51 protein-coding genes, 4 tRNA genes and 1 pseudogene are annotated in these 55681 nt (G+C 61.6%); 38 read left to right on the top strand and 18 right to left on the bottom strand.

Going from position 1 to position 55681, the window contains the following annotated elements; genetic code table 11:
* Window positions 1–121: 121 nt before the first annotated feature.
* Window positions 122–1240 carry a glutamate 5-kinase gene (proB, locus tag U873_RS0115800; protein ID WP_025129183.1) on the top strand — a complete coding sequence of 373 codons (1119 nt, stop codon included), beginning with the start codon at window positions 122–124 and terminating at the stop codon, window positions 1238–1240.
* Between the two features lie 19 nt (window positions 1241–1259).
* Entirely contained in the window at window positions 1260–1721 is a 462-nt protein-coding gene (locus U873_RS0115795) for a CreA family protein (protein WP_025129182.1), read from the top strand.
* A gap of 115 nt (window positions 1722–1836) precedes the next feature.
* On the opposite strand, the gene rpsT is transcribed toward U873_RS0115795, so the two are convergent.
* The gene (rpsT, locus tag U873_RS0115790) at window positions 1837–2115 is read right to left on the bottom strand and encodes a 30S ribosomal protein S20 (RefSeq protein ID WP_003215870.1); all 279 of its coding nucleotides are present in this window, start codon (window positions 2113–2115) and stop codon (window positions 1837–1839) included.
* A 252-nt stretch (window positions 2116–2367) separates the two neighbouring features.
* On the opposite strand from rpsT, the gene murJ reads away from it, so the two are divergent.
* From murJ to ispH, 6 genes are all read left to right on the top strand, one after another.
* Entirely contained in the window at window positions 2368–3906 is a 1539-nt protein-coding gene (gene murJ / locus U873_RS0115785) for a murein biosynthesis integral membrane protein MurJ (RefSeq protein WP_025129181.1), read from the top strand.
* Window positions 3907–4035: 129 nt separating this feature from the next.
* Window positions 4036–4980 (top strand): bifunctional riboflavin kinase/FAD synthetase, encoded by a 945-nt coding sequence (gene ribF, locus U873_RS0115780; RefSeq protein WP_025129180.1) that lies wholly within the window; start codon window positions 4036–4038, stop codon window positions 4978–4980.
* 13 nt (window positions 4981–4993) lie between these two features.
* On the top strand, window positions 4994–7825 hold the full coding sequence (ileS, locus tag U873_RS0115775; RefSeq protein ID WP_025129179.1) for an isoleucine--tRNA ligase: 2832 nt from the start codon (window positions 4994–4996) through the stop codon (window positions 7823–7825).
* Window positions 7818–8330 carry a signal peptidase II gene (gene lspA, locus U873_RS0115770; protein WP_025129178.1) on the top strand — a complete coding sequence of 171 codons (513 nt, stop codon included), beginning with the start codon at window positions 7818–7820 and terminating at the stop codon, window positions 8328–8330. The genes ileS and lspA overlap by 8 nt, the downstream gene beginning before the upstream one ends.
* A gap of 7 nt (window positions 8331–8337) precedes the next feature.
* Complete coding sequence (fkpB, locus tag U873_RS0115765) at window positions 8338–8775, top strand: FKBP-type peptidyl-prolyl cis-trans isomerase (RefSeq protein ID WP_177330279.1); 438 nt, start codon at window positions 8338–8340, stop codon at window positions 8773–8775.
* 145 nt (window positions 8776–8920) lie between these two features.
* Complete coding sequence (gene ispH, locus U873_RS0115760; RefSeq protein ID WP_025129176.1) at window positions 8921–9868, top strand: 4-hydroxy-3-methylbut-2-enyl diphosphate reductase; 948 nt, start codon at window positions 8921–8923, stop codon at window positions 9866–9868.
* Here the strand turns inward: ispH and U873_RS0115755 are convergent, their stop codons facing one another.
* Window positions 9869–10393, bottom strand: a complete 525-nt coding sequence (locus U873_RS0115755; protein ID WP_025129175.1) for a GspH/FimT family protein — start codon at window positions 10391–10393, stop codon at window positions 9869–9871. It abuts the gene before it with no gap.
* Between the two features lie 131 nt (window positions 10394–10524).
* Between U873_RS0115755 and U873_RS0115750 the strand changes: the two genes are divergently transcribed.
* The 7 genes from U873_RS0115750 to thiO are packed head-to-tail and all read left to right on the top strand — an operon-like array spanning window position 10525 to window position 17251.
* Complete coding sequence (locus tag U873_RS0115750; protein ID WP_025129174.1) at window positions 10525–10995, top strand: GspH/FimT family protein; 471 nt, start codon at window positions 10525–10527, stop codon at window positions 10993–10995.
* Entirely contained in the window at window positions 10992–11435 is a 444-nt protein-coding gene (pilV, locus tag U873_RS0115745; RefSeq protein WP_029978436.1) for a type IV pilus modification protein PilV, read from the top strand. The genes U873_RS0115750 and pilV overlap by 4 nt, the downstream gene beginning before the upstream one ends.
* Window positions 11432–12142 (top strand): PilW family protein, encoded by a 711-nt coding sequence (locus U873_RS0115740; RefSeq protein ID WP_025129172.1) that lies wholly within the window; start codon window positions 11432–11434, stop codon window positions 12140–12142. Before pilV ends, U873_RS0115740 begins: the two co-directional genes overlap by 4 nt.
* 41 nt (window positions 12143–12183) lie before the next feature.
* On the top strand, window positions 12184–12624 hold the full coding sequence (locus U873_RS0115735) for a PilX N-terminal domain-containing pilus assembly protein (RefSeq protein WP_043274581.1): 441 nt from the start codon (window positions 12184–12186) through the stop codon (window positions 12622–12624).
* Window positions 12611–15679: a pilus assembly protein gene (locus U873_RS0115730; protein ID WP_025129170.1), complete on the top strand. Its 3069-nt coding sequence runs from the start codon at window positions 12611–12613 to the stop codon at window positions 15677–15679. The genes U873_RS0115735 and U873_RS0115730 overlap by 14 nt, the downstream gene beginning before the upstream one ends.
* A 15-nt stretch (window positions 15680–15694) precedes the next feature.
* Window positions 15695–16096 carry a type IV pilin protein gene (locus U873_RS0115725; protein ID WP_025129169.1) on the top strand — a complete coding sequence of 134 codons (402 nt, stop codon included), beginning with the start codon at window positions 15695–15697 and terminating at the stop codon, window positions 16094–16096.
* Window positions 16097–16150: 54 nt separating this feature from the next.
* A complete protein-coding gene (gene thiO / locus U873_RS0115720; protein ID WP_025129168.1) occupies window positions 16151–17251 on the top strand; it encodes a glycine oxidase ThiO in 1101 nt (366 codons plus the stop codon).
* Here the strand turns inward: thiO and U873_RS0115715 are convergent.
* From U873_RS0115715 to U873_RS0115705, 3 genes are all read right to left on the bottom strand, one after another.
* The gene (locus tag U873_RS0115715; protein ID WP_025129167.1) at window positions 17248–18573 is read right to left on the bottom strand and encodes a sigma-54 dependent transcriptional regulator; all 1326 of its coding nucleotides are present in this window, start codon (window positions 18571–18573) and stop codon (window positions 17248–17250) included. The genes thiO and U873_RS0115715 overlap by 4 nt on opposite strands.
* 405 nt (window positions 18574–18978) lie before the next feature.
* Window positions 18979–19212, bottom strand: coding sequence for a PP0621 family protein (locus U873_RS0115710; RefSeq protein WP_025129166.1), 234 nt, complete (start codon window positions 19210–19212; stop codon window positions 18979–18981).
* A gap of 128 nt (window positions 19213–19340) precedes the next feature.
* Window positions 19341–20363, bottom strand: a complete 1023-nt coding sequence (locus tag U873_RS0115705; RefSeq protein WP_025129165.1) for an outer membrane protein assembly factor BamD — start codon at window positions 20361–20363, stop codon at window positions 19341–19343.
* Between the two features lie 150 nt (window positions 20364–20513).
* Here U873_RS0115705 and rluD point away from each other — a divergent pair, with 150 nt between their 5' ends.
* The 7 genes from rluD (at window position 20514) to U873_RS0115670 (ending at window position 25603) form a co-directional block, all read left to right on the top strand.
* Entirely contained in the window at window positions 20514–21476 is a 963-nt protein-coding gene (gene rluD, locus U873_RS0115700) for a 23S rRNA pseudouridine(1911/1915/1917) synthase RluD (RefSeq protein WP_025129164.1), read from the top strand.
* Window positions 21473–22198, top strand: a complete 726-nt coding sequence (gene pgeF, locus U873_RS0115695) for a peptidoglycan editing factor PgeF (RefSeq protein ID WP_025129163.1) — start codon at window positions 21473–21475, stop codon at window positions 22196–22198. Before rluD ends, pgeF begins: the two co-directional genes overlap by 4 nt.
* 130 nt (window positions 22199–22328) lie before the next feature.
* Window positions 22329–24893 (top strand): ATP-dependent chaperone ClpB, encoded by a 2565-nt coding sequence (clpB, locus tag U873_RS0115690; RefSeq protein WP_025129162.1) that lies wholly within the window; start codon window positions 22329–22331, stop codon window positions 24891–24893.
* 297 nt (window positions 24894–25190) lie between these two features.
* Window positions 25191–25266: transfer RNA gene (locus U873_RS0115685), tRNA-Asn, on the top strand.
* Window positions 25267–25275: 9 nt separating this feature from the next.
* Window positions 25276–25352 (top strand) — tRNA-Pro (locus U873_RS0115680).
* Window positions 25353–25357: 5 nt separating this feature from the next.
* Window positions 25358–25433: transfer RNA gene (locus tag U873_RS0115675), tRNA-Lys, on the top strand.
* A gap of 93 nt (window positions 25434–25526) precedes the next feature.
* Window positions 25527–25603: transfer RNA gene (locus tag U873_RS0115670), tRNA-Pro, on the top strand.
* 111 nt (window positions 25604–25714) lie between these two features.
* Here the strand turns inward: U873_RS0115670 and U873_RS0115665 are convergent.
* Together U873_RS0115665 and U873_RS0115660 are read right to left on the bottom strand one after the other, a co-directional pair.
* On the bottom strand, window positions 25715–29368 hold the full coding sequence (locus U873_RS0115665; RefSeq protein ID WP_025129161.1) for a transporter substrate-binding domain-containing protein: 3654 nt from the start codon (window positions 29366–29368) through the stop codon (window positions 25715–25717).
* A gap of 139 nt (window positions 29369–29507) precedes the next feature.
* Window positions 29508–30680, bottom strand: coding sequence for an EAL domain-containing protein (locus tag U873_RS0115660; RefSeq protein ID WP_029978435.1), 1173 nt, complete (start codon window positions 30678–30680; stop codon window positions 29508–29510).
* A 389-nt stretch (window positions 30681–31069) separates the two neighbouring features.
* Between U873_RS0115660 and U873_RS0115655 the strand changes: the two genes are divergently transcribed.
* From U873_RS0115655 to U873_RS0115615, 9 genes are all read left to right on the top strand, one after another.
* Window positions 31070–31699: a response regulator transcription factor gene (locus U873_RS0115655; RefSeq protein WP_025129160.1), complete on the top strand. Its 630-nt coding sequence runs from the start codon at window positions 31070–31072 to the stop codon at window positions 31697–31699.
* A 396-nt stretch (window positions 31700–32095) separates the two neighbouring features.
* Window positions 32096–32653 carry a fimbrial protein gene (locus U873_RS34870; protein WP_025129159.1) on the top strand — a complete coding sequence of 186 codons (558 nt, stop codon included), beginning with the start codon at window positions 32096–32098 and terminating at the stop codon, window positions 32651–32653.
* 69 nt (window positions 32654–32722) lie between these two features.
* On the top strand, window positions 32723–33268 hold the full coding sequence (locus U873_RS0115645) for a fimbrial protein (protein WP_157838090.1): 546 nt from the start codon (window positions 32723–32725) through the stop codon (window positions 33266–33268).
* 96 nt (window positions 33269–33364) lie between these two features.
* Window positions 33365–35812, top strand: a complete 2448-nt coding sequence (locus tag U873_RS0115640; protein ID WP_025129157.1) for an outer membrane usher protein — start codon at window positions 33365–33367, stop codon at window positions 35810–35812.
* A 16-nt stretch (window positions 35813–35828) separates the two neighbouring features.
* On the top strand, window positions 35829–36584 hold the full coding sequence (locus U873_RS0115635; RefSeq protein WP_025129156.1) for a fimbria/pilus periplasmic chaperone: 756 nt from the start codon (window positions 35829–35831) through the stop codon (window positions 36582–36584).
* 41 nt (window positions 36585–36625) lie between these two features.
* Window positions 36626–37222 carry a fimbrial protein gene (locus tag U873_RS0115630; protein WP_063832178.1) on the top strand — a complete coding sequence of 199 codons (597 nt, stop codon included), beginning with the start codon at window positions 36626–36628 and terminating at the stop codon, window positions 37220–37222.
* 9 nt (window positions 37223–37231) lie between these two features.
* Window positions 37232–37723, top strand: a complete 492-nt coding sequence (locus U873_RS0115625) for a fimbrial protein (RefSeq protein ID WP_025129154.1) — start codon at window positions 37232–37234, stop codon at window positions 37721–37723.
* Window positions 37720–38238 (top strand): fimbrial protein, encoded by a 519-nt coding sequence (locus U873_RS0115620; RefSeq protein ID WP_051586084.1) that lies wholly within the window; start codon window positions 37720–37722, stop codon window positions 38236–38238. Before U873_RS0115625 ends, U873_RS0115620 begins: the two co-directional genes overlap by 4 nt.
* 8 nt (window positions 38239–38246) lie before the next feature.
* Window positions 38247–38825, top strand: coding sequence for a fimbrial protein (locus U873_RS0115615; protein WP_025129152.1), 579 nt, complete (start codon window positions 38247–38249; stop codon window positions 38823–38825).
* A 195-nt stretch (window positions 38826–39020) separates the two neighbouring features.
* Here the strand turns inward: U873_RS0115615 and U873_RS0115610 are convergent, their stop codons facing one another.
* A complete protein-coding gene (locus tag U873_RS0115610) occupies window positions 39021–40232 on the bottom strand; it encodes a M24 family metallopeptidase (RefSeq protein ID WP_025129151.1) in 1212 nt (403 codons plus the stop codon).
* 332 nt (window positions 40233–40564) lie between these two features.
* On the opposite strand from U873_RS0115610, the gene U873_RS0115605 reads away from it, so the two are divergent.
* Together U873_RS0115605 and U873_RS0115600 are read left to right on the top strand one after the other, a co-directional pair.
* Window positions 40565–41323 carry a LuxR family transcriptional regulator gene (locus U873_RS0115605; RefSeq protein ID WP_025129150.1) on the top strand — a complete coding sequence of 253 codons (759 nt, stop codon included), beginning with the start codon at window positions 40565–40567 and terminating at the stop codon, window positions 41321–41323.
* A 93-nt stretch (window positions 41324–41416) separates the two neighbouring features.
* Window positions 41417–42319, top strand: a complete 903-nt coding sequence (locus U873_RS0115600; RefSeq protein WP_025129149.1) for a proline iminopeptidase-family hydrolase — start codon at window positions 41417–41419, stop codon at window positions 42317–42319.
* 80 nt (window positions 42320–42399) lie between these two features.
* On the opposite strand, the gene U873_RS0115595 is transcribed toward U873_RS0115600, so the two are convergent.
* From U873_RS0115595 to U873_RS0115585, 3 genes are all read right to left on the bottom strand, one after another.
* Complete coding sequence (locus tag U873_RS0115595; RefSeq protein WP_025129148.1) at window positions 42400–43698, bottom strand: NAD(P)/FAD-dependent oxidoreductase; 1299 nt, start codon at window positions 43696–43698, stop codon at window positions 42400–42402.
* A gap of 60 nt (window positions 43699–43758) precedes the next feature.
* Entirely contained in the window at window positions 43759–43932 is a 174-nt protein-coding gene (locus U873_RS34390; protein ID WP_043274580.1) for a DUF3094 family protein, read from the bottom strand.
* 188 nt (window positions 43933–44120) lie between these two features.
* Window positions 44121–44750 carry a DUF1780 domain-containing protein gene (locus tag U873_RS0115585; protein WP_025129147.1) on the bottom strand — a complete coding sequence of 210 codons (630 nt, stop codon included), beginning with the start codon at window positions 44748–44750 and terminating at the stop codon, window positions 44121–44123.
* A gap of 143 nt (window positions 44751–44893) precedes the next feature.
* Here U873_RS0115585 and U873_RS0115580 point away from each other — a divergent pair, with 143 nt between their 5' ends.
* The 3 genes from U873_RS0115580 (at window position 44894) to U873_RS0115570 (ending at window position 46326) form a co-directional block, all read left to right on the top strand.
* Window positions 44894–45361, top strand: coding sequence for a hypothetical protein (locus tag U873_RS0115580; protein WP_025129146.1), 468 nt, complete (start codon window positions 44894–44896; stop codon window positions 45359–45361).
* The gene (locus U873_RS0115575) at window positions 45358–46047 is read left to right on the top strand and encodes an energy-coupling factor ABC transporter permease (RefSeq protein ID WP_025129145.1); all 690 of its coding nucleotides are present in this window, start codon (window positions 45358–45360) and stop codon (window positions 46045–46047) included. Before U873_RS0115580 ends, U873_RS0115575 begins: the two co-directional genes overlap by 4 nt.
* Before the next feature lie 63 nt (window positions 46048–46110).
* Window positions 46111–46326 (top strand): hypothetical protein, encoded by a 216-nt coding sequence (locus U873_RS0115570; RefSeq protein ID WP_011063525.1) that lies wholly within the window; start codon window positions 46111–46113, stop codon window positions 46324–46326.
* 19 nt (window positions 46327–46345) lie between these two features.
* Here U873_RS0115570 and yacG read toward each other — a convergent pair whose 3' ends face one another.
* Genes yacG through U873_RS0115550 form a run of 4 tightly spaced genes read right to left on the bottom strand, consistent with a single transcriptional unit; the run spans window position 46346 to window position 49258 of the window.
* Window positions 46346–46549, bottom strand: a complete 204-nt coding sequence (gene yacG / locus U873_RS0115565; RefSeq protein ID WP_025129144.1) for a DNA gyrase inhibitor YacG — start codon at window positions 46547–46549, stop codon at window positions 46346–46348.
* Window positions 46546–47169, bottom strand: a complete 624-nt coding sequence (coaE, locus tag U873_RS0115560) for a dephospho-CoA kinase (RefSeq protein WP_025129143.1) — start codon at window positions 47167–47169, stop codon at window positions 46546–46548. The genes yacG and coaE overlap by 4 nt, the downstream gene beginning before the upstream one ends.
* Entirely contained in the window at window positions 47166–48038 is an 873-nt protein-coding gene (locus U873_RS0115555) for an A24 family peptidase (RefSeq protein ID WP_025129142.1), read from the bottom strand. The genes coaE and U873_RS0115555 overlap by 4 nt, the downstream gene beginning before the upstream one ends.
* Before the next feature lie 2 nt (window positions 48039–48040).
* The gene (locus tag U873_RS0115550) at window positions 48041–49258 is read right to left on the bottom strand and encodes a type II secretion system F family protein (protein ID WP_025129141.1); all 1218 of its coding nucleotides are present in this window, start codon (window positions 49256–49258) and stop codon (window positions 48041–48043) included.
* Between the two features lie 319 nt (window positions 49259–49577).
* Between U873_RS0115550 and U873_RS0115545 the strand changes: the two genes are divergently transcribed.
* Window positions 49578–49994 carry a pilin gene (locus tag U873_RS0115545; RefSeq protein ID WP_025129140.1) on the top strand — a complete coding sequence of 139 codons (417 nt, stop codon included), beginning with the start codon at window positions 49578–49580 and terminating at the stop codon, window positions 49992–49994.
* Window positions 49995–50236: 242 nt separating this feature from the next.
* Window positions 50237–50593, top strand: a complete 357-nt coding sequence (locus tag U873_RS0115540) for a BON domain-containing protein (RefSeq protein WP_025129139.1) — start codon at window positions 50237–50239, stop codon at window positions 50591–50593.
* A 184-nt stretch (window positions 50594–50777) separates the two neighbouring features.
* Here U873_RS0115540 and U873_RS0115535 read toward each other — a convergent pair whose 3' ends face one another.
* The 3 genes and pseudogenes from U873_RS0115535 to U873_RS0115525 all read right to left on the bottom strand — a co-directional run.
* On the bottom strand, window positions 50778–53696 hold the full coding sequence (locus U873_RS0115535) for a DUF748 domain-containing protein (protein ID WP_025129138.1): 2919 nt from the start codon (window positions 53694–53696) through the stop codon (window positions 50778–50780).
* Window positions 53697–53801: 105 nt separating this feature from the next.
* Entirely contained in the window at window positions 53802–54818 is a 1017-nt protein-coding gene (locus U873_RS0115530) for a class I SAM-dependent rRNA methyltransferase (RefSeq protein ID WP_025129137.1), read from the bottom strand.
* A gap of 470 nt (window positions 54819–55288) precedes the next feature.
* A pseudogene (locus U873_RS0115525) lies at window positions 55289–55681 on the bottom strand (acetyl-CoA C-acetyltransferase); the annotation flags it as partial.

Raw genomic sequence — 55681 nt, 5'->3', positions numbered from 1 at the left:
TTGTCAGCCAGCTTTCAAGGCGCCGCTCATCTGAGCGGCGTTTTGGTGTCTGCAGGTCTAAATACGAATAACCCCATGAGTGGCGCTCGGTCGCGTCGCTCGCTGGCAAAGGTTGAATAAGATGCGGAGCAAGGTGACGGGTGCGCAACGCTGGGTCGTGAAGATCGGCAGCGCACTGCTGACGGCGGATGGCAAGGGGCTGGATCGCGCGGCAATGGGCGTGTGGGTCGAGCAGATGGTGGCCTTGCATGAGGCTGGCGTTGAGTTGGTGCTGGTTTCCTCTGGTGCAGTGGCGGCCGGTATGAGTCGCCTGGGCTGGACCGCACGACCGAGTGCGATGCATGAGCTGCAGGCGGCCGCGGCTATTGGCCAGATGGGCCTGGTGCAGGCCTGGGAGTCGAGCTTTGCCGAGCATGGCCGGCATACCGCGCAGATTCTGCTGACCCATGACGATCTCTCGGACCGCAAGCGTTACCTCAATGCCCGCAGTACTCTTCGGGCGCTGGTGGATCTCAAGGTCGTCCCGGTGATCAATGAGAATGACACCGTGGTAACCGATGAGATCCGCTTTGGCGATAACGACACGCTTGCGGCGCTGGTAGCCAACCTGGTGGAGGCTGACCTACTGGTGATTCTCACGGACCGCGATGGCATGTTCGATGCTGATCCGCGCAGCAATCCCGATGCCCGGCTGATTTACGAGGCGCGGGCGGATGATCCGGCGCTGGATGCGGTGGCGGGTGGTACGGGCGGCGCTCTGGGGCGTGGCGGCATGCAGACCAAGTTGCGCGCGGCGCGGCTGGCGGCGCGTTCCGGGGCTCATACCATCATTGTGGGTGGGCGTCTGGAGCGGGTGCTGGATCGGCTCAAGGCTGGCGAGCGTCTGGGGACCCTGCTGTCGCCGGAGCGCGGCATGCTGGCGGCGCGCAAGCAGTGGCTGGCCGGGCATCTGCAGACTCGTGGCACCCTGGTGCTGGATGCCGGGGCGGTATCGGCCCTGTCCCAGGGCAACAAGAGTTTGCTGCCGGTGGGGGTCAAGCAGGTCCAGGGTGGCTTCCGTCGCGGCGAAATGGTGGTTTGTGTGGCGCCTGATGGTCGCGAAATCGCTCGTGGCCTGGCCAACTACAGTGCGCTCGAGGCGCAAAAGATCATGGGGCGGCCGTCTGATGCGATCGTCGCTGTCTTGGGTTACATGGCTGAGCCGGAGCTGGTTCACCGCGATAATCTGATTCTGGTGTAAGTGGCGTAAGGAAAAGCGAATGCGCGTAGCAAAAGGATTGTTGGGTTTGTTCCTGGCGATGCCGTTCATGGTGTCGGCTGAAGAGATTGGCCAGGTATCCACGGTGTTCAAGTTTGTCGGGCCAAATGACCGGATCGTGGTCGAGGCGTTCGATGATCCCAAGGTCGAGGGTGTGACCTGTTATCTGTCGCGGGCCAAGGCGGGTGGGCTCAAGGGTGGCCTGGGCTTGGCGGAGGATCGCGCCGAGGCTTCCATTGCCTGTCGCCAGGTGGGGCCGATTGCCTTCAAGGGTGAGCTCAAGGATGGCGATGAGGTGTTCAAGGAGCGCACGTCGCTGGTATTCAAGACCATGCAGGTGGTGCGTTTTCTCGACAAGAAGCGCAATACCCTGGTGTACCTGGTCTATAGCGATCGGCTGATCGAGGGCAGCCCGCAGAATGCGGTGACGGCGATCCCGATCCTGCCATGGCCTCATCAGTGATCATCTGAGCGCTGGCGGGCCGGTCTCGGTGGTAGTGGGGCTGGCCTGTTGGGGTGGTCAAATGGCAGGCAATAAAAAACCGACCCTTGGGTCGGTTTTTTAACAAGCGTGTCGCTTAGGCTGCAGCAGCAAGGTTCAGAGCCTTGATGTGGCCATTCAGACGACCTTTATGGCGAGCAGCTTTGTTCTTGTGGATGATGCCTTTATCGGCCATGCGGTCGATAACTGGCACGGCCAGAACGTAAGCAGCTTGAGCTTTTTCAGCGTCTTTTGCGTCGATGGCTTTAACTACATTCTTGATGTAGGTACGAACCATGGAACGCAGGCTGGCGTTGTGGCTGCGACGCTTCTCAGCCTGTTTTGCACGTTTTTTGGCGGAAGGTGTGTTGGCCACCGTCGAGCTCCTCGAAAGACTTTTTGGGAAATAGCAAACAAAATAGGCCGCGAATCATGCCGATGAGTTGAAGTCTTGTCAAGGGCGGGTGATGCGTTCCGCTGAGTGGTCGATCTGAAGAGGCGGGATATTTATTTCCGGCGCTTGACCTGTAAACTCGCGAGCTTTGGCTCTGTGCTGTTGCGGCGCGGAGTATCGCATAAGTAGGTGTCTGTTCGCCTGCTGTTTATCTACAAGGCGCAAAACCTTTTCATGAACCTGCTCAAGTCATTGGCCGCCGTCAGTTCCATCACGATGCTTTCCCGGGTCCTGGGGTTTGTACGTGACACCATCATTGCCCGCACCTTCGGTGCCGGCATGGCCACGGACGCCTTTTTCATCGCCTTCAAGCTGCCCAATCTGCTGCGGCGGATCTTCGCCGAAGGGGCTTTTTCCCAGGCCTTTGTGCCGATCCTCGCGGAGTACAAGAGCCAGCAGGGGGAGGAGGCCACGCGCACTTTCATAGCCTATGTCTCGGGCCTTTTGACCCTGGTGCTGGCGCTGGTCACGACCCTGGGCATCGTCGCCGCGCCCTGGGTCATCTGGGCTACGGCCCCGGGCTTTGTCGACTCGCCGGAAAAGTTCAGCCTCACCACTGACCTGCTACGGGTGACCTTTCCTTATATATTGCTGATCTCGCTGTCTTCCCTGGCCGGAGCGATCCTCAACACCTGGAACCGTTTCTCGGTGCCGGCCTTCGTGCCGACCCTGCTCAACGTCAGCATGATCATCTTCGCGGTGTGGCTGACGCCGTATTTCGATCCGCCGGTGATGGCCCTGGGTTGGGCGGTGCTGGCCGGCGGCCTGGCGCAACTGCTCTATCAGCTGCCGCACCTGAAGAAGATCGGCATGCTGGTACTGCCGCGCCTGAACCTGCGGGATACCGGGGTCTGGCGGGTGCTCAAGCAGATGCTGCCGGCGATCCTCGGGGTTTCCGTGAGCCAGATATCCTTGATCATCAACACCATCTTCGCCTCGTTCCTGGTGGCGGGTTCGGTGTCCTGGATGTATTACGCCGACCGACTCATGGAGCTGCCTTCCGGCGTGCTGGGTGTCGCGTTGGGGACCATCCTGTTGCCGACCCTGGCCAAGACCTACGCCAGCAAGGATCGCCACGAGTATTCGCGGATCCTCGATTGGGGCCTGCGCCTGTGCTTCATCCTGGTGCTGCCGTGCTCCCTGGCGCTGGGTATTCTTGCCGAGCCGCTGACTGTGTCGCTGTTCCAGTACGGCGAGTTCAGCGCCTTCGATGCCGCCATGACCCAGCGGGCCCTGGTGGCCTACGCCGTGGGCCTGCTGGGAATCATCGTGATCAAGGTGCTGGCGCCGGGCTTCTATGCGCAACAGAACATCCGCACTCCGGTAAAAATCGCCATCTTCACTTTGATCGTCACTCAGTTGCTCAACCTGGCATTTATTGGGCCTTTCAAGCATGCCGGGCTGGCCCTGGCCATCAGCGCCGGGGCCTGCATCAATGCCGGGCTGCTGTTCTATCAGTTGCGCAAGCAGCAGATGTTCCAGCCGCAACCGGGTTGGGGGCTGTTTACCCTGAAGCTTCTGGTGGCGGTGGCGGTGATGTCGGCGGTACTGCTGGGCCTGATGCACTTCATGCCGGCCTGGGATCAGGGGCACATGCTGCAACGCTTCCTGCGCCTGGGGGGGCTGGTGGTTGCAGGAGTGGTGGCCTATTTCGGCATGCTGGCGCTGTTGGGCTTCCGCCTGCGGCACTTCAATCGCAAGGCCTTGAACTGACGACTCTTGAGTCGTTGGCACCAGGCAGGCACTGGTTTTGTCGGTTCGATCACTTCGGGTGACGGTGCTGCCTGTCGTTGACCGCCGGGTGTGGTTATAATCGACCACTTTATGAGCAAGAAGCGCGTTATGCAGCTGGTTCGAGGCCTCCACAATCTGCGCCCCCAGCATCGGGGCTGCGTCGCCACTATTGGCAACTTTGACGGTGTTCACCGTGGTCACCAGGCTATCCTGGGCCGGCTGCGTGAACGTGCGCTCGAGTTGGGCGTGCCCAGCTGCGTGGTGATTTTCGAGCCGCAGCCGCGTGAATTCTTTGCCCCCGAGACCGCGCCGGCCCGCCTGGCCCGCCTGCGGGACAAGTTGCAGCTGCTGGCCGAGGAGGGCGTTGACCGGGTCCTGTGCCTGGCGTTCAACCAGCGCCTGAGCAAGCTCAGCGCCACCGAGTTCGTCGAGCGGATTCTGGTGCACGGCCTGGGGGTGCAGCACCTGGAGGTGGGTGACGACTTCCGCTTCGGTTGCGACCGGGTCGGCGACTTCGAGTTCCTGCAGCAGGCCGGCATCGCCCACGGGTTCACCGTCGAGGCTGCGCAAACGGTAGAGCTCGATGGCCTGCGGGTCAGCAGTACCCAGGTCCGCAATGCGCTGGCCGCCGCCGATTTTGCTCTGGCCGAGCGTCTGCTCGGTCGTCCCTACCGGATTGCCGGGCGGGTCCTGCATGGGCAGAAGCTGGCGCGCCAATTGGGCACGCCCACTGCCAATGTGCAATTGAAACGCCGTCGCGTGCCGCTTTCCGGGGTGTACCTGGTGAGTGTCGAGATCGGCGGCAAGATCTGGCCGGGAGTCGCCAATATCGGCGTCCGGCCTACGGTCGCAGGTGATGGCAAGGCCCACCTGGAAGTTCATCTTTTAGATTTTGCCGGCGATCTGTATGACCGGCGTTTGACGGTGGTTTTCCACCATAAGCTGCGTGAAGAGCAGCGTTTCGCCTCCCTGGAGGCGTTGAAGACGGCGATCAATGCGGATGTTGCCGCCGCCCGTGCCCAAGTGGCACGTATCCATAGCGCCAATCGCTAATGAAGAGCCTTAAATGACCGACTATAAAGCCACGCTAAACCTTCCGGACACCGCCTTCCCAATGAAGGCCGGCCTGCCCCAGCGCGAACCACAGATTCTGCAGCGTTGGGACAGCATTGGCCTGTACGGAAAGTTGCGCGAAATTGGCAAGGATCGTCCGAAGTTCGTTTTGCACGACGGCCCTCCGTACGCCAACGGCACGATCCATATCGGTCACGCGCTGAACAAGATTCTCAAGGACATGATCATCCGCTCGAAAACCCTTTCGGGTTTCGACGCACCCTACGTTCCGGGCTGGGACTGCCACGGTCTGCCGATCGAGCACAAGGTTGAAGTGACCCACGGCAAGAACCTGGGCGCGGACAAGACCCGCGAACTGTGCCGTGCCTACGCCACCGAGCAGATCGAAGGACAGAAGACCGAGTTCATCCGCCTCGGCGTGCTCGGCGACTTCGCCAATCCTTACAAGACCATGGACTTCAAGAACGAGGCCGGCGAAATCCGCGCCCTCGCTGAAATCGTCAAGGGCGGTTTCGTGTTCAAGGGCTTGAAGCCTGTGAACTGGTGCTTCGACTGCGGTTCGGCACTGGCCGAAGCGGAAGTCGAGTACGAGAACAAGAAGTCCCCGACCATCGACGTTGCCTTCCCGATCGCCGACGAGGCCAAACTGGCTGCCGCCTTCGGCCTGCCGTCGCTGAGCAAGCCTGCCTCGATCGTGATCTGGACCACCACCCCGTGGACCATCCCGGCCAACCAGGCGCTGAACGTTCACCCGGAATTCACTTACGCACTGGTCGATATCGGCGACAAGCTGCTGGTGTTGGCTGAAGAGCTGGTCGAGTCTTGCCTGTCGCGCTATGGCGTTGAAGGCTCGGTCATCGCGACCACCACCGGTCAAGAACTGGACCTGATCAACTTCCGTCACCCGTTCTACGACCGCCTGTCGCCGATCTACCTGGCTGACTACGTGGAACTGGGCGCCGGCACTGGCGTGGTTCACTCCGCCCCGGCCTACGGTGTGGACGACTTCGTGACCTGCAAGAAGTACGGCATGGTCAACGACGACATCCTCAACCCGGTGCAGAGCAACGGTGTCTACGCGCCGTCGCTGGAGTTCTTCGGCGGCCAGTTCATCTGGAAGGCCAACCCGGCCATCGTTGAAAAACTGACTGAAGTCGGTGCGCTGATGCACACCGAGACCATCAGCCACAGCTACATGCACTGCTGGCGCCACAAGACTCCGCTGATCTACCGCGCCACCGCGCAGTGGTTCATCGGCATGGACAAAGAGCCGGCCAGTGGCGACACCCTGCGGGTGCGCTCACTCAAAGCCATCGAAGACACCAAGTTCGTTCCGGCCTGGGGCCAGGCACGTCTGCACTCGATGATCGCCAACCGTCCAGACTGGTGCATCTCCCGTCAGCGCAACTGGGGCGTGCCGATCCCGTTCTTCCTGAACAAGGAAAGCGGCGAGCTGCACCCACGTACCGTCGAACTGATGGAAGAAGTTGCCAAGCGCGTTGAAGTCGAAGGCATCGAGGCGTGGTTCAAGATGGACGCCGCCGAACTGCTGGGCGACGAAGCGCCGCTGTACGACAAGATCAGCGATACCCTCGACGTCTGGTTCGACTCGGGTACCACGCATTGGCACGTCCTGCGCGGCTCGCACCCGATGGGCCACGAAACCGGCCCGCGTGCCGACCTGTACCTGGAAGGTTCGGACCAGCATCGCGGCTGGTTCCACTCGTCCCTGCTGACCGGTTGCGCCATCGACAATCACGCGCCATACCGCGAGCTGCTGACCCACGGCTTCACCGTCGATGAGTCCGGCCGCAAGATGTCCAAATCCCTGGGCAACGTGATCGCGCCGCAGAAGGTCAACGACACCCTGGGCGCCGACATCATGCGTCTGTGGGTCGCCTCGACCGACTACTCCGGCGAAATGGCCGTGTCCGAGCAGATCCTGCAGCGCAGTGCGGACGCCTATCGGCGTATCCGTAACACCGCACGTTTCCTGCTTTCCAACCTGACCGGTTTCAACCCGGCCACCGACCTGCTGCCGGCTGACGAAATGCTCGCACTGGATCGCTGGGCAGTGGACCGTACCCTGCTGCTGCAACGCGAGTTGCAAGAGCATTACGGCGAATACCGCTTCTGGAACGTCTACTCCAAGGTCCACAACTTCTGCGTGCAGGAGCTGGGTGGTTTCTACCTCGACATCATCAAGGACCGCCAATACACCACTGGCGCCGACAGCAAGGCGCGCCGTTCCTGCCAGACCGCGCTGTTCCACATCTCCGAAGCGCTGGTGCGCTGGATCGCGCCGATCCTCGCCTTCACCGCCGACGAACTGTGGCAGTACCTGCCGGGCGAGCGTAACGAATCGGTCATGCTCAACACCTGGTACGAAGGTCTGACCGAGCTGCCGGAAGGCTTCGAGCTGGGTCGTGCCTACTGGGACCGCATCATGGAAGTGAAAGTGGCGGTCAACAAGGAGATGGAGATCCAGCGTGCGGCCAAAGCCGTCGGTGGCAACCTGCAAGCCGAAGTGACGTTGTTTGCCGAAGAGGCGCTGAGCGCCGACCTGGCCAAGCTGAGCAACGAGCTGCGCTTTGTCCTGATCACCTCCACTGCAAGCGTTGCACCTTTGCTGCAGGCGCCGGCGGATGCGGTGGTCACCGAAGTCAGTGGCCTGAAGCTGAAGATCGTCAAGTCGGCCTTCCCGAAATGCGCCCGTTGCTGGCATTGCCGCGAAGACGTCGGCGTGAACCCGGAGCATCCGGAAATCTGCGGTCGTTGTGTCGACAACATCAGCGGCACTGGCGAGGTCCGTCACTATGCCTAATGCCGTTGGCCGTTTCGGACGGTTGAGCTGGCTCTGGTTGAGTTTGCTGGTTCTGGTCATCGACCAGGCCAGCAAGTTCTACTTCGAAGGCAAGCTTGAGATGTACCAGCAGATCGTGATCATTCCTGATTACTTCAGCTGGACCCTGGCCTACAACACCGGCGCGGCCTTCAGCTTCCTGGCTGACAGCTCCGGCTGGCAGCGCTGGCTGTTCGCCCTGATCGCGATCGTGGTCAGTGCGGTGCTGGTGGTCTGGCTCAAGCGCCTGGGGCGCAACGAGACCTGGCTGGCCATCGCCCTGGCCCTGGTGCTGGGCGGTGCCCTGGGCAACTTGTATGACCGCATCGCCCTGGGCCATGTGATCGATTTCATCCTGGTGCACTGGCAGAACCGCTGGTACTTCCCGGCATTCAATTTCGCCGACAGTGCCATCACCGTCGGCGCGGTGATGCTGGCCCTGGATATGTTCAAGAGCAAGAAAACCGGAGAAACCGTTCATGACTGAACAGGTATTGGCTGAACAACGCATCGGTCAGAACACGGAAGTCACTTTGCATTTCGCACTGCGCCTGGAAAACGGCGACACCGTGGACAGCACGTTCGACAAGGCTCCGGCGACCTTCAAGGTTGGCGATGGCAACCTGCTTCCCGGGTTCGAAGCGGCGCTGTTCGGTTTCAAGGCCGGTGACCAGCGCACCCTGACCATCGAGCCGGAAAACGCCTTTGGCCAGCCCAACCCGCAGAACGTGCAGGTCATCCCGCGCTCGCAGTTCCAGGACATGGAACTGTCGGAAGGCTTGCTGGTGATCTTCAACGACGCGGCGAACACTGAATTGCCTGGCGTGGTCAAAGCCTTCGATGACGCTCAGGTCACCGTCGACTTCAATCACCCGTTGGCGGGCAAGACCTTGACCTTCGATGTCGAGATCATCGACGTCAAGGCGCTTTGATCCTGTAGGAGCGAGCTGGCTCGCGATGTGTGCCAGGCATTGGCTTCAACGCCGACAGGCCAGGCAGCATCGCCGATACGCTCGCTCCGACATGTAGTTTTCTACCGTTTTCGTTACTTCTTGCGCGCAAGACACGAGGCACAGCATGCAAATCAAACTCGCCAATCCCCGTGGCTTCTGCGCCGGTGTGGACCGGGCGATCGAAATCGTCAATCGTGCCCTGGAGGTCTTCGGGCCGCCGATCTATGTGCGCCATGAAGTGGTGCACAACAAATTTGTCGTCGAAGACCTGCGCAATCGTGGGGCGATCTTCGTCGAAGAGCTGGACCAGGTACCGGATGACGTCATCGTCATCTTCAGTGCCCACGGCGTTTCCCAGGCGGTACGCAGTGAAGCGGCAGGTCGTGGCCTCAAGGTCTTCGACGCCACTTGCCCGCTGGTGACCAAGGTGCATATCGAAGTGGCGCGCTACAGCCGCGACGGTCGTGAGTGCATCCTCATCGGCCACGCCGGCCACCCCGAGGTCGAGGGCACCATGGGCCAGTACGACGCCAGCAACGGTGGCGCCATCTACCTGGTGGAAGATGAAAAGGACGTGGCCGACCTGCAGGTCCGCAACCCCGAGCGCCTGGCGTTCGTGACCCAGACCACCTTGTCCATGGATGACACCAGCCGGGTGATCGACGCCTTGCGTGCGCGTTTCCCGGCCATCGGCGGGCCGCGCAAGGATGACATCTGCTATGCCACGCAAAACCGCCAGGATGCGGTCAAGCAACTGGCCGACGAGTGCGATGTGGTGCTGGTGGTGGGCAGCCCCAACAGTTCCAACTCCAACCGCCTGCGTGAGCTGGCCGAACGCATGGCCACCCCGGCCTACCTCATCGACGGCGCCGAAGACCTGCAACGCAGCTGGTTCGACGGTGTCGAGCGCATCGGCATTACCGCAGGGGCTTCGGCCCCGGAAGTCCTGGTGCGCGGGGTGATCCAGCAGTTGCAGGCCTGGGGCGCCACCGGCGCCGATGAACTGGCCGGTCGTGAAGAGAACATCACCTTCTCCATGCCCAAGGAGTTGCGGGTTCGTTCCTTGCTCTGATCAGCCCGATCCCGCGCACAGGGCCTGCTCGGCGAACTCGCTGCGCAGGCTGACCCGGCCACTGCGTGATAGCACCACCTGATGACGGCTGTATTCCTGGTCGGCCTGGCAGACATGCAGCGTGCCGGCCTGGAAGGCCCCACCGGGCAGCAACGGGTTGCCCTGGGCGCTGAAGCGTACAAAATCCTGCACCGGGCGGTTGCCCACTATCATCACTTGCCCACCGCTCTGGCGTTCGATCAGCAGCGGGTTCTCCGGGTCTTGTGCGCCCTTGCCGCTGATATCCAGAACGATTCGCCAGCCGCGGCTCCAGTCGCCTTCCAGGCTGTGGATCAGTGCCGTGCGCTGATGCAGGATCGCTGCGGCCCTGGCGCTGCGCAGGCCGCTGGCGAGCATCTGGGCGCTGTCCTGTTGGCGCTGGGAATGCAGCAGTTCGCTGAAGGCCGCGCTGGCCGGCGGCAGCAACAGCGTCAGCAGTGCCATTGCGGTCAGTAGTTCAATCAGGCTGAAGCCCTTTTCATGCATGGTCCTCCCCTCCCTGGGAATGGCGCTTTCACGCGATCCGTGCGTGAGCATTGAGCAAATCGCCGAAGTGCCGGTCTATGACTGATCGAGGCGCTTGCCTGTTATAGCCGAAGACGCTTTCAAGGCCGGCCATGAATTTGCGTACAAAGGGTTTCACCTTGCTGGAGTTGCTCATCGCCCTGGCCGTTGCGGGCCTGCTGCTCGGGCTGTCGCTGCCGGCCTATCGCACCACCGTGCAGCGTAACCGCGCCGATAGCGAAGCCCAGCAGCTGCGCCAGGCCCTGAGTTATGCGCGCCTGGAGGCGATCAGCCGTGGCCAGGCCACCCGGATTCGCCCCGTTGCTGAAAGTGGGGACTGGAGCCGCGGGTTGACGGTGTACGCCGGTCGCGAGCCCGCGGGCAATGTATTGCGGGTTGTTCCGGCCATCAGCCCTGGGGCGACTCTGACGCTAACCTCAAGACTCGACAGCATTGATTTCAATCGCCACGGCGGACTCGCGGCAGAGCGTGCGTTGCACATCGTCTATGAGCTGGATCAGCAGCGTCGGGTGATCAATGTCTGTCTCAATGGGCGGGTGGTCGTGGTGGGGGACTGCGAATGAAGGAGCGGCATGCACAGGACGGCATGACCCTGATCGAGGTGCTGGTGGCATTGCTGATTCTCGCCGTGGGGCTGCTGGGAGCGGCGGCCGTGCAGATCAAGGCATTGCAGTTCACCGATAGCGCGCGGATGAGCACCCAGGCCAGTTTCATTGCCTATGACATGCTGGACCGGATCCGTGCCAATGCGGCGGCCGACTACACGGCAGAGGCCCCCACCGACGGCAATCCTGGCAACATTCGCGACCAGGACCTGCAGGACTTCGCCCGCAATGTGGCGAATTTTGGCGGCCCCGATGCCAAGGGCAGCATCAGCTTCAGCCAGCGGGTCTACACCGTGCGCATCACCTGGGATGACTCCCGTGCCGAAGGCCGCGCGGGCAACCCGCGTAGCCTGGAACTCAGTAGCCGGGTGGCGGCGGAGCCGGGAGGAGGGCCATGAATCCTGGCAGCAAGGGCTTCGGCCTGGTGGAGATGATGCTGGCGCTGGCCTTGAGCCTGGTAGTGGTGCTCGGGGTGGCCCAGGTATTCATCGCGGCGAAGAACACCTACCTCAGCCAGAATGCCTCGGCCGTCCTGCAGGAAGATGCTCGCTTTGTGCTCAGCAAGATGCTCCAGGAGATTCGCATGGCGGGCCTGGCCGGTTGCATGCGAACCATTACCGATGCCAGTACGGCAAAGGAGTTCTCCCGCTTTGGGATGACCCCGGTTCAGTGGGACCAAGGCGAACAGAAGCTGACCCTGGTCACTGCCGATATTGGCGAGGAGGGCGGCATCCCGACCTGGAGCCTGGTTACCGATTGTCAGCGGGGCGCCGTCGTTTACTCGGGTGCCCATGGTGCTACGGGGGCTGAGCAGGTGTTCGCGCTGCGCCGGCTTTTCTATAGCTTCAAGAACCATCAACTGCTTTTGGGCAGCGGTCTGGGCAAGCAGCAGGCGGTGCTGCTCGATAACGTCGAGACGTTCGAGGTGAGTTTCGGCATGGCCCGTAGCGCAACGGACATTGCTGCCTCCCATTACAGCCGCAATCCGGGGGACCCGGCACGCATACGCAGCGTGCGTTTGCACCTGACCCTGGCCGACCCCGAAGGACGCGTGCGGCCACAGAGTTTCACGGTGGCGGCAGCCTTGCGCAACAGGTTGCCCTGATGAGTTGCCCATCCGGTTTGGCAGGTGCGAGGGAAGGCGGCATGGCATTGCTGGTCAGCCTGGTATTTCTGTTGCTGCTGACGATGATCGGCCTTTCCTCCATGCAGAACGCCAGCTTGCAGGAAAAGATGGCGGCCAGCCTGACCTTGCAGCATCGCGCATTCCAGGCTGCGGAGGCGGCGCTGCGAGTGGGAGAGGGAGCGGTCCAGCAGGAGAACTTTCATCTGGCGGCGTGTGCTGGAGCGCCCCGGTGTGCGCCGCCTGCCGAATCCACGCTGGTCAGTGCCGAGGGGGTGAACGGGGTGTCCGGGGTGCTCTGGGTTGCTACGGGTGAGGGGTTTTATGGGGTGCAGAATCTTGGCACCTCGCTGGACGCGGTCAACGTGCCCAGCAATACCCCGGCGACCTTGTATCGAGTGACTGCCGTTGGCTTGGCCGGGCATTCACGCGCCGTGCTGGAAAGTATCTATGCCAAGTATTGAGGCGATTCCCGATTGGCTGCGGATCGTCCTCAAGGGGGTGGTGGGCGCGCTGTTGAGCCTTGGTGCGGGGTTGCCGGTCCAGGCTTTCAGTCCCTCCAGCACCCCGCTGCTGGGGGCGGCAGCGGTGGCGCCGAATGTGATGTTGGTGCTGGATGATTCCCAGGGCATGAACAGCATTGTCTATGCGCGGGAGTTCGATCCAACCCAGGCACGGTCTCCGGTCTGGCGCTGCGGGGGAGAGCCGGGCGAGTGCCGCCAGGGGCAGCGACTCGAGGGGGCGGACATTCCCTTGTCCGCACTCAGCGAGTCGGGCTGCCGGGCGGGCTTCCACAGTTTCCATGACCCGCAGCGTGGGCTCCGCTGTTTGCAGCTTCCCGATCCGGTGGGCGGGGGCAAGACTCTTTATTCCGCAGATTACCTGGCCTGGTTGCTGGAGCGGGCCCAGGGCCGTGAACGAGACTTCACCGACGGCTCCATACCCGGCGATGACCGGATGAGCGTTGCGCGCAAGCTGGCAACGGCCCTGGTGACCCGGCATCGCTCGCTGCGCCTTGGACTGGCGACCTTCAATCCGCCAATTGCCGGCGATCCCGGGCCTGGAGGCTACATCGCGCGCCCTGTCAGTGACCTGTCCGCCAACGCCGGGGGCCTGAGTACTGCCCAGGCCGAGGCCAACTACCAGGCGCTGCTGGCCGCCATCAGCGGCCTCAAGGCTGGCGGCCATACGCCCCTGGCGGAAACCTACTACGAAATCACCCGCTACCTGCGGGGCATGGTGCCTTACTACAACCTTTCGCCTGCGCTCTACAGCAGCCCTATCCAGTACCGTTGTCAGAAAAACTACGGCGTAGTGATCAGTGCCGGCATCGCTGATCATGATCGGCAGTTCCCTCTCAACGATCCCCAGGGGCAAGGGCGCCTGCCCAACTGGGACGGGATTGGCAACGATGGCGTCGAGCGTGAAGGCCAGGCGCTGCTGCTCGATGACCTGGCGAAGTTCGCCTTCGATATCGACCTGCGCGGCAGCGGGGTGGATAAGGCCGGCAAGAGTTGGGCGGCCGTGGATTTTCCTCGGCAGTACCTGAACACCTTTACCGTGGGTTTCTCCCCTCGCAGCCCGTTGCTGATGGACGCCGCGAATTACGGCGAGGGTGAGTATTTCCAGGCCCGGGCCAACCTCGAGCAGAGGCTGGCAGGGGTTCTGGGGGAGGGCGTTGCCCATGGAGTGAGCGCGGGCGGCGGTGTGCTGGACAGTGCTGCCGGACGCTATTACCAGAGCCAGTACGATCCGAGTGACTGGCATGGCACGATCCGCGCCTACGGGATCGACTCCAAGGTGGCGGTGGATAGCCGCTTGCCCTTGTGGAGCACCGATACCACCTTGATTGCCGAGGCGGCGCCGGGAACCTTTCAAACCTGGAACAACGCCAGCCGCCGTCCGGTGCGCCTGGCCCATGGCGAACTGTCGGCGGCCCAGCGTGCTGAACTTGACCTGTCGTTGCCGCCAGGAGTCGGCGGCGCCGATCTTCTGCGCTGGAGTCAGGGGCAACCCATTGCCGGGCTCAGGTTGCGGCGCCAAGTGCTGGGCGACATCGTTCATTCACCACTGGTGCTGGCATCCCCGAGCCAGCGCAATGCCGCTGATTCTGCGGCCGACGCTGATTACAGCCGTTACCTGGCGCACAAGCTCACGGGAATGGCCAGCCGCCTGCTGGTGAATGCCAACGACGGCTTCTTCAATGTGCTGGATCCTGAGAGCGGCGCACGTCTTTATGCCTATATGCCATCCAGTGCGCTCGGCGGTCTGGCCCAGGTGGCCGATGAGAGGTATCGCCAGGGCGAGCGGCACCGGTTTCTGGTCGATGGCCCCGTGGCGGTATTTGACGCGCAGCTAGACGGAGCTTGGCAAACCTTGGCTCTTGCAGGTGCTGGCGCGGGCGGCAAGAGTGTGTTTGCCGTGCGCTTGTTCGACGTGCTCCACGGCAACCATCCCGATGCCTTGTGGGAAGTCAGTGCTCCGGCCCAGGCGCAGGCCAATCTTCCTTTCAATGACCTGGGTTATGCCTACGCCAGTGCCCAGGTGGCACGCCTGGCCGACGGCCGCTGGGCGGCCTTTATCGGCAATGGTTACGGCAGCCACTCCGGGGTGGCTGCGCTGTATGTACTGGACCTGCGAGACGGCTCGCTGATTCGCGAGATCGTCATCGACGATCAACCGGACAATGGTTTGTCGTCCGTCAGTCTCCGGGTCAATGCGCGTAACGAAGTGCAGGCGGCGTACGCGGGTGATCTCAAGGGGCGGATGTGGAAGTTCGAACTGGGAAGCGCCGATAGCGCCCACTGGGGCCTGGCATTTGCCGGGCAACCATTGTTCAGCACCCCCGGCGGAGCCCGCCAGCCGATCAGTGTGGCGCCGCAGCTGCTGGACCATCCCCGGGGCGGCAAGCTGCTGCTGTTCGGCACCGGCAAGCTCAACGAGACAGGGGACAAGCAAAGCCGGGCGCGGCAGGGGTTCTATGGGGTGTGGGATGCCGAGGGCAGTTCGGGCGGGATAACCGAAGGGCAGTTGCAGGTTCAGGGCCTCGAGGCCGGTTTCAGTGCACCGGCCGGCAACTTTTTGCGCAGTACCCGCAATGAAGTGAATTATCCGGTGCAGCGCGGCTGGTACCTGTCCCTGGCGCAGGACAACCTGTTCACCGGGGAGCGGGTGCTGAGGGAAGCAACCCTGGTGGCGGGGCGGCTGGTGTTCAGCACTGTGCAACTGGAGGCCGATGACCCTTGTTCAAGCACCGCAAGCGGGAAATTGATCGAGCTGGAGGCGTTCAGCGGTAAGATGCTCGACGCCGCGGTGCTCGACACCAATGGCGACGGTGTCGTGGATGACCAGGACCAGCCCTCCAGCGGGGTACGGTTCATCGGCTCCGTGCCCAGCCTCGGCGGCGTTGCCAGCAATGGCGCCCGCAAGATCATCAGTGACTCCAGTGGCGGCATCAGCACCCTGGTGGAAAGGCCCGGCGGTGGCAGCCGGCGCATCCTGTGGCGACAAATCCAGTAAGCGAGATTCTTGACCATGCGCAGATCCAACCAAGGTTTTACCCTGATCGAAATCATGATCGTGATTGCGATCATCGGTCTGGTCCTTACCTTGAGCCTCCCCAGCCTCACCGAATACCTGAAGAAGCCCCATCGCAGCGAGATCGCAGTGCTGCTCACCGAGCAGGCCCAGCAGCTCGAGCGCCATTACTCCAAGGCCGGGGTCTATACCGGGGCTGCGGACCTGAGTGCCGGCAACGAGTACTACAGCATCACCCCGACCTTGACCGACACAGGCTTCTCGCTGACCGCGACGCCGAAGGCCGATGGGCTGATGGCCGCTGACAAGTGCGGCAGCTTCACCCTCGACCAGACCGGCGCCATTGACGTCAGCGGCCAGGCCGAAGGGGTGACGGCGAAGGATTGCTGGGGGCGCTGATTATCTGTTTGGGGGCTGCGGCGCCCTCTGTCTTTCTCATGATTGGATCGGACTATGGCTAAACAACAGCAAGTGCTGGTGGTGGGCGGCGGGGTCATCGGCCTGCTCAGCGCCTTCAATCTGGCCTCACAGGGCCTGCAGGTGCGGCTCCTGGAGCGCGCGGGGCTGGGACGCGAGTCGTCCTGGGCGGGAGGCGGGATTGTGTCGCCTCTCTATCCATGGCGCTATAGCCCGGCGGTCACCGCCCTGGCCCATTGGTCCCAGGATTTTTATCCACAGCTGGCGGCGCAGCTGTTCAGCGCCACCGGGGTTGATCCAGAGGTGCATACCACCGGGCTCTACTGGCTGGACCTGGAGGACCAGGCCCAGGCCCTGGAGTGGGCGCAGCGTGAAGGCCGCCCTCTGAGTAGCGTGGATATCTGTGCCGTGCATGATGCGGTGCCGGTGCTGGGGCGCGGTTACCAGCAGGCGATCTACATGGCTGACGTGGCCAATGTGCGCAATCCGCGACTGGTCAAATCCCTCAAGGCCGCCTTGATGGCCTTGCCCAATGTGCATATTGACGAGCAATGCACGGTCAGCGGTTTTATCCGTGACGGTCAGCGAGTCATCGGCGTACACAGCTCGCTGGGCGAGATTCATGCCGATCAGGTGGTGCTCTGTGCCGGCGCCTGGAGCGGCGAATTGCTGGGCAGTCTGGGGCTGGAGCTACCGGTGGAACCGGTCAAGGGGCAGATGATCCTCTACAAATGCGCCGCCGACTTCCTTTCCTGCATGGTTTTGGCCAAGGGGCGCTATGCGATTCCCCGGCGCGATGGTCACATCCTGGTGGGCAGTACCCTGGAGCATGAGGGGTTCGACAAGACTCCGACCGAGTCGGCCCTGGACAGCCTCAAGGCATCCGCCGTGGAGCTGATTCCGGCCCTGGCCCAGGCCGAGGTGGTGGGGCACTGGGCCGGTTTGCGCCCGGGCTCTCCGGAAGGCATTCCCTATATCGGGCCGGTACCGGGGTTTTCCGGCCTGTGGCTCAATTGCGGGCATTACCGCAACGGCCTGGTACTGGCGCCCGCTTCTTGCCAGCTGTTTTGCGACCTGCTGCTGGGGCGCCCGCCGATTATCGACCCTGCGCCCTATGCGCCCGAGGGCCGGCTCTAATCCAGCCCGAGCTTCTTCATGCGATAGCGCATTGAACGAAACGACAGGCTCAAGCGCTGAGCCGCCGCTGTGCGGTTCCAGCGGGTCTGCTCCAGGGCCTGGAGCAGCAACTGGCGCTCTACCTGCTGCAGGTGCAGTGCCAGATCGAGCCTGGGGGCGGTTGACGAGGCGCTGGTGCCGGCGCTTTCCGGCGTTGGCAAATGCAGATCGTCGCGCTCTATCCAGGGGCCTTCGCAGAGGGTCTGGGCCCGCTCCAGCAGGTTCTCCAGCTCCCGCACGTTGCCGGGAAATCCGTATTGCTCCAGGGCTTGCAGTGCTTCGGGGCGCAGTTGGACAGCCGGGCCACCGCTGTCGCGGGCCAGGCGCTGGAGAATATGCCGCGCCAGTATCCCGATGTCTCCTCGGCGTTCGCGCAAGGCCGGCACCTGCAGTTCGATGACGTTCAAACGGTAATAGAGGTCCTGGCGAAAACGTCCGGCCGCGACCTCGTGCTTCAGGTCCTTGTGGGTGGCTGACAGAACCCGCACGTCGACCGCTCTTTCCTGCTGGCTGCCCACGGCGCGCACCGACTTTTCCTGCAGTGCCCGCAGCAGTTTTACCTGCATGCCCAGGGGCAGGTCGGCGACCTCGTCGAGAAACAGAGTGCCCCCGTGAGCCGCCTGGAACAGCCCGGGCTGATCCGCGATGGCGCCGCTGAAGCTGCCTTTGCAGTGCCCGAAGAACTCGCTCTCCATCAGTTCGCCAGGAATGGCGCCACAGTTGACCGGAATGAACGGCTGCCGGGCCCTGGGGCCCAGCTGGTGGAGCAGACGGGCCACGCGCTCCTTGCCGCTGCCGGACTCGCCGCTGATATAGACCGCCGCCTGGCTGCGGGCCAGCTTGTCGATATGCTGGCGCAGAGCCTCCATGGGGGGCGAGCTTCCCAGCAGTTGTGGGGCGATCGTGGAGCATGGCCGTCGTTTCAGGGTATCGCCCACCAGTTCCCGCAGGTGCTTGAGATCCAGAGGTTTGTGCAGCAGGTCGCAGGCCCCGGCTTGCAGGGCGCTGGCGGTGATTTCATCGTTGGCGCTGCTGCTCAGCACCGCCACGGGCAGGCCGGGATGGCACTGGCGGATGTGTTGCAGCAACTCCAGCCCGCTGCCGTCCGGTAGTTGCAGGTCGGTCAGGCACAGATCGAAGCGTTCCTGAGCCAGGCGCGCCCGGGCCTCCTGCAGGGTGCGTGCACTCTGGGTGAGCAGGCGCATCCGGCCGAGGGTGATTTCCACTAGGGCGCGGATTTCCGTGGCCTCATCGACCACCAGCACCGTCTGCAGTGGATTCATGGTGGCAGCAATCTTCATCCGTGAATGAGCGGCGGGGAACGACGCCGGTCTTGTGCGCGAGAGTTGAAGTCTAGGCTCGCCGGGGCGATTGCGCTGGGCGCCAGGTACTGCGGGCGGCCCGGGTATTGGCGCCTGCATGTGCCGTTGGGGCAGGGCGAAGCAGCTGCGCACGGGCTCGAAGCTGGCCGGTTCGATGATGGAGGGGCGTATAGACGGTGCTGGTTATTGTGTAGCCAATTGTGCGCGAGGAATGGTCTTTCAGGTGTCCCGGGACCACAGGACAGGTCCTGTGGCGGGGAGGGCAAGGGGAGAAGACGGGCGACGAGCCGGTTCATGCGCTGACCAAGGCCGTGGATGGTCCGTGTCAGACGCTGTTTTTCACCCTTGAGTTCCTTGCCCCAGGCATCAGCGATCCTGGTTGGTCGGGCCTTGCTCCAAGTGCGCCTGGCTGCAATACCATTGCTGTGACAGGCCCAATGCCCGGTCTTGCGGCAGGTGCACGCCACAATGGGCGCAGCGCACCATGGGGGTGCTGGCCGGTTCGTGGGAGGTGCGGGGGGGCGAGGCAGGGCGCTTGAACTTGCGCCAGAACCATACCGCAGCGGCAATCAGAGCGATCCAGAACAGTAGACGAACCATGGCAACCAGCTTTGTGGTGAAAGATCCGGCAGTTTAGCCAAGCGCCCGTCGGTCGCACAGGCCCATGAAAGGTCCAGGCATGAAAAAGGGAGACCTCAAGTCTCCCTTTTTCATGCCTGCGGTCGGTATCAGTCGAACACGCCGAAGGTCATGTAGCTGAACCAGGAGCGGTCGCTGTTGTTGCCGGCAGCTTCGTGTTCTTCCTCTTCGATGGCGTCGCCATTGCTGTCTTTAGGCTTGAGCTCCGAGGGAATCGCATCCTTGGCATCCTGGTATTGCTTCATCACGTCCTGGTTGGCGCGGGTTTCTCCCGGCGGCAGCGGTGGACGGGATTCGATCAGGCCCAAGGTGGCCTTGCTCAGCCAGGAGCGGTTGTCCGCCTCGGCCACGCTTGGCACGAACTGACCGTCCACCAGGCTTGGGTGGTTCGGGTAGTTGAGTTTCAGGGTTTCCAGGCTGGTGGCGGCCAACTCGTCCAGGTGCAGACGCTGGTAGGCCTCGGTCATCACCGCCAGGCCGTCACCCACGGAAGGGGTTTCCTGGAAGTTTTCCACGACATAGCGGCCACGGTTGGCGGCAGCGACATAGGCCTGGCGGGTCAGGTAATAGTCGGCCACGTGGATTTCGTAGGCCGCCAGCAGGTTGCGCAGGTAGATCATGCGCTGCTTGGCGTCTGGCGCGTAGCGGCTATTGGGGAAGCGGCTGGTGAGCTGGGCGAACTCGTTGTAGGAGTCACGGGCCGCGCCCGGGTCACGCTTGGTCATGTCCAGTGGCAGGAAACGCGCCAGCAGGCCGACGTCCTGGTCGAACGAGGTCAGGCCCTTGAGGTAATAGGCGTAGTCCACGTTCGGATGCTGGGGGTGCAGGCGAATGAAGCGCTCGGCGGCGGACTTGGCAGCTTCCGGCTCGGCGTTCTTGTAGTTGGCATAGATCAGCTCGAGCTGTGCCTGATCGGCGTAGCGACCAAAGGGATAGCGCGATTCCAGGGCCTTGAGCTTGGCAGTGGCGCTGGTATAGCTGTGGTTGTCCAGGTCGGTCTGCGCCTGCTGGTACAACTCGACTTCGCTCAGGTTTTCGTCAACGACTTCCTTCGATGAGCAAGCAGCGGTCAGTGCGAGGATGGCGATCAGCAGCAGGTGTTTCACTTGCATGGCGGCTTGCGTCCCTATGACGGCCGCTGTCTTGGGCGGGGCCGTCCTGTTATGATGAGCGCCCCGTTGAAAGCCTCGGGGCAAAAGACGCCGTATTTAACCACAAGCGCGCAGCCGAAACCAAAGGCTGTGCCGACGCCCAGTCCGAGCATGTCCGATAAAATTGAACTTCGCGCAGAGGTGCCGTCCGAACTGGGCGGTCAACGCCTCGATCAAGTCGCCGCCCAACTATTCGCTGAGCATTCGCGCTCGCGCCTTTCCGCCTGGATCAAGGACGGCCGCCTGACGGTGGACGGGGCGGTCATTCGCCCGCGAGACATCGTCCACGGCGGCGCCATTCTCGAACTGACTGCCGAGCAGGAGGCCCAGGGCGAGTGGATCGCCCAGGACATCGAGCTGGACATCGTCTACGAGGACGATGAGATCCTGGTGATCAACAAGCCTGCGGGCCTGGTGGTGCACCCGGCTGCCGGCCACGCCGATGGCACCTTGCTCAACGCCCTGCTGCACCATGTCCCCGACATCGTCAATGTACCGCGGGCTGGCATCGTCCACCGTCTGGACAAGGACACCACCGGTTTGATGGTGGTGGCCAAGACCATTCAGGCGCAGACCCAACTGGTAGCCCAGCTGCAGAGCCGCAGCGTCAGCCGCATCTACGAGTGCATCGTGATTGGCGTAGTGACCGCCGGGGGCAAGATCAATGCCCCGATCGGTCGTCACGGCCAGCAGCGCCAGCGCATGGCGGTGATGGAAGGTGGCAAGCAGGCTGTCAGCCACTATCGGGTGCTGGAGCGCTTCCGTTCCCATACCCATGTGCGGGTCAAGCTGGAAACCGGCCGTACCCACCAGATCCGGGTGCACATGGCCCACATCAACTTCCCGTTGGTGGGCGACCCGGCATACGGCGGTCGTTTCCGCATTCCGCCGGCGGCCAGCCAGACCATGGTCGAGTCGTTGAAGAACTTCCCGCGCCAGGCGCTGCATGCACGCTTCCTGGAGCTGGATCATCCGACCACCGGTATCCGCATGAGCTGGGAATCGCCGCAGCCAGACGATTTCGTCTGGCTGCTGTCGTTGCTCAAGCAGGACCGTGAGGCGTTTATCGGATGAATGACTGGCTGACTCCAGACTGGCCCGCGCCGGCCGGGGTCAAGGCCTGTGTCACCACCCGAACGGGCGGCGTCAGCCTGGCGCCGTTCGATAGCCTCAACCTGGGTGACCATGTTGAAGACGATCCGCAAGCGGTGGCCGAGAACCGTCGGCGCCTGACCGAGCATTTCGCCATCACCCCGGCCTGGTTGCAGCAGGTCCACGGAATTGCCGTGGCCCATGCCGATCCCTCCACAGTCGCTACAGCAGATGCCAGTTGGACCGCCACCCCGGGCGTGGCGTGTGCGGTAATGACCGCCGACTGCCTGCCGGCACTGTTCTGCAATCGTGCCGGTACCCGAGTCGCTGCTGCCCATGCTGGTTGGCGCGGGTTGGCGGCGGGCGTGCTGGAGGCCACCCTCGACAGCCTGGATACACCTCCCGCCGAGGTCCTGGTGTGGCTGGGGCCGGCCATTGGGCCCGAGCGCTTTGAAGTGGGGGCCGAGGTGCGTGAAGCCTTCGTCGGCCAACTGCCGGCCGCCGAACAGGCCTTTGTGCCGAGCAGCAATCCCGGGCGTTTCATGGCTGACATCTATCAGTTGGCGCGCCTGCGCCTGGCCGCCCGCGGGGTGACTGCGGTCTATGGCGGCGGCTACTGCACGGTGAGCGATCCGCGCTTCTTTTCCTATCGGCGCAGCCCGCGCACGGGGCGCTTTGCCTCCCTTATCTGGCTTGAGCGCTAGACTCATCTGACCTGTGTCAAGCAACTGGTGCTTGAATCTCCCAGAATCGACCGCATCTAGAGAAGCATCTGGCAGGTTTCTCTATTTAGGTGTGTCCATCGCTCCGGCCTGCTCAAAAGGAAGGTGACTAATGCGTATAGACCGATTAACCAGCAAGTTACAGCTGGCCTTATCCGATTCTCAATCTCTGGCGGTTGGTCTTGATCATCCGGCCATTGAACCTGCACACCTGATGCAGGCGCTGCTGGAACAGCAGGGTGGCTCGATCAAGCCCTTGCTGATGCAAGTGGGCTTTGACGTCAACAGCCTGCGCAAGGAGTTGAGCAAAGAGCTCGACCAATTGCCGAAAATCCAGAACCCCACTGGCGACGTGAACATGTCCCAGGACCTGGCACGCCTGCTCAACCAGGCCGATCGCCTGGCGCAGCAGAAAGGTGACCAGTTCATCTCCAGCGAACTGGTGTTGCTGGCGGCCATGGATGAAAACAGCAAGCTCGGCAAATTGCTGCTGGGCCAGGGCGTGAGCAAGAAGGCCCTGGAAAACGCCATCAACAACCTGCGCGGCGGCGAGGCGGTGAATGACGCCAACGTCGAAGAGTCGCGTCAGGCCCTGGACAAGTACACCGTCGACCTGACCAAGCGCGCCGAAGACGGCAAGCTTGATCCGGTGATTGGCCGTGACGACGAAATCCGTCGGACCATCCAGGTGCTGCAACGCCGGACCAAGAACAATCCGGTGCTGATCGGTGAGCCTGGCGTGGGTAAGACCGCCATCGCCGAAGGCTTGGCCCAGCGGATCATCAACGGTGAAGTGCCCGATGGCCTGAAAGGCAAGCGCCTGCTGTCCCTGGACATGGGGGCATTGATTGCCGGTGCCAAATACCGTGGTGAGTTCGAAGAGCGTCTGAAGTCTCTGCTCAACGAGCTGTCGAAACAGGAAGGGCAGATCATTCTGTTCATCGACGAGCTGCACACCATGGTCGGCGCCGGCAAGGGCGAAGGCTCGATGGATGCAGGCAACATGCTCAAGCCGGCCCTGGCCCGTGGCGAGTTGCACTGCGTCGGTGCCACCACGCTCAACGAGTACCGCCAATATATAGAGAAGGACGCGGCCCTCGAGCGGCGCTTCCAGAAAGTGCTGGTGGACGAGCCCAGCGAAGAAGACACCATCGCGATCCTGCGTGGCCTCAAAGAGCGTTACGAGGTGCACCACAAGGTGGCGATCACTGATGGCGCGATCATTGCTGCTGCCAAGCTCAGCCATCGCTACATCACTGACCGGCAATTGCCGGACAAGGCCATCGACCTGATCGACGAGGCCGCCAGCCGCATCCGCATGGAGATCGACTCCAAGCCGGAAGTGCTGGATCGCCTGGAGCGGCGTCTGATTCAACTGAAGGTCGAATCTCAGGCACTGAAGAAAGAGGATGACGAGGCGGCACTCAAGCGCCTGGAGAAACTCCAGGAAGAGATTGTGCGCCTGGAGCGTGAGTACGCTGACCTGGAAGAAATCTGGACCTCGGAAAAAGCCGAAGTGCAGGGTTCTGCGCAGATCCAGCAGAAGATCGAGCAGTCGCGGCAGGAGCTGGAATCCGCGCGGCGTAAGGGCGACCTCAATCGCATGGCCGAGCTGCAGTACGGGGTCATCCCCGATCTGGAGCGCAGCCTGCAGATGGTCGACCAGCACGGCCACAGCGAGAACCAGTTGCTGCGCAGCAAGGTCACCGAGGAAGAGATTGCCGAAGTGGTGTCCAAGTGGACCGGCATCCCGGTGTCGAAAATGCTCGAAGGCGAGCGCGACAAGCTGTTGAAGATGGAAAGCCTGCTGCACGAGCGGGTGATTGGCCAGAACGAAGCCGTGGTGGCGGTGGCCAACGCTGTGCGCCGTTCCCGGGCCGGGTTGTCCGACCCGAACCGGCCCAGCGGTTCGTTCATGTTCCTCGGCCCGACCGGCGTGGGTAAGACCGAGCTGTGCAAGGCCCTGGCGGAATTCCTCTTCGATACCGAAGAGGCCATGGTGCGGATCGACATGTCCGAGTTCATGGAGAAACATTCCGTGGCTCGTCTGATCGGTGCGCCACCAGGCTATGTCGGTTATGAAGAGGGCGGCTACCTGACCGAAGCCGTGCGTCGCAAGCCGTACTCGGTGATCCTCCTGGACGAAGTCGAGAAGGCGCACCCGGATGTGTTCAACATCCTGCTGCAGGTTCTGGAAGATGGCCGGCTGACGGACAGCCACGGGCGCACCGTGGATTTCCGCAACACGGTGATCGTCATGACCTCCAACCTGGGCTCGGCGCAGATCCAGGAGCTGGTAGGGGATCGCGAGGCACAACGGGCAGCGGTGATGGACGCGGTGTCCACCCACTTCCGGCCGGAGTTCATCAACCGGGTCGACGAAGTGGTGATCTTCGAGCCTCTGGCCCGGGATCAGATCGCCGGCATCACCCAGATCCAGTTGGGTCGCCTGCGCAGTCGTCTGGCGGAGCGCGAGCTGAGCCTGGAACTGAGCGACGAGGCCTTGGACAAGCTGATCGCCGTGGGTTACGACCCGGTGTATGGCGCTCGGCCGCTGAAACGGGCGATTCAGCGCTGGATCGAGAACCCGTTGGCGCAGATGATCCTCTCCGGTGGGTTCCTGCCCGGAGCCACGGTCACCGCTTCAGTACAGGACGACGAAATCGTCTTCGCCTGAGCCGGAAACGGTGCATTGATAAAGAGGCCTCGCATTGCGAGGCCTTTTTTTTTCACTAGGGCGTTGAACTGTAAGGAAAAGGCTTGTAAAGTGCGCCCCGCAGTCAGTCACCCCCGAGGTTTTTTCTGATCTAGAAGAAACCTGCAATGAAGTCGCAAATCATTGTCTTAAAAGCAATTTAAGGGGTTGACAGGTAGTTTTAAGATTGTAAAATAGCGCGCCTCAGAGACATGAACGTAGCGATACGGACAAGTCGAAGAGGATGGAAGCAAGAAGTTGTAACTTGAAATATGTAGTTCCGTGATAGCTCAGTCGGTAGAGCAAATGACTGTTAATCATTGGGTCCCAGGTTCGAGTCCTGGTCACGGAGCCAATTTCAAACCGGGGTATAGCGCAGTCCGGTAGCGCGCCTGCTTTGGGAGCAGGATGTCAGGAGTTCGAATCCCCTTACCCCGACCATTTTTGGGTCGTTAGCTCAGTTGGTAGAGCAGTTGGCTTTTAACCAATTGGTCGTAGGTTCGAATCCCACACGACCCACCATTTTTGAAACCAGTTCGCTGGGATTGAATCTTAAGAACAGAGGCCAAAAGCGCTGTTCGAAGAAGGCGCCTCTCGAAGGTGCCTTTTTTTTACCGGGGTATAGCGCAGTCCGGTAGCGCGCCTGCTTTGGGAGCAGGATGTCAGGAGTTCGAATCCCCTTACCCCGACCATATTCACGAAAAAGGGCACCTCTCGAGGTGCCCTTTTTCGTTTGCCCGCAAAAAATGCCTCGTGGCGATGAGCAGGTTGGACGCTGCAGGGCGAGCCAGTTTCCGTGTCGTTCATGGGATGGACGGTTCCGCCCAGATTTCCTGTTGCTCCAGAAGGCGTTGCTCCAGGGTCTCGATTGCCTGTACTACCTGTGCCACGCATTCCGTGATCATGCCCAGGGAAAGCTCGGGACTCAGGCAGGCATCTTCCAGTTGGCGACAGCTTTCTACCAACTGCTCGCCTTTCACCACCCGTGCGGCGCCTTTGATGCGGTGGGCCAACTCTGCAAGCTCCGCCGTTGCCTGCTCCTCGAGCAGGGTCGTGAGGCTTTGCAAATCCAAGCGATTGTTGGTGAGCAGTTCACTCAGGATGTGGTGCAGCATCGTCGGTTCGCCGCCCACCAGCGAGTGCAGCGACTCCAGGTCGAACACCCGAGGCGCGCCAAAGCCTTTCTTTGGCAGTGCCGGCAACGTAGGCAGCTCCTCCTGTTCGTCGTCGGCAAGGCTTATGGTTTGCAGGCGCCGTTCCAGCTCATCCAGGCTGATGGGCTTGATCAGGCATTCGTTCATCCCGGCCAGGATGCAGCGCTCCACTTCCTCGGGCTGGGCATCGGCGGTCAGGCCGATGATCATTGTCGGTGCGCAGGCGCTCTGGCGCTCGTCGTGGCGAATAGCCTGGGTCAGATCAGCCCCATTCATGATGGGCATGTGGCAGTCGGTGATGATCAGATCGAACGCCTGCTGGCGCCAGAGCTCCAGGGCATCCCGACCGTTGGCTGCCTCGACGGTATCATGGCCGAGGAAGCTCAATTGCTGTTGCAGCACCTCACGGTTCACCGAATGGTCGTCGACTATCAGGATCTGCAGACGGTACATGTGCCGGATCTTGCTCGGGTTCGGGCGTTCGGATGGGGCGATGCGCTCCAGTGTCTGCAGGCGCAGTTCGACATCAATGCAGGTGCCCTGTCCCAGCGAGCTGGTCATGGTCACCTGGCCGCCCATCATCGCGCACAGCGAGCGGCAGATCACCAGGCCCAGGCCGGTGCCGTCTGCATTCTGCACATTGCGCTCGACCTGGGCGAAGGGTTGGAACAGGCACTCCTGGTCGGCTGGGGAGATGCCGATCCCGGAGTCCTCGACACTGAGCCTGACCTGCAACAAGGCATCCTCCAGCAGATCTCCGGTGAGGGCCACCTTGATGAAGCCCTCTTCGGTGAACTTGATCGCGTTGCTGATAAGGTTGGAAAGGATCTGCTTGAAGCGCATCCCGTCCACCAGCACATCACCGTTGATGGTGGCGTCGATCTCGAGGATCAGGTTCAGGCGCTTCTGTCGCGCCAGGCCTTCGAAGACACGGACAACCGACTCCACCAGCTCGCGCAGGTTGGCGCGCTTGGGCGAGAGGCTGAGCCGTCCGGATTCGATGCGGGCGATATCGAGGATGTCACCGATCAGTTCCAGCAGGCTCCTGGCGGAGCTGTAGGCAATTTCGATGCTGGAGCGTTCGATCCGGTCATCGTCGGCACGTTTGAGTGCCAGTTCCAGAATGCCGATGATCGCATTCATCGGCGTGCGAATTTCATGGCTCATGGTCGCCAGGAATGTGGTCTTGGCCCGGCTGGCCTGGTCGGCGAGGTTTTTTGCCTTCTTCAGTTCCTGAACCAGATGGCGATGCTCGGTAATGTCCAGCCAGCCACAGATCACCCCTTTGGTAATGCCGTGGGAGTCCTGGAATGGCTGGATCCAGTGATCGATCCAGACATCCTTGCCCTGCAGTTGGATCGCGTACACCGACTTGACGGTCGTGCCTTCATTGATTGCCTTCAAGTAGCTCTGGTGCAGGTCGGACTCTGCCGAGAAATTCTCCTTGGGTAGCGCTTGCACCGTCTTGTTCAGGACCTGCTCGGCAGTCAGGCCGATGCTTTGCAAGTAGCTGAGGTTGCAGGACAGCATGTGCCCTTCGATGTCGCGGACATAGAGGGCGGGGGGCATGCTTTCAGTCAGGGCCTCGACAAAGCGCAACTGGTCATTGAGCAGTTTCTCGGTCTTGATCCGGCGGTGCAGGTACAGCACCCAGGTCATCGTCAGCAGGAGCAGCAGCGCCGCACCAGTAATGATTTCGGTGATCATCAGTTGATAGTCACGCCAGGTTTCGCCACTCATGCCCGGTGGCGAGCGCCAGTGACTGGCGATCGCATTCAGGTCGTCGGCGGGCAGGCTGAGCAGGGCCTTGTCGAGAATGGACTGCAGTTCCGGATCGCTGCGACGCAAGGCGAAACTGGCGTTTGCCGGGTTGCTATGGATCAGGTCGGCAATGGCCAGGCGGTTTTGAAACAGCCGGACAATGTAGTAGCGGGCAGTGGGCATCGCTACCACGGCGGCTGCAGCCTTGCCTTCGTACACCATGTTCATCGCGTCCAATGAGGCGCCGGCTTCAATCACCTCGGTGTCGGGATAGAGATCGCGTACGTATTGCAAGGTAACGTGCCCGGAGGGAATCGCCAGACGCTTGCCGACCAGGTCCCCGGGTGGCAATGCCTTACCGTTGTTGTCGGCTGCTGTGACCATGACGAACGGGCTGGTGAGAAAGGGGCGAGTGAAACGCAGGTTTTCCTGGCGTTGCGCACTGTTGGTCATGATCGCCAGGTCCGCCTCCGAGTCCTGCAATGCCTTTATTTGCTGGGGGTACGCACCGTTGCGGGCGGTGACCTGGAAATGCAGGCCCGTACGCTGGGCAATCACTTCCAGCAGCTCGGCGGTGATACCTGAGAAGACCCCGTTGGCATCGAAGAATGCCACGGGGGCCAGGTCATCGTTGATCATCAGCCTGACCACCGGGTGGCGTGCGATCCAGCGCGATTCGTCTGTGCTGAGCGGTACTTTTTCATCCGTTGGCAGGAAGCCTCTGCCTACCCAGCGTCGGCTCAGGCTTCTGAGCTTGTCCTTGCCCAGGGCGTTGATGCTTTGATCGAGTATTCGTTGCAGGCGCAGGTTGCTGCCTTTCAAGGCGTAGGCGTAGCCGGCTTTCTTCAAACCGGCGAAACGCTCGAACTTGAGATAGCCGTAGTAGGACCGGTTGAGTCGAAAATAGGCGCTGAGCAGGTCACCGGCGTACAGATCGGTGTGGCCGAACGCTGTTGCAGCTATCGCTTCGTCGTGGCTGGGGTAGATGGTGAATCGCGCGAGGGGAAAGCGCTCCTGCATCTCGACGCTGTGTTCCAGGGTGACGGCAATGCGCAGGCCGGCCAGATCAGCGGGAGAGTTACGCTGCTCGTCGTTGCGCTTGAACAGCGCCAAGGGGCTTTCGGCGAAGGGCCGGGTGTAGCTGATGGGATCGGTTGTCGCCCCCGAGTGGTAGCTGGCGATGACATCGATATCACCGGCCAGCAGGGCTAGCCGGGCGTCCTCCTGGGTGCGAAAGGGCACGACCTTGATACGCAGGCCGAGCATCTGCCCAATCAGGGCCGTGACGTCGGCGGTAATACCCTCGTAGTTGCTGTCGTGGTAGCTCACATAGAGTGGCGCCGTTCCTGTGGCAGCCACCGCGATTTTCAGCTCGGACTTATGGCGTAGCCAGCGCCAGTCCTTGTCTTCGATAGCCAGATCTTTCTGGTCGAGAAGCAGCGGGCTGTAAAGCGTCTTGGGCTGCGAAGGTGTGTCGGCCGCAGCCAGTTGAGCGCCGGTGATCGCCAGGCAGATAAAGAGCCAGATAAGTCGTAAATGCATGAGCGCTTCAGATGTTTGTCAGGAAAGAATGATCAGAAGTCAAAGAGCCAGGCGCACCGAGTAGGCGATGTGCCGACAATGGCCCTGTGTTATCGCCTGACCGGTCGGTTGTAAACTGTCAGCCCTCGTCGAGACCGCTTCAGTTGAGGCAATAGGCGCTGAAGTGCCCTTCTGGCATGGGCCGTGCGAACAGAAAACCCTGGGCCATCGAGCAACCGAGCTTTATCAGGCGCTCTTGCTGTTCTCGCGTTTCCACTCCTTCGATAACCAGGGTCATCCCCAAGGCACGGGCCAGGGCCACGGTGTAGCTGATGACTGCGCTGCTCCTTGGCTGATGCATCTTACGTACAAAGGTCCCGTCCAGCTTGATCTGGCTGAAGGGCAACTCGCACAGGCGATAGAGGGAGGAGTAGCCGGCGCCGAAATCATCCATGGCCAGCCCGCAGCCCATGATGCGCAGGCGTACCAGGTTCTCCAGGCTGCTGGCCGGGGCGCTGAGCAAGCTGGTCTCGGTGATTTCGAAGGTGATGCTGCCGGCCGGGACCTGGAACAGTTCAAGCAGGGAGGCAATCGACTCGGTAAGGGTCTGGGAGGCCAGTTGTGAGGGGTGCAGGTTGAAGGACATGTTCAGGGAAATGCCTTTGTCTGCCAGTTCGCGCCGCAAGGACAGGCCTTGATCGAAGAGTTGCCAGAACAGCCGCTCGAGCAGGTTGTGATGCTCCATGATGTAGAGAAAGTGTGAGGGGGGCAGCACTCCCAGTTGTGGGTGGTTCCATCGGGCGAGGGCTTCCGCACCCAGCAGCGTAGCGCTGTCGAGCGCGACTCTGGGCTGGTAGTAGGCCTCGAATTCACCGTTATCCAGGCCGCGGATCATGTCGGCCAGGCTCGGCAGTTCGGCCTTTTCCAGGGGCTTGGCCCTATCGTTGCGCTGTGCCTGGTAACAGGTGAGCAAGCGGGTGATGCGCTCCAGGTCGAAGGGCTTGCCCAGGTCGCCGAGGAAATTCAGGCCCAGGCGGTCGATCATCGACACTGTGGTCTGACGCAGCAGCGGGTCGACCTGGCTGCACAGGATCACCGAGTGCAACTTGCCGCTATGGCTGGCGTGGCGCAGAAAGGCCAGGCCGTCCATTCCCGGCATTTTCAAGTCGCAGATGGCGATGTCCACCTTGGTGCACGCCTCCAGCAGCGCCAGGGCTTCCTGACCGTCTGCGGCTTCATGGATCTGCCCGGACATGACTTTTTTCAGGGCGGTAACGGTGACCAGTCGCTGCAGCGGTTCATCTTCCAGCACCAGAACTACAAGGTCTTGCATGGCCGGCTCACTTCGTTGTTTACCGGCCATCTTGCTTAAGGCTCCCGAGCAAGGTCCATTAGGAGTATCCCCATATGTCGCAGGAAATTTCTTAGTGAAAAATCAGACCGTCTGATTCGTTAGGTGAGAATCGATAACCGCTTGTGTCCTAGTGAGTTTGTCGAGAATCTGCGCCTCAGGGACGGAATGGCATATCAGCAGTAGCCTTCGGAGTTTGAGCCACAGGTGCTGAACTTTATGGTGGAAGTCACGCATTTTGCTGACACAACACCTGCTGTACTCATGTTTGAGTGGGTATGAAAGTTTAATCTGGGTGGTGTCCGATAAAATATATTTCTACCAGCAGCAACACTTGGCCGAGAGCCAAGCTATTAAGGTGAAAACACTGTATGCACAGCGTATTGATAGTTGACGACCACCCTGTTGTTCGGCTTGCCGTTAAGGTCTTGTTGGAAAAGAACGATATGTGTGTGGTGGCCGAAACGGATAATGGCCTGGATGCCCTCGAACTCGTGCGTGAGCATGTGCCGGATGTGGTAATCCTCGACATCGGTATTCCCAAGCTCGATGGGCTCAAGGTGCTTGCCCGCATCAAGGCCCTGGAGTTGCGCACTGAGGTACTGGTGCTCACCTCGCAGTCGGTGGAAAGTTTCTGCAGGCGCTGCATTCAGTTGGGCGCCCGTGGTTTCGTCAACAAGGAAGAGGACCTGAGCAATCTGGTGGTGGCATTGAATGCCGTACTGGCCGGATACACTTTCTATCCGTCAATGGCCCAGGATGTGTCCGCTCCGCCGATGCAGCAGAAGTCCGAGGTTGAACAGATCGGCTTGTTGACCGATCGGGAAATGATCGTGCTGCAATACCTGGCTCAGGGTTACTCCAACAAGGCGATCGGTGAAAAGCTGTTTCTCAGCAACAAAACCGTCAGCACTTACAAGACCCGGTTGCTGCAAAAGCTCGGGTTGGGATCGCAGGTCGGCCTGGCGGAGTTCGCCAAGCGCAACTCACTGATTCCCTGAGTCCTGGTCACGGCAGGTTGTGCGGGCAGTCGACCTGCTGTTGATCGACGACTGATCTAGAGGCCGCCTGGCCTTATCGTTGCTGGGCCTATGGGGACCTTGCGCCTCATCGCTGCTTGTCACCTGTTTCCTTCTTGTTCGACCACCGTGTCGCAGGTGGGCGGAGGGTGGCTGAAGCATGTTTAAGGTGGGCGAAGTCGGGACTAGGAAATTTCCTAGTCCCCTATCGAATTTGTCTTATCTTAATTTCATTTTGATAAAAATAGAATAATAACCAGCACTAAAGATGAACTAACTCGCGGGTGATCAAGTTTGGTTTTACTTGGCTTGCCCTAGCGCCTGTTGTTGTTTTTTTGTTGCCATTCAACTTAAAGGGTATTCGTTAAGGACCTCATAATGACATTCAGCAAGATGGCGGCTGCTGTTGCCGCAATTGTTCTTGGTTCTGTTTCAGGCTTCAGCATGGCAAATGATGGAAGGAGTGGCGTCATAGAGTTTTCCGGCAGCATTCACGATGCGCCTTGCTCTATTGTGGCGGGTGAAAGCGGCTCCCAGTCTTTCCAGTTGCAGCCCATCTCTGCCCGAGATCTGAAAGATGGAGGCAAGTCTGCGCCGCAGCCATTCTCCATCAAGTTGAGTGGCTGTGACCTGGAGTCCCTGAAAAGCGCCACCGCCACTTTTGACGGCCCGAACTCGATTACTGATGGCCTGCTGGCGCTCAAGGGAAGTGCTTCGGGGGCCAGCCTGGCGATCGCCAACCAGCAAGGCGTGCTGATCAAACTGGGTACTGCCTCGGACGCTCAGGCGTTGGCCAACGGTAGCAGCGAACTGCGTTTCACTGCTTACCTGCAGGGTGATATGCAACCCGTGAAGGGAGAGGATCCCGCCAAGCCTGCTGAAATCGGCGTCGGCGACTTCGATGCGACGGCCAGCTTCAAGTTGGCCTATCAGTAAGTTGCAGCGGCCCAGCTAGGTCTTGAGGCCCTCTACGCATGAGGGCCCCGGATGCGCCCGGGAGATTTTATGAGTCGCTCGATGATAGTTCCGGGGATCGCCGTGTTCCTGGGTCTTTGCGCCCAGCCCCAGGCGTCTGCTGTTGAAGGTGAAGAGTGGCTCAAGGGGCGGATGCATATGTCTGGCTCAATCTTCGATGCGGCCTGTGCCATACGTATAGACAATCAATATCAGGCCATCCGCATGATGCCAACGCCGATCCATGGGTTGGTCAATGGTGAGGCTTCGACTCAACAGCCGCTGACTATTTCAATCATCAATTGTGGTTCGAGCAATGCTCGGGTCAACGACTCGGTATTCAAATCTTTCGCCCTGGTGTTTGAAGGTGACGGTAATGGTCAGTACTTCATTACTCAAGGCACGGCCAAGGGCATTGCCATACAGATAAAAGATCAATTCGGAAACCTGGTTATTCCTGGCGTTCCACTTAAGGGCAATGAAGTGATTGCCAGAAACAGGGCGCTCAACTATTCGCTGACGCTGGCCGGTAGTGGCAGTGCGCTCAATGCTGGTAATTATCACGCCACGATCAGACTCAGAATTCACCACTTCTGATCGTGAGTGCCGGTTTTATTTGAAGTCACGAAGGAAGTTAGTCTCGTGGGCCAACACAGGGTATTGGTTGCCGCTACTTTGTGGTGTGTTACCGGCGTGGCTAGTGCCGCCGAAGAGTTTCAATTCAATACTGATGTTCTGGATCTTCAGGATCAACAGCATATTGATCTTGGGCTGTTTTCCAAGGCCAACTTCATCATGCCGGGGCAGTATCGCCTGGTGCTTCAAGTCAATCAGGAGTCGTTGCCGGAAAGTCCAGTGCAGTTCATTGCCCCCGAAGATGATCCCCAAGGCAGCGTGGCTTGCCTCACGCCGGATCTGGTACAGGATCTGGGGCTCAAGCCCAGGTTGCTCCCGGCCCTGAAATGGTCGCACCAAGGTGCTTGCCTGGATATTGGCAGCATCCCCGGCATGCTGGTGCGTGGCGATCTTGGACGTGGCGTCTTGTATCTCAGCGTTCCCCAGGAGGCCCTGGAGTACACGGCAGCCAACTGGGATCCGCCTTCGCGCTGGGACAACGGCATTCCCGGGATCTTGCTGGATTACAACTTCAACGCCCTGACCACCGAGCGCCGTGGCTCCCAAGGTTCCAGCCATGAACTGTCCGGCAATGGCACCGCGGGTTTCAACCTCGGGGCCTGGCGCATGCGTGCTGACTGGCAAATGCAAATGCAGCGGGGGGCCGGACAGCCATCCACGCGAACTTTCGACTGGAGTCGTTTCTATGCCTTGCGGGCGATTCCCGGGTTGGGGGCAGACTTGACCCTGGGGGAGGGCTACCTGAACTCCAACCTGTTTGGCAGCTTCCGCTACACCGGCGCGAGCCTGGGGACCAACGAAGGGATGCTGCCGCCCAACCTGCGAGGTTATGCGCCGGAGATCCGCGGTGTGGCCCGAACCAACGCCCGGGTCCTGGTCAAGCAACAGGGGCGGGTTCTGTATGACACCCAGGTGCCCCAGGGCCCCTTCCGTATCCAGGACCTGAATAACGCCGTGAGCGGCAAGCTGGATGTGCGGGTCGAGGAGCAGGACGGCAGTCTCCAGGAGTTTCAGGTCGATACGGCGAGCATTCCCTATCTGACCCGGCCAGGCACGGTGCGCTACAAGATGGCGTTCGGCAAACCTTCGGACTGGGATCACAGCATGGACGGCCCCAGCTTCGCCTCCGGCGAGTTTTCCTGGGGCGTCAGTAACGGCTGGTCGCTGTATGGCGGTGGCCTGGGTGCCCAGGACTACACCTCACTGGCCTTGGGCATCGGTCGCGACCTGAGCGTACTGGGGGCGATCTCCGTGGACGTGACCCAGTCCAACGCAAACTTGCCCCAGGCCAGCAGCCTATCGGGCAAGTCCTATCGCGTCAGCTACTCGAAGCGTTTCGAAGAGTACGACAGCCAGGTGACCTTCGCTGGCTATCGCTTTTCCGAAGAGAACTTCATGAGCATGAACGAGTTCATCGATGCCCGGCGCAGCGGTCGGCCCATCAACCAGAGCAAGGAAATGTACAAGGTTTCGCTCAACAAGAATTTCCGCGACCAGAACCTGAGCCTGTACCTGGACTACAACCATCAGACCTACTGGAGCAGTGCGCCGAGCGACCGCTACAGCCTGTCGGTATCACGTTATTTCGATCTGGGCTGGGTCAAGAACCTGAGCCTGTCGTTGACGGCCTATCGCAACCAGACCTATGGCCGGGTCGATGATGGGGCGTATCTGTCCCTGAGCATGCCCTGGGGGGATGGGGCTTCCTACAGCTATAGCGCCGCTACCAGTCGTACCGAAACCACCCACAACCTGAGTTATTACGACCGCGTGGATGAGCGCAACAGCTATTCGCTCAGTGCCGGTACTGCTCGTTCGGGCAAGACCGCCAGCGGTTACCTGACCCACGAGGGCAGCCAGGCCCAGGTCGTGGCCAGTGCCAGCTACCAGACCGGGCAATACCGCTCTGCCGGGCTGTCGCTCCAGGGCGGCGCAACCCTCACTGCGCAGGGGGGCGCACTGCATCGCACCGGCATGCCGGGAGGTACTCGCCTGCTGGTGGACACCCAGGGCGTGGCCAATGTGCCGGTGCGCGGCAACGGCGCCTCGACCCGTACCAATGGTTTTGGCAGTGCGGTCATCACCGACCTCAACAGCTATTACCGCAATCAGGCAAGCATCGATCTGGACCAGTTGGCGGACGACGTGGAAGCCACCCAGTCGGTCACCCAGATCACCCTGACCGAAGGGGCCATCGGCTATCGCAGTTTCGACATCATCGCCGGTGCCAAGGCCATGGTCATGGTGCATCTGGCTGACCAGAGCGCGCCACCGTTCGGTGCGACGGTGAAGAATCGCCGCGGCCAGGACACCGGAATCATGGGGGAGGATGGCCAGGTGTACCTCAGTGGCATGAAGGCCGGCGAAACCATGGCCCTGCACTGGAACGGGGTTGCCCAGTGCGCATTCACCCTGCCGGAACTGGACCCCCGCGCAGAGTCCGAAATCCAGCTGCTGTGCCTGCCATCGGCCTCGTCTGCCTCCTCCTCTTCAATCAACGGATAACCAAGAGATGCCTACCATGAACAGGATTTATTCGAACAAGCCGTTACTGCTGGCCTGGCTGATGCTGTGGGCTATGCCCTCGGTTCAGGCCGCCGTGTCCCTGGACCGGACCCGGGTGGTTTTTTCCGGGGAGGAGAAATCCGTCAGTCTCAGCATCAGCAATCAGAACAATCAATTGCCGTACCTGGCGCAAGCCTGGATCGAGAATGCACAGGAAGAAAAGATCACCAGCCCGCTGGTGGTGTTGCCGCCCATTCAGCGCTTGGAGGCGGGCGCCAACAGCCAGGTCAAGATCCAGGGGCTGCCGCAATTGAACCAGTTGCCCCAGGACCGCGAGTCGCTGTTCTATTTCAACCTGCGGGAGGTCCCGCCGCGCAGCGATAAATCCAACACGCTGCAAATTGCCCTGCAAACCCGGATCAAGCTGTTCTATCGCCCGGCGCCCATTGCCCGTGGCATCGGTTCCGGCACGGCGCCCTGGCAGGAGCAGATCACCCTGACACTGCAGGGCGACCGCTATCAAGTGAGCAACCCGACGCCCTATTTCGTCACCCTGATCGACGCCAGCAGCCGCCGTAACGGCAAGACCGCCGAAGGCTTTCAGCCGCTGATGATCGAACCCAAGGGCCAGATGATGCTGGGGGTGAGCGCCAAGAGCCTGGGGGCCAAGCCGGTGCTGACCTACGTCAACGACTACGGCGGCCGGCCGCTGCTGGAATTTGAGTGTCGTGCAGGGCATTGCACGGCTCATCCGGTGAAGAATTCAGACTAGCCACCATGACCCCGACTAACCGACAAGAGGCAGGCTCCCTGATGGATTCAGCAAGGATGGGGCCGGGCACAACTACAGCCTTGTTGTTCCTGCTGCTGGCCGGAACGACAGCGTCGGGCCGTGCCGATGAGGGTTCGGTCGATGATCGCCAGGCGTTGCTGCAGGTCAGTGGTGCGTTGATGGAAAGCGCGTGTCACCTGGACATGAGCTCGGCGTATCAGGAGGTCTGGCTGGGAGAACTGGGTACCGCCAGCCTGCAAAGGCTCGGTGACCAGGGCACGCCGGTGGCAGTGCACCTGAGGCTGAGTGGCTGCCTCAGAACCCAGGGCGGCAGCCGCGAGGGGCCAGGCGGCAGCCTGGTCTGGAGCACCATCGAGCCGGTGATGGGATTGAGGCTGACGGCCGTGGCCGACTCGGCCAATCCGCAGCTGGTCAAGGTATCGGGGGCGGGGGGCTTTGGCCTGCGAGTTACCGATCAGCGCAAGCGGCACATCCGCCTCGCAGGTCCGCGGCATAGCTGGTTTGTCTCACCTGGCAGCGACCTGCTGACCTACTACGTGATTCCCGAGCGCACGGCCGAGCCTCTGGTCCCCGGGCATTTTCACGCCAGCCTGAATTTCCATCTGAGCTATGACTGAGGAGCGCGCATGATCACTGATCGCCGATGGCTGGCAGCAGCTCTCTTGGCGCTGCTGGGGAGCACTGCGGCCATGGCCGACGTTACGCTGACGGTCAAGGGCGCCATCCGCGCGGCGATTCCCTGCACCATAAACAATGGCAGCCCGGTCGGTGTGGATTTCGGCACCATGAAGACCCGTGATGTCGATGGCAAGAACAACCCGATAGCGATCGACTACAAGCCGGACTGCAAAAAAGCCGCGGGTTATGGCCTGCGCATGCAGGTACGGAAAGTCGGTGGCGGGGCGGCTTTCGACAGTACGGTCCTGGGCGTTCCCGGCAATGAAAACCTGGGAGTGGCCGTCAGGCGCGGCAGCAACAATTTCCCCATCAACACCTGGTTCGACTTCCCGGCCAATGCACCGCCGGAGCTGACCGCCGTGCTGGTGAAGCGCGCTGGCAGCCAGGTCCTGGCGAAGCCTTTCAGCCTGGGGGCAACCTTGGTGATGGAGTATCAATGAATGGCTATCGGCTGACCGGGCAGCAGTTGGGCGGATGGACGCTGTGGCTGTTGCTGGCGATCTTGCCGCAGCAGGCGGCGGCGCAGGAGAACCTGTTGTTCAAGGGCAATCTGGTCGAGGCTCCGCCCTGCACCATCAGCGACGACAAACGTATCGATGTCCAGTTCAAGGGCAATATCGCCATCAGCAAGATCGATGGCAGCAACTACCGGGAACCGGTGCCCTTTCAGATCCAGTGCGAGGAGCGTGCGTCTGGAGTGGTCTGGAAGATGCAGTTGACCATCGTCGCTAAAGTCGAATTCGATGAAAACGCGATCGAGACTTCGATACCCGGGCTGGGCATCAAGATAATGCTGGGGGACAGGATCTTCCCCTTGAACGTGGCGCAGAAAATCGATATCGACAGCATTGGTCAACCTCTGGAACTGGCGGCTGTGCCAGTGAAAAAGAGCGGCGCCGAGCTGATCGATGACGCCTTCAGCGCCAGCGCGCTGCTGATCGCCGAAGTCTATTAGGAGCGGCCATGTACAGCCTGAATCCATACCTGCGTGCCATGGCTTGGCTGGTCGTGGGGGCCGTTGTCCTGGTCTTGGCGGTGCCTGCGAAAGCAGAACCGAAAAACATGTTCTTTGCTGGCAGGCTGGTGGCCGAGCCCTGCACCCTCAGGGCTGCCGATGCCTTGGTCAGGCTGGAGTTTCCCAGTGTGGCCACTCGCGACCTGTATCGGCGGACCCGCACCCAGGGGCAGCCGGTGGTGCTGCATCTGGAGGGCTGCGACACGACACTGGGCAAGAACCAGGTCAGTCTCTATTTCGACGGCACAGAAAGTTCGGGGCTGCCAGGATTGCTGAAACTCAGCAGTACAGTCTCCATGGACGGCACTGCCGAGCTGGCCACAGGCGTGGCCATTGGCCTGGAGCGAGCGGACGGAACGCCGTTGCCGCTGTACCAGACTCACCCTGCCGGTGTACTGATGAAGGACGGCAGCAACGAGATCTCCTTCCTGGCCTACCTTCAGGGGGAACCCGAAGCCTTGAAGGAGCGCACGATAGGCGTGGGCAGTTTCATGGCTGCGATGACGTTCAAGCTGACGTATGAGTGAAGCGGTCCGGCTGAGCCCGTTTCTCTGTGTTGCACTCGGTGGCTGAATACCCCAGGAGGTGCAAGGGGCAGGGCCACTCGCCAGGCGCAGGATCGTTGTGCGGTGGTGTCGATGGCCGTTGTCAGAGAGGCCGGCAGTAAGTGGCCTGCCGGCCTTGCAACAGCGTTGGTCGCGACCCGGGGCCAGGGGCGCCGATCAGCGGCGGATAATATTGTGCTGCGGGCCATAGGGCAGCCGAGTGATGTTTTCCGCGCCTGCGGGATGCACGATGAGAATATCGTGCTCTCGATAGCCGCCGGCCCCGGGCTGGCCTTCGGGCAACCTGATCATGGGCTCGATGGACACCACCATGCCGGGCTCCAGTACCGTCTCCACGTCCTCGCGAAACTCCAGGCCGGTTTCCCGACCGTAGTAGTGGTTGAGGATGCCGAACGAGTGGCCGTAGCCGAAGGTGCGGTATTGCAGCAGGTCATGCTCGAGATAGATCTGGTTCAACTGCCGGGCGATGTCGCAGCAGCGCATCCCAGGGCGCACCAACCGCAGCCCGGCCTCATGCACCTTGACGTTGATTTCCCAGAACCGCAGGTAGTCGTCCGGACAATGGCCGAGAAACAGCGTGCGCTCCAGGGCGGTGTAGTAGCCGGCGATCATCGGAAAACAGTTGAGGCTGAGGATCTCGCCCGGGCTGACCCGCCTCGAGGTCACTGGGTTGTGGGCGCCATCGGTATTGATTGCCGATTGAAACCAGGTCCAGGTGTCCATCAGTTCGGCTGCGGGAAAAGTCCGGGCAATTTCTCGCACCATGGCCTGGGTGGCATGCAGGGCGACTTCGTATTCCGGTACCTGGTCCTGCAGGGCGTCGATGGCGGCGCTGCCACCGATGTCGGCGATGCGCGCACCGTGGCGGATCAGCACCTGCTCTTCAGTGGACTTGAGCATGCGCATGGTCATGCAAGGGGCGGCGATGTCCAGTAGATGGGCCTGGGGAAAGAGTTCGGCGAAGGCCTGGTGGCTGGGCAGGGTCAGGTGATCGAACTCCAGCCCCAGTCGTGTGACCTGGGGCAGGGCCTGCTTGACCGCAACCAGGAAGTTGCCCCGTTGCCAATCGGTGTAGACCACCTGGGCATCGCAGACTGCCCGCCGCCCGGGTTGGCCGCCATCGATATTGGCGCTGATCAGTACCGTTCGGTCCTGGGTCACCACCAAGGCGTACTGACGACCGAAGGAGCAATACAGGAAGCCGGCGTAGTAGTTGATGTTGTGGTACGAGGTGAACAACGCAGCATCGATCTCCTGTGCGGCCATGTAGTCGCGCAGAGCCTTCAGGCGTCGTGCGTATTCCTCGGGGGAGAAGGAGGGAGGGGCTTTTTCACCGTTGCGGATCTGTAGGGTCTGGGGCATCTGCATGGCATGTGTCCTTGTCTGCAATGAGCGATGCACGGCGCCGCACATGGGCGGGGCATGACACTGCATTCGAGCAGATCAGGGACAGGCAGGCATATGTGCTACCGACCTTGGGATGGCCAGCAGCGCTGTTTGTGCCGAGCCATTGGACAGGGACAGGGACGGGGCAAGCGGGGAAGGGGCGATGCTGTGCCAAGAGGTGTCCCGCGGCCAGCGTCGAGATGGGGGTGTCGCCAAACCTAGTAGTTCTTATAGGTTTTGCCTGGCCCGTTGCCGGTGAGCGTGGCATTCTAGGCGCCAACTGTTAAGGATCGGACAGTAAGGAAACGCAAAGGATGCAGAGCAGGCTCGCGGACGTAAACGCCCAGCTGATTCTCGGAAACACCGTGCACGAACGGATGACGGGGACCATGGCACTGGCCTCGGAGCTGGGGTTCGATGCCTTGGTCTACGACTACAGCCCGGTGCCCTTCGATCATGAGGGCGAGCTGATCATTCCCAGCGCCATGGTCTGCAATACCCCCAGGGACTGGCTGGAGCTCTGGTGCGATGAGGGCTATTACCATATCGACCCGGTTCAGCAGGTCGCGCTGGACAGCACTTCACCCTTTATCTGGTCCTATAAACCCAAAGCGCCCACGGTCTTGCGTCAGGTCATGGGGCAGCAACACGATCCTGTATCGAGTTACCTGCAGCATCACCAGATGGCTCACGGGATGACGGTGCCGATCCACCTGCCTCGGGGTGGTTTTGCCAGCCTGACCGGCTTGCGTTCAGGCAGTACCCGGGTCGCCCTGGGTGACCTGCAACAGGCTCTGAGCCACTTCACACTTCTTTCGCATGCGCTGCAGGAACACCTCTATCCACAGCTCAGTAAAAGCCTTCGCGGCTATCCGGTTCATCTGACCCGGCGTGAGCGCGAATGCCTGAAATGGGCTGCCGAGGGCATGACCTCAGCACACATTGCCGAACGTCTGCAGCGTTCGGTGGCCACGATCAATCTGCATCTGACATCCGCGATGCACAAGCTGGGCGCGAAGAACCGGGTCCAGGCCGTGGTTCGGGCGGTCCACTATCGCTTGCTGGACAACTGAGGCAAGCACCGCCGGCGCTCCCCAAGGGGGATGCTGGGCACAGGACAAAAGATCGAACGACACAGGGTGATCGCAATCAGGGAGCGATGTGCAATGAATCCAAGCAAACCACCAAAGGACGGCTATGCCTCCTTCGGCGCCTACAGGACCTGGTACCGGGTCACGGGAGACCTGCAAAACGGCCTCACGCCTCTGGTGATTCTCCACGGTGGTCCGGGCTGCACGTATGACACGGTGGATGCCTTCAAGGATGTGGCCGCCAGTGGGCGGGCAATCATTCAGTTCGATCACCTGGGTAGCGGTTATTCCACTCATCCGCTGGATAGGTCCGCGGATTTCTGGACGGTCGGGCTGTTTCTCGAGGAGTTGGACAATCTCCTGGATCACTTGCGCATCAGTGACGATTACGCACTGCTCGGGCATTCCTGGGGAGGCGCGTTGGCCAGTGAGCATGCAGTATTGGCTCCCGCTGGCCTGCGTGCCCTGATCATTGCCAATGCACCTGCCGATTGGCGCACCTGGACCGAGCAGACCCAGGGATTGCGTGAGGCCTTGCCGGAAGAGGTTCAGCAGACGCTGGTTCGCCATGAACAGGCAGGGTCACTGCGCAGTGTGGAGTATGTGCAGGCGATGCAGGTCTATTTCGAGCGGCACGTCTGCAGGCTTCGGCCATGGCCTGAGGAGGTGACGCGCATGTTCGCCAGAGGACAGGGCGCCGGTGAGAGGGGCAATGAGGCCCATCGGGCCGAGAGTTTCCCGCTGTTGGCCAACCTGGAGGACTGGAGCATTGTCGAGCGCCTGCAACGCATCAAGGTGCCGACTCTGCTGATCTCCGGACGCTACGATGAGGCGACCCCAACAGTGCTCAGGCCCTATCTGGAAAAAATACCGGATATCCGCTGGGCGCTGTTCGAACATTCAAGCCACATGCCTCATGTCGAGGAGCGGGTTGCCTGCATGGGCACCGTGGTGGGCTTCCTGGACGATTGCCTGTAGGTGCATCTCTCGGCGATTTCGCTCGACGGCCAATACGCCCCGCGTGATCCTGGTTGCCGGGGCGTACTGGTTTCAGGTGCTTAGTGCAGCTTCAGGCGTGGGTCGGTGCCTCGCCCGATCCGGCTGCCGAGCATCAGCATGGCCGTGCGGAACACCCCATACAGCGCCATCTGGTGCATGCGGTACAGGGAGATGTAGAACATCCGCGCCAGCCAGCCTTCGAGCATCACGCTGCCGGTGAGGTTGCCCATCAGGTTGCCCACCGCCGAGAAGCGCGACAGCGAGATCAAGGACCCGTAGTCGGTGTACTTGTAGGTCGGCAGGTCCTTGCCTTCGATACGCAGCTTCAGTGACTTGGCCAGCAGCGAGGCTTGCTGATGCGCGGCCTGGGCCCGTGGCGGCACGTTGCGATCGCTGCCCGGTTGCGGGCACGCGGCGCAGTCGCCGAAGGCGAAGATGCTTTCATCGCGGGTAGTCTGCAGGGTCGGCAATACCTGGAGCTGGTTGATGCGGTTGGTTTCCAGGCCGTCGATGTCCTTGAGAAAGCCCGGCGCACGGATACCCGCGGCCCACACCTTGAGGCTGGCGGGGATGGTCTGGCCATCGGCGGTAATCAGGCTGTCGGCGGTCACTTCGCTGACCGAGGCGTTGGTCAGGACCTTGACCCCAAGCTTTTCCAGGGTCTTGTGCACTGGCCCGCTGATGCGCTCGGGCAGTGCTGGCAACACCCGGGGGCCGGCTTCGATGAGGGTGATGTGCATGTTCTCCGGGAGGATCCGGTCCAGGCCGTAGGCGGCCAGTTCGTGGGCTGCGTTGTGCAGCTCCGCTGCCAGTTCCACACCGGTGGCACCGGCGCCGACGATGGCCACGCTGATCTGCTCCACCGCATCGCTCTGCCCGGCGTGAGCGCGCAGGTAGTGGTTGAGCAGTTGCTGATGGAAACGCTCGGCCTGCTTGCGGGTGTCGAGGAACAGGCAGTGCTGGGCCGCGCCCTGGGTGCCGAAGTCGTTGGTGGTGCTGCCCACGGCGATCACCAGGGTGTCGTAGCCCAGCTCGCGAGCCGGCAACAGTTCCACCCCTTCTTCGTCGTAGGTGGCAGCCAGCTGGATCTTCTTCTGTTGACGATCGAGCCCGCTCATGCGGCCCAGTTGGAACTCGAAGTGGTTCCATTTTGCCTGGGCGACGTAGTTGAGTTCGTCTTCGGAGGAGTTCAGTGAGCCGGCAGCCACTTCATGCAGCAGCGGTTTCCAGATGTGGGTCAGGTTGGCGTCCACCAGCATCACACTGGCGGTGCCGCGCTTGCCCAGGGTCTTACCCAGGCGGGTCGCCAACTCCAGGCCGCCGGCGCCGCCGCCAACGATGACAATACGATGAGTCATGGGGATATCTCGCAAGGCTAAAAGAAATCGGGGCAGTCAACCGAGCGAGCGCGAAGCAGCTCATAGCGTCAGGTAACTGATAAAACGGCTCAACAGGCCCAGGGCGACCGTCACCACGACCACCACCACAAGGAGCATCCACGGCCGGAAGGGCCGGCGCTCGACTCGGTGCTGGGGCAGTTGCAGGTATTCTTCGACATGGCGTTGGTCGTCGGGGTTCAGGCGGCTGCTCATAAAAGGCCTCGTCAGGTAGACGTTGCAACTCGAAGGAATGTTACAGCGCAGTATTGTCTGCACTTGCAACGCAGCATAGCCGCTGCCGCGTGGCGCTCGCTGATGAGCTCCGGACCTTGGCAGGCAAGCGCTTTTTTACCATTGCCGGACCGATTGCGCCATGCCCACGAAAGGGGAATGGTGCGTGTCTACAGGCTGATGCCCACGTCGAAGAGGATGCTGCGCCCCAGGTTGCTGCGCAGGAACTCCGGTGCATCCGGATGGGCGAACAGCACGCGGGCGAAGGTCGGTCCCACCAGGGACAGCGAGCGCCAGCCCTGGCGCAGGTATTCGGTAGGGGGCGGGAAGTGGCTGTTGAGGTCCAGCACTTCGCGTTTGAGGGCGGCAAAGGCGATGATGTCCAGCTCGCCTAGGTTCATGCCCCGCTCCTTGTAGTTATGGGCCTTCTTGCGCAGGGTCGGCGCCAGGCGCAGGAGCAGTTCGTTGGCCGGGATGCGCTTGGGCTTGGCCTCGCGCCGCACCAACTGGCTCAGGGAGAACGCACTGCGCCTGCGTTGCAGTTCGTCGCGCCATTCATCGTTGAGGCGTCGGCCTTCATCGAGAACAAAAAACACTTCGAAGCTGGCGTCGCGAAACAACACATCCGGCGGCTCCTGGCCGGCGGCGGTGAACTCGTCATTGCGGTAGGGGATGTTCAGCCCCTGCAGCAGGCGCTGGCAGACCCAACGCTCACGCTCCCATTTGCGGGCATTGGACAGAAACGCGTTGGCTTGTTCGGCCTGGATGGTAAGCAGGCGCAAAAAATCTGAGTCATCCATACGATCCATCTTAGCGCTCAAATATGACCTTAAATACCACGGGCCAGGAAAAACCTTCCAGGGACTCCTGGTCCCCCTTGCTGGAGCCTGCCAACGGGCGGTGTAGACTGTTCGCCGTCCAATCGATCAATAAGGAGTGTGCCGTGAAGCGCTGGTCAATTCTGTTGCTGGGCCTGTTGCCGTTGTGGGTCCAGGCCCTCGAGGTTGGCGAGCGTCTGGCGCCCTGGACCTTGCTGGATCAGTTCGACCAGGCCTACAGCCTCGACTCCCAGACCCAGGTGCTGTTGGTGGCACGCAGCATGGACGCGGCCAAGGTGGTGAATGCCGCACTCAAGGACCAGCCCGAAGGCTATCTGCAGGCGCGCCACGGAGTCTTTGTCGCGGATATCCAACGCATGCCGACACTGATTGCCAAGCTCTTCGCGGTACCGGCCATGCGCGACTATCCCTACCGGGTGATGCTCGATCGCGACGGCCGTGTGGCCCCGCGTTACCCCGCAGCCGATGACAAGGTCCTGTGGTTGCAACTGCAGGACGGCCGCCTGGTCTCTCGGCAGGAGTATTCCACCGCCGGGCAACTGGCCGAGGCGCTGGAGCGGCTTCAGCCATGATCAGCTCGGCGTTGCTGTCGCCGCAAAGCCTGAGCATCGGCTGGTTGCTCTATGTGCCGGTGCTGATCTGGGCGGTGCTGCGGGCGCCCTGGGTCGAACTGTTCACCGACAGTCGCCGGCAACACTTGCTGTTCGGGACCGTGTTCGCCCTGTTTCTGCTATGGCTGGTGCGGCGGGACTTCGATACCGGGGTGTCCTATCACTTCATTGGCATGACCGCAGTGACCCTGCTGCTGGACTGGCCGCTGGCAATCGTTGGCGGGCTGACGGCACAACTGGGGCTGCTGGCCCTGGGACGCCAGGATCTGGCGGCGTTGGGGGTCAATGGCGTGTTGCTGATCCTGTTGCCGGTGGCGGTGACCGAGGGCTGTGCCTGGCTGGTGGAGCGGGCACAGCCGCGCAACCCCTTCGTGTACATCTTCTGTTCCGGGTTCTTTGCCGCGGCACTGTCGGCACTGCTGTGCCTGCTTTGCGGCCTGGGGTTGCTGTGGATCGACGAGCGCTTTGCCATGCCCGAATGGCTGGAGGATTTTGTCGGCTACCTGTGGATGATCATTTTCCCCGAGGCGTTCATCAACGGCATGGTGATCAGCGCGCTGGTGGTGTTCTGCCCGGAATGGCTGGAAACCTTCAATCGCACCCGCTACCTCTCGGCACCCTGGAAAGACGAGGATCGGCGTCCTTGATCCATATCAATCCCGAGCTTTCGAGCGCGCTGCATGCTCGGCAAAAATCTTGGGAGTGCGGTCATGAGTGTCTACCAGTGGGCTCGACAGGAAGTGCGCGACAGCCTGCATAACGCCCAGCAGGAAGGGTTTGAACCGGGGTTGAGCCTGCGTGCCCTGCTCAGCGCGGTGGTGCAGCAGAGCAAGAGCGTACGCAGCATCGAGGACTTGGCGGACGAGTTGCAGTTTCTTGCGGAGAACCTCGACGACGATCAGGACTACAGCTTCATGCGGCCCTGACCGGCGCCGGGTGACGCCCTTAGTGGGCGCGGGGCGGCAGTTCTTCCGAGAACAGGTCATCCTCGGCATCCGGGCTTACCGGAATCTTGTGTTCCTCGGCGGCCCAGGCCCCCAGGTCGATCAGCTTGCAGCGGTCGGAGCAGAACGGCCGGTTGAGGTTGGCTGCATTCCATTCCACAGGGGCGCCACAGGTTGGGCATTCGACGGTCAAGGGTTGGCTCATGACTGGCCTCCACGCAAAGTTAGGTAAAAGTGATGCAGGCGTTCGACCTCGCTGCGCAACCAGGCGTGGTCGCGGTCGTTGACCAGCACATCGTCGGCATGGCGCAGGCGCTCTTCTCGGCTGGCCTGGGCCTGGAGAATGGCCTGGACCTGCTGTTCGCTGATCTGGTCGCGTTGCAGGGTACGCTCGATCTGCAATTGTTGCGGCACATCGATCACCAGGATCCGCTGGGTCATGCGCGACTGGCCGGATTCGATCAGCAGGGGCGACACCAGGATCGCGTAGGGCGACTCGGCGCGGGCCAGGTGGTTGACGATTTCTTCGGCAATCAACGGATGCAGCAGGGCTTCCAGCCAGCGGCGCTGCTCGGGGACTTCGAAGATCAGCTTGCGCAAGGCCGCACGGTCCAGCTGACCATCGGCTTGCAGCACGCCGTCACCGAAGTGCCGGGCAATCTGCTCCAGGGCCGGGCGGCCAGGTTCCACCACCCAGCGGGCAGCGTGATCGGCATCGATCACATGCACCCCAAGGTCGATGAAGTGCTGGGCGGCAGCGCTTTTGCCGCTGCCAATGCCGCCAGTGAGGCCGAGGGTCCAGGGTGTAACAACGGAGCGAGTCATTGGAAACCGACAAACTGCAAATAGAAGTCGGTTATTTGACCACCCCAGAGCATGGCAATCCAGCCGGCAATAGTCAGAAAGGGCCCAAAGGGGATCGGGGTCGAGGTCTTTTCCTGGCGCAGGCGCAGCATGACGGTGCCGAGGATGGCGCCCACCAGGGATGACAGGAGCAAGGTCAGCGGCAGAATCTGCCAGCCGCCCCAGGCGCCGAGCAACGCCAGCAGCTTGAAGTCACCGTGGCCCATGCCGTCCTTGCCGGTCAGCAGCTTGAACAGCCAGAACACCGACCACAGGAACAGGTAGCCGAGCACTGCTCCCCACAAGGCGTCGCCAAGGCTGGCCAACAAACCGAAACTGTTGACGATCAACCCCAGCCAGAGCAGCGGCAAGACCAGCACGTCCGGCAACAGTTGGTGATCGGCGTCGATCAGGCTCATGGCCAGCAGCCCCCAACTGAGCACCAGCAACAGGCCTGCGGGCCAGCCGAAGCCGAAATGCCAGGCCACTAATGCCGAGATCAGGCCGCAGGCCAGTTCGGTCAGCGGATAGCGCGGGCTGATGCCGGCCTTGCAGTGCGCGCAACGGCCACGCAACCACAGGTAACTGAGCAGTGGAATGTTCTCCCAGGGGCGAATCGGCTGCGCGCAGTGGGGGCACTGGGAGTGGGGCTGCATCAGGTTGTAGGGCGCGCTCGGCGGTTCAGGCGCCAGGCCCAGTACTTCGAGGGCCTGGGCGCGCCAATCACGCTCGAGCATCTTCGGCAGGCGCCAGACCAGCACATTGAGAAAACTGCCGACGATCAGCCCCAGCACCAGGGCCGAGGCCACGAATGCCATGGGGTAAAGGGTCAGGACTTCAGTCAGGGACATGTTCAGATCGCTGTACCAAGTTGAAAGATGGGCAGGTACATGGCAACCACCAGGGCGCCGACGATACCGCCCAGGATGACCATGATCAAAGGCTCCATGAGGCTGGTCAGGCTGTCCACCAGGTTGTCCACCTCGGCCTCATAATGCACCGCGACCTTTTCCAGCAGATGATCCAGGGTCCCGGATTCCTCTCCGATGGCGGTCATCTGGATCGCCATAGTAGGGAAGACGCCGCTGGTACGCATGGCAAAGTTCAATTGCATGCCGCTCGCGACCTGTTGGCGAATGCGCTCCACCGCTTGTTTGTAGACCTTGTTGCCACTGGCCCCGGCCACCGACTCCAGGGCCTGCACCAGAGGCACGCCGGCAGCGAAGGTGGTGGCCAGGGTGCGGGCGTAGCGGGCCACCGCGGACTTGTGCAGCAGCGGGCCGGCCAGGGGCAATTGCAGCAGGCGCGCATCCAGGATGTCGCGCAGGCGCGCAGAGCGCCGATAGGCCAGGCGCGCCCCGAACCCGGCCAGCAGGCTGCCCAGCAGTAGCAGGCCACCCTGGCGCTGGAGGCTCTGCGAGAGGGCAATGACCCGCTGGGTCAGCCATGGCAACTCGGCATTGAACCCGGCGAACAGGCTCTGGAACTGGGGAACCACCTTGAGCAACAGGATGCTGCTGACCACGATGGCCACACCGATCACCGCCAGGGGATAGACCATGGCTTTCTTCAGGCGAGCCTTGAGGTTCTCGCTCTTTTCCTTGTAGCTCGCAACTCGCTCCAACAGGGTGTCCAGGGCCCCGGCCTGTTCGCCGGCCTCCACCAGGTTGCAATACAGCTCGTCGAAATGGCGCGGATGCCTGCGCAGCGCAGTGGCCAGGCTGGACCCTGCTTCGATGTCGCGCTTGAGGCTGCTCAGCAACTGCCGCATCAGGGGCTGTTCGAAGCTCTCGGCGATGATGTCGAAGGATTGCAGCAGCGACACGCCCGCCTGCATCAGGGTTGCCAGCTGCCGGGTGAGCAGCGCGATATCCCGAGCCTTGATCCGTTGGCCCAGGCGGGGCCAGCCCCTGGGCTTGCGACGGACCCAGGCAGGGGTGATGCCTTGTCGCCGCAATTGCGCCCTGATCAGGGCCGGGTTCGTGGCGCTCAGCTCACCGCTAGTGGTGTGGCCCTGGCTGTCGGTGCCTTGCCAGAGATAGACACTGGCTGCGGGTGCTTTTACCGCCATGGTTCGATCCTTGTAGAAACAGTGGATTGCGGGCCGGGATGCCCCTGGGTCATCGAGCGGGTGATAGATCGCCAATGTCCCCGTACGTTCCTTGCCGGGGTACAGGCCTGACTGCCGGGCACCTGCTCAAGCCTAGCTGCCGGGCACCTGCCGGAGAGGGGCACTGGGTGACGAAATTTGTCAGTTTGTGCAACTCCTTGCGCTCAAGGCCATCGGCTATCGCCTCTCCAGGGCCCGGATTACAAGGGCTACGCCCTGGCACAGGGCGTGCTTTGACTTGACTGTTCATGCAACTTTCGTTCATGCCAGGAGGCAGCCCATGAAAAAGCAATGCGGATTTACCCTGATCGAACTGCTGGTGGTGGTAGCCATCATCGGCATTCTGGCAACCGTGGCCATGCCGCTGTATTCCAAGTATCAGGCACGAGCCAAGGTGATCGCCGCGCTGGCCGAGGCCTCGGCCCTCAAGGTCAATGTCGAGGACCTGCTGAACCAGGGGACCGATCCGACCCTGGTCCTGGCCGGCGGCACGGCGCTGACGTCCAATTGCCGGATGAGCGCCGAGGGGACCGCCGCCACCGGCGAAGGCAGCATTGCCTGCACCATTCTCAATGCACCGGGCCCGGTGCTGAACAAGAACCTGACCCTGACCCGCTCGGCGACATCCGGCTGGACCTGCAGCACCACGGTGGAGGCGGACTACGCGCCCAAGGGCTGTGGCGCAGATGGCGCCTGAGGGAGCACCCGCAGGTGAGGGCAACGGGGCGGTTCGACAGCAACGGCAAAACCCGCAACTTGCATGCAGATTGGTGGGTGGTCATGCAATTTGCATGATTCAGGAAATTTGAAATATTCATAACTTATTGATTTATATGAATATTTTTATCGATCAAAACTTGGCATAGCCCCTGCAATATCCCTGATAACCCTGTTGCCAGGACACGGCGCAGGCTTTCTAAAAGAACAGGAGTTACTCGTATGAAGAAGTTCGCTATCGCTGCTGCAACTGCTACCGCTCTGACCCTGACCATGGCCAACGTGGCTTTTGCGCAGACCACTCAAAGCACCCAGTCGCCGATGGTTGTGGCTGCCGGTGAAGTGACCAAGGCCAAAGAGGCCACCTCCGATACCTGGATCACCACCAAAGTGAAAAGCGATCTGGTAACCGAGAAAGGCATTCCTGGCACCGACATCAAGGTCGAAACCAACAAGGGCGTCGTGTCGCTGTCGTCCACCGTGGCGGTCACCGAAGCACAAAAGGCAACCGCCGTGGCTATCACCAAGAAAATCAAAGGCGTCAAGGCGGTTTCCGCTGACGGCCTGAAAGCCGAATAAGGCGCAAGCTTCTCGCCTGGACAGGGAGAGGGGGCGGCGGACGAGTCAGGTAATACGTCTGCCGCTTCTTTCAAGGGTTCATGCGGAAGATCACAGGGACGTGATCATTACAGGCCCCGGTACATTGTGCCGGGGCCTGTTCTATTGGGCGCGGGAAAGCCTTTGGTCCGGCTCGACGCCGGTCCTATTCGCTGTCCAGGTGCAGGGGCGTGATCACTCGGCCGTCACTCTCGGCCTGGCCCAGGTTGGCATCGATGAAGTAGACCCGGTCATCGGCCAACTGGCCCTTGTCCACCAGGAAGTCCTTGATGCTGCTGGCACGCTCCTGGCCCAGTTGGCGCAGCAGCACATCGCTGGCGCCCCAGAACTTGATCAGGCCTTCACGCAGTTTGGCGCTGCGTTCGTCACGGCTCAGCTGAGCCCATTCGGCGGGCGGCTGCTGCTTCAGGCGGGTGCGGTAGATGCCTTCCAGAAGCGGAGCTTTTTCGCCGTCCGGCACCTGCAGCAGGGAGGCCTGGGCTGGCACCTTGTCGCCACGGCGCTGGAGGATCTTGTAGTAGTTGTACTGGTATTCACGCTCGAGACGCTGCTGGGCAATCAACGGACCGTCGCTGCTCTGGGCGCTGGTGCCTTCGATTTCCAGGCGCAGGGCCGGGCGCTCCTTGAGGGCCTTGGCCAGGGTGGTCAGTGCCGACTCGGATTCCTTGCTCAATTCACTGGAGCCCGGCGCAAAGGAAACACTGCTCAAGTCTTCCGAGCCACCGCCACTGATCAGGCCACCGATGAACTTGAAGGGCGCTTCGGCCGCGCGCAGTACCAGGTTGCGCAAGGTCTGCCAGACAATCGGCATCACGCTGAACTGCGGGTTGTTCAGGTCGCCGGAAATCGGCAGCTCGATGGAGATCTTGCCGTCGGTGTCCTTGAGCAGGGCCACCGCCAGGCGGATCGGCAGGTCCACGGCATCCGGGCTGTCGACTTTCTCACCCAACTGCAATTGTTCCACCACCAGTTTGTTCTCGGCCTTGAGCTGGCCCTTGGTGATCATGTAGTGCAGGTCGAGGTTGAGGCGCCCCTTGCGAATACGGTAGCCGGCGAACTTCCCGGAGTAAGGGGTCAGGGTGGTCAGTTCCACACGCTTGAAACTGGTGGCGATATCCAGGGCGGCCATGGGGTCGAACGGGTTGACGCTGCCCTTGATGGTCACGGGTGCATAGCGGTCGACCTTGCCCTTGACGTCCACGTCGGCGGGTTTGGACTGGCGGCTGTCGATGGTGCCGATCTGGCCGTTGAGTTGCTGGATGGCCGTGGCGAAGTTCGGGGTCAGGGTCAGGTCGGCGAAGTTGGCCGAGCCGTCGTTGATGGCAATGCCGCCGATATGGATGCCCAGCGCCTTGCCCTGGCTGGCGGGGGCCTTGGCCGTGCTCTTGGGGGCGTTACTGGCCGGTTGGGGAATCAGCAGGTCGTCGACGTTGGTGGTGCGGTCATCGTTGATGATGAAGCGCGCATAGGGCTGGGTCAGGTTGATGCGGGTGATCGAAAGGCTGTCGTCATGCTGATAGTTGAGGCCTTCGACCACGACTTTCTGCCACTTCACGAAGTCCCGGTTCTTCAGGGTGTCGAGGGTGTGCAGTTGCTCCACCTCGGCCCGCCCGGTGACGCTGAAGGTCAGCGGTTCGACTTTCTTCAGGTCCACTGCCAGGTCGCTGCCGAGCATGCCGCTGCGCAGTTCCAGGCGAATGAAGGGGCTGATGTAGGACTGGGCGACGCGCAGGTCGATGTCCTTGGTCTGGACCTTGAGCTTGGCCGTGATCGGGTTGAGGTTGACCTCGCCATTGGCGCTGATCCTGCCTTGCTTGCCCAGGCCGGTATCGAGCTTGAGGCTGAAGGGCGACTGGTTGAGGCTGTCGAAATTCTTCAGGTCCAGGTTCAGCGGACCCAGCTCCAGGGCGACCGCCGGCTTGACCTGGCGGTCGGCCAGGTGCACCTGGTAATTGCGCAGTTCGACGTCCTTGAGCAATACCTGCCAAGGCTTGCTGGGCGGCGCCGGCTCCTTGGGTGGTTCGGCGGTGGCTGGCTCGGGCGTGGGTGCCGGCTTGGCGGGCTGACTGGCGAAGAGTTTTTGCCAGTCCAGTTGACCGTCAGCTTCACGGGCGGCCCAGGTCTCCAACTTCTGGCTGCGGATCTTGCCGACGATCACTTGCTGCTTGGCCAGGTCCACTGTGGTTTCGCTGACATCCAGGCGCTCCAGGCGAGCCAGCGGACGGCCGTCCGGGGCCTGGATGGCGAAGGGCGCAATGCTCAGCGAGGTGTTGTCCAGCAGCAGTTCGGTTTCCTTGGCCAGGCTGAATTTATAGTGAGTGCTGAGATTCACCACACCGTTTTCAAGGACCAGGGGCACGGCGTCACGGACATAGGGCCACCAGGCTTTCATCTTGCCGTCGGTGACCTTCAGTGTGCCCTCGGAAGTCAGCGGCGTTACGCTGAAGTTGCCGCTCCAGTCGATCTGGCCGCCCTCGGGGCCGGTGGCCACCAGGGTCATGTCGGCGCTGTCGTCGGGCAGGGTGCTGAGGTTCTTCAATTCGAAATCGAGCTTGTTGTAGATGAACTCGATGGGTTCGCTCGGGCGCAGGTCCTGGAAGTGCAGGTAGCCACCGGCCAGTTTGATGCGTTCGATACGCACCGGGAACGGCTTGGCATCGGGGTCGCTCGGGGTCGGTTCGCTGGCGGGCAGCTTGAACAGGGCCAGCAGGTTGAGCTTGCCTTCCTTGTCGAAGAGGATTTCGGTCTTGGGCTGATCCAGCTCGACGTCTGCCAGGTGCAGGGCGCGGGTCCACAGGCTGTCCAGTTGCAGATTGGCGTAGAGGCGCTCGAAGGCCACCTGCTCCTTGCCCGGTTCACCGATGTTCAGGCCCCAGAGGGTCAGCTCCAGGCTGAAGGGGTTGAGTTCAATCCGCTGGATATGGGCCGGGGTCGTGGCGTAGTTGGCCAATTGCTGATTGGCCACTCGCAAGGCAATGCCCGGCAAGATCAGGAAACCCAGCAGACTGTAAAGGGCGAGAGCGGTCAACAAGGCGCCAACGGCGCGAATCAATCCTTTGGTCATGCGAGGCTTCATCTATCTGAATCGGAAGTGTCTTGGAGTATGGCACGCGTTTACGGTTCCGAAACCCTTGCAGACTTCAGGATTGTTCAGATTTCCTGCTCTTGATCAAAGTTGCAGGATCAGGGTTTTCAGCGGTGGCTGTCCGTCCCGGGAAGGGAAGTCCGCAGCCGGAGCCAGGACCTGGCACTCACGCACCGGCCGCCCGGCTTTCTCGGCGCAGCGCAGCACCTGTTCACGCCAGTCCTGCATCCCCACCTTGGCCAGGTTGTTACAACAGATCAGTACGCCACCTTCTGCGGTCGCCAGCAGCGCCGGTTTCAGCAGGCTCTGGTAATCGCGCAGCAGGTCGACGGTGCCGAAGGCGCTCTTGGCCCAGGCGGGCGGATCGAGCAGCACCAGATCGTACTGGCGTTGTTCCAGGCGTGGATAGCTGGGCAGTTTCTGCCCGCGTCGCTGGCTGATGGGCAGGCCGGCCAGTTGGCGAATCGCCGGGAAATAGTCCGATTGCACGAACTGCATCTCGGGCAACTGCGGATTGAGCCGACCGTTTTCCCGTCCTACCGCGAGGTTGCCTTCGGCGAAGTCCAGGTTGCAGACCTCCCGGGCGCCTCCGGCCGCGGCGCTGAGGCCGACGCCGCAGGTATAGGCGAAGAGGTTGAGCACACTTTTCCCGGCACTGTGCTGCTTGACCCAGCCACGAGCGTTGCGTAGGTCGAGAAACAGCAAGGGGTCCTGCCCGGCGTGACGGCCGCGAACCCGATAGTTCAGGCCCCATTCGTGGCCGACCAGGTCTTCCAGGGCTGGATCTTCAGCACGGTATACCTGGTCTTCACGGTCAATGCGCGAGTTGCCCCGGGAGCGATCGTTGTAGACCAGCAGGGTCGGCAGGTTCAGCCGCTGATTGATGGTCTCATGCAGTTGTAGCAGGTCGTCGCGCTCCAGGGGCTGGTGAAAACTCTGAACCAGCAATTGCGGGCCATAGCGGTCGATGGTCAGGCCTGCGGCGCCTTCCTGGCTGCCATGGAACAGGCGATAGCAGTCGGTGCCTTGCTGATGCAGCTCGGCGAGCAGGTCCTGGCGGTGATCGAGGGCGGCGCGCAGCGCCTGATTCAAGGAGGACATGCGAGGCGCCTTGGAGCTGAGGAGTGAGGCGCGGCAGTTTACCAGCGTCCCGCCTGTTGTAGGAGCCAGCTTGCTGGCGAAAGCGATCTCACGGACGCCTTGCCTGTAGGAGCCAGCTTGCTGGCGAAAGCGATCTCACGGACGCCTTGCCTGTAGGAGCCAGCTTGCTGGCGAAAGCGATCTCACGGATGCCTTGCCTGTAGGAGCCAGCTTGCTGGCGAAAGCGATCTCACGGACGCCTTGCCTGTAGGAGCCAGCTTGCTGGCGAAAGCGGTCTCTCGGATGCCTTGCCTGTAGGAGCCAGCTTGCTGGCGAAGGCGATCTCTCGGACGCCTTGCCTGTAGGAGCCAGCTTGCTGGCGAAAGCGGTCTCACGGATGCCTTGCCTGTAGGAGCCAGCTTGCTGGCGAAGGCGATCTCACGGACGCCTTCGCTGGCAAGCCAGCTCCTACAGGGGGCGGGTTTTGCAGGTTAGCGTTCGATGGCCAGGGCCACGCCCTGGCCGCCGCCGATGCACAGAGTCGCCAGGCCTTTCTTGGCATCGCGCTTGATCATCTCGTGCAGCAGGGTCACCAGCACCCGGCAGCCCGAGGCGCCGATCGGGTGGCCGATGGCAATCGCGCCGCCATTGACGTTGACCTTGTTCGCATCCCACTCAAGCTCCTTGGCCACCGACAGCGACTGGGCGGCGAAGGCTTCGTTGGCTTCGATCAGGTCCAGCTGGTCGAGGGTCCAGCCGGCCTTGTCCAGGCAGCGGCGGGTGGCCGAGACCGGGCCGATGCCCATGATCGCCGGGTCGACGCCGGCGTTGGCGTAGGCGGCGATTGTCGCCAGTACCGGCAAGCCCAGGGCCCGGGCCTTGCT

Source organism: Pseudomonas sp. PH1b (assembly GCF_000633395.1).
Classification (GTDB): domain Bacteria; phylum Pseudomonadota; class Gammaproteobacteria; order Pseudomonadales; family Pseudomonadaceae; genus Aquipseudomonas.
The sequence above is the reverse complement of the archived record's forward strand: the minus strand, read 5'-3'. Positions and strand labels throughout refer to the sequence as shown.

What these genes read in the sequence shown, in the direction of transcription:
- U873_RS0115555 (WP_025129142.1), bottom strand. Translation starts at nt 48,038, where the DNA reads ATGTCCCTGACTGAAGTCCTGACCCTTTACCCCATGGCATTCGTGGCC.
- U873_RS0115645 (WP_157838090.1), top strand. Translation starts at nt 32,723, where the DNA reads ATGAGTCGCTCGATGATAGTTCCGGGGATCGCCGTGTTCCTGGGTCTT.
- U873_RS0115755 (WP_025129175.1), bottom strand. Translation starts at nt 10,393, where the DNA reads ATGCATGAAAAGGGCTTCAGCCTGATTGAACTACTGACCGCAATGGCA.
- pgeF (WP_025129163.1), top strand. Translation starts at nt 21,473, where the DNA reads ATGAATGACTGGCTGACTCCAGACTGGCCCGCGCCGGCCGGGGTCAAG.
- U873_RS0115570 (WP_011063525.1), top strand. Translation starts at nt 46,111, where the DNA reads ATGAGTGTCTACCAGTGGGCTCGACAGGAAGTGCGCGACAGCCTGCAT.
- U873_RS0115620 (WP_051586084.1), top strand. Translation starts at nt 37,720, where the DNA reads ATGAATGGCTATCGGCTGACCGGGCAGCAGTTGGGCGGATGGACGCTG.
- lspA (WP_025129178.1), top strand. Translation starts at nt 7,818, where the DNA reads ATGCCTAATGCCGTTGGCCGTTTCGGACGGTTGAGCTGGCTCTGGTTG.
- U873_RS0115530 (WP_025129137.1), bottom strand. Translation starts at nt 54,818, where the DNA reads ATGTCCTCCTTGAATCAGGCGCTGCGCGCCGCCCTCGATCACCGCCAG.
- ribF (WP_025129180.1), top strand. Translation starts at nt 4,036, where the DNA reads ATGCAGCTGGTTCGAGGCCTCCACAATCTGCGCCCCCAGCATCGGGGC.
- U873_RS0115750 (WP_025129174.1), top strand. Translation starts at nt 10,525, where the DNA reads ATGAATTTGCGTACAAAGGGTTTCACCTTGCTGGAGTTGCTCATCGCC.
- U873_RS0115615 (WP_025129152.1), top strand. Translation starts at nt 38,247, where the DNA reads ATGTACAGCCTGAATCCATACCTGCGTGCCATGGCTTGGCTGGTCGTG.
- U873_RS0115610 (WP_025129151.1), bottom strand. Translation starts at nt 40,232, where the DNA reads ATGCAGATGCCCCAGACCCTACAGATCCGCAACGGTGAAAAAGCCCCT.
- U873_RS0115540 (WP_025129139.1), top strand. Translation starts at nt 50,237, where the DNA reads ATGAAGAAGTTCGCTATCGCTGCTGCAACTGCTACCGCTCTGACCCTG.
- U873_RS0115740 (WP_025129172.1), top strand. Translation starts at nt 11,432, where the DNA reads ATGAATCCTGGCAGCAAGGGCTTCGGCCTGGTGGAGATGATGCTGGCG.
- U873_RS0115665 (WP_025129161.1), bottom strand. Translation starts at nt 29,368, where the DNA reads ATGCATTTACGACTTATCTGGCTCTTTATCTGCCTGGCGATCACCGGC.
- pilV (WP_029978436.1), top strand. Translation starts at nt 10,992, where the DNA reads ATGAAGGAGCGGCATGCACAGGACGGCATGACCCTGATCGAGGTGCTG.
- U873_RS0115715 (WP_025129167.1), bottom strand. Translation starts at nt 18,573, where the DNA reads ATGAATCCACTGCAGACGGTGCTGGTGGTCGATGAGGCCACGGAAATC.
- U873_RS0115625 (WP_025129154.1), top strand. Translation starts at nt 37,232, where the DNA reads ATGATCACTGATCGCCGATGGCTGGCAGCAGCTCTCTTGGCGCTGCTG.
- U873_RS0115630 (WP_063832178.1), top strand. Translation starts at nt 36,626, where the DNA reads ATGGATTCAGCAAGGATGGGGCCGGGCACAACTACAGCCTTGTTGTTC.
- clpB (WP_025129162.1), top strand. Translation starts at nt 22,329, where the DNA reads ATGCGTATAGACCGATTAACCAGCAAGTTACAGCTGGCCTTATCCGAT.
- U873_RS0115635 (WP_025129156.1), top strand. Translation starts at nt 35,829, where the DNA reads ATGAACAGGATTTATTCGAACAAGCCGTTACTGCTGGCCTGGCTGATG.
- U873_RS34390 (WP_043274580.1), bottom strand. Translation starts at nt 43,932, where the DNA reads ATGAGCAGCCGCCTGAACCCCGACGACCAACGCCATGTCGAAGAATAC.
- U873_RS0115600 (WP_025129149.1), top strand. Translation starts at nt 41,417, where the DNA reads ATGAATCCAAGCAAACCACCAAAGGACGGCTATGCCTCCTTCGGCGCC.
- coaE (WP_025129143.1), bottom strand. Translation starts at nt 47,169, where the DNA reads ATGACTCGCTCCGTTGTTACACCCTGGACCCTCGGCCTCACTGGCGGC.
- U873_RS0115725 (WP_025129169.1), top strand. Translation starts at nt 15,695, where the DNA reads ATGCGCAGATCCAACCAAGGTTTTACCCTGATCGAAATCATGATCGTG.
- U873_RS0115660 (WP_029978435.1), bottom strand. Translation starts at nt 30,680, where the DNA reads ATGCAAGACCTTGTAGTTCTGGTGCTGGAAGATGAACCGCTGCAGCGA.
- U873_RS0115605 (WP_025129150.1), top strand. Translation starts at nt 40,565, where the DNA reads ATGCAGAGCAGGCTCGCGGACGTAAACGCCCAGCTGATTCTCGGAAAC.
- thiO (WP_025129168.1), top strand. Translation starts at nt 16,151, where the DNA reads ATGGCTAAACAACAGCAAGTGCTGGTGGTGGGCGGCGGGGTCATCGGC.
- U873_RS34870 (WP_025129159.1), top strand. Translation starts at nt 32,096, where the DNA reads ATGACATTCAGCAAGATGGCGGCTGCTGTTGCCGCAATTGTTCTTGGT.
- yacG (WP_025129144.1), bottom strand. Translation starts at nt 46,549, where the DNA reads ATGAGCCAACCCTTGACCGTCGAATGCCCAACCTGTGGCGCCCCTGTG.
- U873_RS0115735 (WP_043274581.1), top strand. Translation starts at nt 12,184, where the DNA reads ATGGCATTGCTGGTCAGCCTGGTATTTCTGTTGCTGCTGACGATGATC.
- proB (WP_025129183.1), top strand. Translation starts at nt 122, where the DNA reads ATGCGGAGCAAGGTGACGGGTGCGCAACGCTGGGTCGTGAAGATCGGC.
- U873_RS0115545 (WP_025129140.1), top strand. Translation starts at nt 49,578, where the DNA reads ATGAAAAAGCAATGCGGATTTACCCTGATCGAACTGCTGGTGGTGGTA.
- U873_RS0115705 (WP_025129165.1), bottom strand. Translation starts at nt 20,363, where the DNA reads ATGCAAGTGAAACACCTGCTGCTGATCGCCATCCTCGCACTGACCGCT.
- U873_RS0115795 (WP_025129182.1), top strand. Translation starts at nt 1,260, where the DNA reads ATGCGCGTAGCAAAAGGATTGTTGGGTTTGTTCCTGGCGATGCCGTTC.
- U873_RS0115655 (WP_025129160.1), top strand. Translation starts at nt 31,070, where the DNA reads ATGCACAGCGTATTGATAGTTGACGACCACCCTGTTGTTCGGCTTGCC.
- U873_RS0115550 (WP_025129141.1), bottom strand. Translation starts at nt 49,258, where the DNA reads ATGGCGGTAAAAGCACCCGCAGCCAGTGTCTATCTCTGGCAAGGCACC.
- U873_RS0115730 (WP_025129170.1), top strand. Translation starts at nt 12,611, where the DNA reads ATGCCAAGTATTGAGGCGATTCCCGATTGGCTGCGGATCGTCCTCAAG.
- rluD (WP_025129164.1), top strand. Translation starts at nt 20,514, where the DNA reads ATGTCCGATAAAATTGAACTTCGCGCAGAGGTGCCGTCCGAACTGGGC.
- ispH (WP_025129176.1), top strand. Translation starts at nt 8,921, where the DNA reads ATGCAAATCAAACTCGCCAATCCCCGTGGCTTCTGCGCCGGTGTGGAC.
- U873_RS0115585 (WP_025129147.1), bottom strand. Translation starts at nt 44,750, where the DNA reads ATGGATGACTCAGATTTTTTGCGCCTGCTTACCATCCAGGCCGAACAA.
- ileS (WP_025129179.1), top strand. Translation starts at nt 4,994, where the DNA reads ATGACCGACTATAAAGCCACGCTAAACCTTCCGGACACCGCCTTCCCA.
- murJ (WP_025129181.1), top strand. Translation starts at nt 2,368, where the DNA reads ATGAACCTGCTCAAGTCATTGGCCGCCGTCAGTTCCATCACGATGCTT.
- U873_RS0115710 (WP_025129166.1), bottom strand. Translation starts at nt 19,212, where the DNA reads ATGGTTCGTCTACTGTTCTGGATCGCTCTGATTGCCGCTGCGGTATGG.
- U873_RS0115575 (WP_025129145.1), top strand. Translation starts at nt 45,358, where the DNA reads ATGATCAGCTCGGCGTTGCTGTCGCCGCAAAGCCTGAGCATCGGCTGG.
- U873_RS0115595 (WP_025129148.1), bottom strand. Translation starts at nt 43,698, where the DNA reads ATGACTCATCGTATTGTCATCGTTGGCGGCGGCGCCGGCGGCCTGGAG.
- U873_RS0115535 (WP_025129138.1), bottom strand. Translation starts at nt 53,696, where the DNA reads ATGACCAAAGGATTGATTCGCGCCGTTGGCGCCTTGTTGACCGCTCTC.